Genomic DNA, 57,671 nt, shown 5'->3' on the forward strand with positions numbered 1-57,671 from the left:
CATAGCCGGAGCGACCCCCCAGTCCCTGTGCACTCGCGAGCCGCACGTCCCCGCGGACCGGCTGGTCGCCGAGATGGTGCCGCCGCCCCGCTTCGACTCGGTCCGCTTCGCCACGTACATCCCGGACCCGAACCAGCCCAGCCAGACCGAGGCCGTACAGGTCCTCGAAGGATTCGCAGGCGGTCTCGGCGGCGCCCACGCCACCGGCGGCGGCAAGCGGGGGTTCCTCGGATTCGGCAGGGCCAAGGCCCCGAAGACGCCGGCCGGACCGCGCGGTGTCTACCTCGACGGCGGCTACGGCGTCGGCAAGACCCATCTGCTCGCCTCCCTGTGGCACGCCACTCCGGCCGAGCCCGCTCTCAAGGCGTTCGGCACCTTCGTGGAACTGACGAACCTGGTCGGCGCCCTCGGCTTCCAGAAGACGGTGCAGACCCTGTCCGGTCACCGTCTGCTGTGCATCGACGAGTTCGAGCTCGACGACCCCGGTGACACCGTTCTCGTGTCGACCCTGCTGGGCAAGCTGGTCGAGGCGGGTGTCGCGCTCGCCGCCACCTCCAACACGCTGCCGGGCAAGCTCGGCGAGGGCCGTTTCGCGGCGGCCGACTTCCTGCGCGAGATCCAGGGCCTGTCCGCCCACTTCCGCACCCTGCGCATCGACGGCGAGGACTACCGCCACCGCGGCCTGCCCGAGGCGCCGGCGCCGTACTCGGACGAGCAGGTGACCAAGGCGGCGTACGCCACGCCGGGCGCCTCGCTCGACGACTTCCCGCATCTGCTGGAGCACCTGGCCAAGGTGCACCCGAGCCGGTACGGCGCGCTGACCGACGGCCTGACGGCCGTGTGCCTCACCGATGTCCGGCCGGTGCCGGACCAGTCGACGGCGCTGCGGCTCGTGGTCCTCGCGGACCGGCTCTACGACCGTGAAGTCCCCGTGCTGGCCTCGGGGTTGCCCTTCGACCGGCTGTTCAGCGAGGAGATGCTGAAGGGCGGGTACCGCAAGAAGTACTTCCGCGCGATATCCCGGCTCACCGCGCTGGCCCGGGACGCCAAGGGACTGGTCGAAGCCGGATAACGGATCCGACTCCCGCCCGTCAAGGGGCGGTTCGCGCCACGCCAGCGGCACTTTTCACGCTTCTGTCCATGAGAAGCGCCGAGTCGGCCCTGCACAGCACTTTGCAGGGTTAACGCGCCTCTTGACCATTCGTTGACCGATCCTTGGTGCTCGCGAGGGCGTGACCTGCGGTCTTCACGCCCACGGAAACCTTCGCATCCGCGCACACAGTGCGTGACACGAAGGCCAAGGCTCAGCCTGGAATCAAGGCTCCCCCCATCCCGCGGAGCCTGCCGCACCCCCACCGAATGTCGTGCACGCCCGACGCGCCCCGGCGGCGCGCCAGGAGGATGCCACGCATCATGCAGCCCGTCATGCCCGACTTCCCTCATGTGAAGCGGGACTTCGCCGCCTCTCTCGTCGTCTTCCTGGTCGCGCTCCCGTTGTGCGTGGGCGTGGCCGTCGCCTCCGGTGTGCCGGCCGAACTCGGGCTGGTCACCGGCATCGTGGGCGGTCTGGTCACCGGGCCGGCGGAGTGCTCCAGATCCTGATGGGCGCCCTGCGGCTCGGGCGCTGGTTCCGGGCCATATCGGTCTCCGTCGTCGAGGGCATGCTGGCCGGAATCGGTCTGGTCCTGATGGCCGGACAGCTGTACTCGATGCTCGCAGCCGAGGCCCCGGCATCCGGACCGGGCATGCTGACCGGGCTGACCGGGGCGTTCGCGGACGCCCTCGGGGACCGCAGTGCACTGGCCTCGCTCGCCCTGGGCGCGGGCACGATCGCCGTGCTCGTGCTGTGGCGGCCGGCTCCGGCGAGGGTGCGGACGGTGCCCGGTCCGCTCGTCGCGGTCGGTCTCGCCGCCGTCGCCGTACCGGCCCTCGAGCTGCCCGTGGCCACCGTCGAGGTGCGGGGACTGCTCGACTCGCTCCAGCCGCCCCCGCTCGGCGCCTTCGGCGAACTCGCGGGCCCGGACGTCCTCGGTACGGTCGTCGCGTTCACACTGATCGCGTCCGCCGAGTCCCTGTTCAGCGCGGCGGCCGTGGACCGGTTGCACGACGGGCCGCGTACGGCCTACGACAAGGAACTGCTCGCGCAAGGCGTCGGCAACACGGTGTGCGGGCTGCTGGGCGCGCTGCCGATGACCGCGGTGATCGTGCGCAGCGCGGCCGACGTCCAGGCGGGCGCGCGGACCAAGGCGTCGCGCGTGCTGCACGGAGTGTGGCTGCTGCTGTCCGCGGTGTTCCTGCCGGACGTGCTCGGCCACATCCCGATACCGGCCTCGCGGGCGTCCTGGTGCACCCTGGTCGTCACGGCCGTGTCGATCGTCGCGGTGAGCATGTTCGAGGGGGTGCTCATCGGGCTCGGGCCGGCCGTGGTCAAGACGGCCTGGGAGGCCTCGCACCTCCGGCTGGAGGTCGTCGACAAGGGCGCGGGTCCCATCGAGGCGTACCTGTCGGGCAACGCGACCTTCCTGCGGCTTCCGAAGATCCTGGACAGTCTGGAGGCGCTGCCGCAGGACCGGCCGGTCCTGCTCGACCTGTCCGGCCTGCACCATCTGGACCACGCCTGCCGCACGGCGCTGGAGACCTGGGCCGCGCGGTACAGCGCGGAGGGAACCGAGCCGGTGCGGCTCACGCAGGCGTAACCGGAGAGGGCCGCTCCGGTCCGGGGCGACGGCATAGCCCCGGACCAGACGCCGGGCATATCGTTGCTGGAGTGGACGTATCGGACCTCTGATGAAAGGGGTCGTCATGCTCCAGGAGCTGCTCGGTGCGATCGCGGCAGCCGGCGCCGTCGGCGTGGTCTACCTGACCGCGGCTGCGCGCGTCGTCAGGCAGTACGAGCGCGGGGTGGTGTTCCGGCTCGGGCGGGTCGTCGCCCCGGTGCGGTCGCCGGGCTTCAACATGATCATCCCGGTGATCGACCGGCTGCGCAAAGTCAACATGCAGATCGTGACGATGCCGGTGCCCGCCCAGGAAGGCATCACCCACGACAACGTGACCGTGCGGGTCGACGCCGTCGTGTACTTCAAGGTCGTGGACGCGTCGGCCGCGATCGTCAACGTCGAGGACTACCGGTTCGCGGTCTCACAGATGGCACAGACCTCGCTGCGCTCGATCATCGGCAAGAGCGACCTCGACGATCTGCTGTCCAACCGCGAAAAGCTCAACCAGGGGCTGGAGTTGATGATCGACAGTCCGGCCGTGGGCTGGGGCGTGCAGATCGACCGGGTGGAGATCAAGGACGTGTCCCTGCCGGACGCGATGAAGCGGTCCATGGCCCGCCAGGCCGAGGCCGACCGGGAGCGCCGGGCCAGGATCATCAACGCCGACGCCGAGTTTCAGGCGTCGCGGAAGCTGGCGGAGGCGGCCCAGCAGATGGCGGACACGCCCTCCGCGCTCCAGCTGCGGCTGCTGCAGACGGTGATGGCCGTGGCGGCGGAGAAGAACTCCACGCTCGTCCTGCCGATCCCGGTGGAGCTACTGCGGTTCCTGGAGAGGGGACAACAGCCGACGGCGATCGGTGACGCGGGCCCGCACCACGACTGAGCGCTCCGCGAGAAGTGGTGGCGCGATCGGCCGTCGATCCTCCACGGGTCCGTCGTGACTGGTCGCACCCGTGTGGCGGGGCCGCACACGGACACTGCCTCGCACCCCTTCGAGGCGCTGCCGACGCCCCGCGTGGCACGTTCACACACTGGCTGACGCGGGGAATCGACCGCACAGCACCCGACGCCGAGCCCTCACCGACCGCACCCCCACCGGCACGCCGACCGGCCGCCAGGGCCGCTCGACCCGGTCGCGCCGCGGTCTGCGGCCGGGCGGGTGACACCTTCTCCACCGACGGTCGAGTTGGGCGATTTGTCGGATTTTCAGTCATATCTTCATATGGTGTTCACTCTTGTACGCCGTGTCACCGCCGTCTGCGCCCTGAGCGCCGCCCTCGCCTCCTGCGGCACCACCGAGGCACCGCACGCCGCCCGCCCGGCCCCCACCAAGCCCTCCCCCACCGCGACACAGCCGCCCAGATTGACCCCTGGACCGGGCGGTCTCACCCCGGTCTTCATGAACGGACCGCGCACCCGGGGCAAGACCGTCGCCCTCACCTTCGACGCCGACATGACCGCCGACGAGGGGCCGCGCGCCGCCTCCGGCGAGCACTTCGACAACCCTGGCCTGATCACCGCCCTGCGTGAGCTGAAGGTCCCGGCCACCGTGTTCATGACCGGCCGGTGGGCCGACGAGTACCCGGCCGAGGCCCGCTCGATCGGCACCGACCCGCTGTTCGAGGTCGCCAACCACTCCTACAGCCACTACGCCTTCAAAAGTGACTGCTACGGACTGCCGACCGTCGGCGCCGACCGGATGCGGACGGACGTGGAGCGGGCGTACACCGCGCTCCGCAAGGCGGGCGTGCCGCACCCGATGCCGTACTTCCGCTTCCCCGGCGGCTGTTACGACCAGCAGGCGCTGCGCGCGCTGAGCGGGCTCGGTGTCACCGCGGTGCAGTGGGACGTGGTGAGCGGCGACGCGTTCGCGACGGACGCCGACGCCGTGGTCAAGCAGGTGCTGGACGGCGTGAAGCCCGGGTCCGTCGTGGTCATGCACTGCACCCGCAGCGCCGCCCCGACGACCGAACGGGTCGTGCGCACGGTCGTACCGGAACTGCGCAAGCAGGGCTACCGCTTGGTGAAGGTGTCCCAGCTGATCGGTGAGACGAGCACGCGTCACTGAACCGCCTACGCTGGATGCATGAGCGACGAGGAATACTGCACGATCATCGACGCCGCGCCCCCGCGGGCCGACGGTCCGCCGTACGCGGAGTGCGTGTCGTGCCGGAAGCCCACCGAGTACCCGGAGTCGTACAAGGGCATCACGCTGTGCCCCGTGTGCGAGTGGCAGGAGGCACAGCGCACCGCCTGCTCAGGGTGAGCGCCGGCCCGCGAGCGCCGCGGCCAGCGCGAACGCGGCGGCCGTGAGCAGGGCCGCGGCGGCCAACGGCAGCAGCGGCACCGGCACCCGGCCCGACCGCGAGCCGGTGACCAGGCCGCTCACCGCTGCCTGCGCCGGGGAGCCCGACACCACCACCGACAGCAGCGCGGCCAGCAGCATCGTGGGCACCGCCCGGCCCGGCGAGCGCAGCAGCGGCCGGTTGGTGAGCGCGCCGACGGCCGTTCCGAGCAGGGCGCACGCGAGGGCGGCCAGGAGACCGGCCACGCCCGCCTGGAGCGGCGGGACATGGGCGCGGTGGCCGGTCGCCGCCGGGTCGCTGATCAGCGTGACGACCAGGGTGGCCGCCGCACCGAGCACCGCCGCCGCGCCGAGCGCCGTCAGCAGAGCGGCCAAGTGCGCCCGGGCCGGTCCGGTCGCCGCGAAGACGACGGCGCGGGCGGCGGGCGGTTCACCGGTGACGCAGATCCGCACCAGCCAGGCGGCGACCGGCAGCAGCGCCGCGGCCGAGTAGCCGAGCGAGTCGAGCACCGGCTGCCCGCCCTGCACCCCGACGGCCAGGAACGCGGCATACAGGATGAGCGGCGACAGCCAGCGCTGGGAACGCAGGAGCAGGGCGGTGTGGTAGCGCAGGAGTGCGGTCATGACCGGCCTCCGAGGTCGGGGGTGAGGTCGTCCGGGTGCACGCGCACCACGTGCCAGGGTGGGCGCGCCGTCAGCAGGGCCCGCAGTACGACGTCGGAGCGGGACGCGGGGACGGTGAGCCGGTAGCCGCCCGGTGTGATCTCCTCGGCCGAGGTGACCGCCCGCGTGACGTCGGCGGGCAGTTGTCCGCCCGGCGGCCCCTGCACGCTGACGACGGTGTGCGGGCCGACGGCCGAACTCGCCTTCTCGGTACGGCGGTCGAGGGCTGCGTCGGCGACCGTGTACGTCGCGTCGGGTGCCCCCGCGAGGCGGCGCGGGTCGTGGTCGACGAACACGACGGCGCCTCCGGCGGAGGTCCGCTCGGCGACCGCCCGCTCCAGTTCGGCCCGTGCGCCGGTGTCCAGGCCGGTCCAGGCCTCGTCCAGCACGAGCAGCTCCGGCTCGGCGAGCAGCGCCTGGGCCACCGCGACCTTCTGGCTGCTGCCCTTCGACAGCTGCGCCAACGGCGTACCGGCGTACGCCGACGCGCCGAACCGCTCCAGCCACTCCCCCGCGGCACGGGCCGCCGTCCGGCGCGACAGTCCGTGCACGGTGCCGAGGTGGGTGAGATAGCCGGACGCGGTGAAGGGGAGCGCGGCCGGGAACCGTTCGGGTACGTACGCGGTGCGCGGACGACCGGTGACACGGCCCTCCGTCGGGGCGTCGATCCCGGCGAGGAGCCGCAGCAGGGTCGACTTGCCGGTGCCGTTGGCGCCCTCCACCCGTGTGAGGGTGCCCGGGGTGACGGTCAGGTCGACGCCCCGTAGCACCCAGGGTCCGCGCAGTCCGTAGCGGCGGCCCACCCTGGTCAGCCGTAGATCACGTTGCATGGGGGCCATTTTCGCGCGCCCTTTAAGGTTGGCTGATGTGAGCGACGTTCCCATGCCCCCGAGCGACAGCCCCTTCCACGACGAGCGCACCTCGCGCGACGAGGCGCCCCAGTTCGTCCTGCCCATGGTCGTACGGATCGAGCGCAGCGCCCCGCCCGCCCGAACGGACGCGCTGGAGACCGCTGCCCGGGCCGTGCTCGTGCTGCTCAGCGACGAGCGGGCGCTGGGCGACGGGGAGTGGGCGCAGGCGGTGCGGGACTGGCAGGACGCCCGGATCCGCAAGGTGGTGCGCCGGGCGCGGGGCGCCGAGTGGCGACGTGCCGAGGCGCTGCCCGGGATCACGGTCACCGGGAAGTCCGCGGAGGTACGGGTCTTCCCGCCCGTTCCGCTGGACGGCTGGCCCAAGGACCTCGCCCGGCTCCAGGTGTCCGGCACCGACCTCGACGACCCGGAGCCGCCCGCCGGCCTCGACCACACCGAGCCGGTGCTCTGGCTCAACCCCGGCCTCGACATGTCGGCCGGAAAGGCCATGGCCCAGGCGGGGCACGGCGCCCAACTCGCCTGGTGGGAACTGTCCGACGAGGAGCGCACGGCCTGGCGCGAGGCGGGCTTCCCCCTCGCCGTCCGCACGGCCGATCCCGCCGACTGGACCCAACTGACGGACAGCGGCCTGCCGTTGGTGCGTGACGCGGGCTTCACCGAGATCGCGCCGGGGTCCTGCACCGTCGTGGCGGACCATCCGGCGCTGCGGTAGGGGCCGACCCGGCTCCGGTCAGGGGCCACCAGGCGGCCGCCGGCGCCAACCTCAAATGTTGCTCTGAACGTGCGGGGCGCGGGATTCGGCGCCGCACGCCTGGGCCATACCCCCGTCACGCCATGACGGCGGCAGGAGGCACGGAGGGGGACGCGTGATGCGGCAACTCGGGACGGGGATCGGCTGGCGACCGGAGATCGCGGACGCCGTGGAACGCATGCCGGGTGTCGACTGGGTCGAGGTCGTCGCGGAGAACGTGTGTCCGGGGCATCTGCCCGAGTCGCTGCTGCGGCTGCGCGAGCGCGGCGTGACCGTCGTGCCGCACGGCGTCTCGCTGGGCCTCGGCGGGGCGGACCGGCCCGGCGAAGGACGGCTGACCGCGCTCGCCGAGCGGGCGACGGCGCTCGGATCGCCGCTGGTCACCGAGCACATCGCGTTCGTCCGGGCCGGCGGGCCGCTGACCGCGTCCCCGCGTCTCGAGGCGGGCCACCTGCTGCCGGTTCCCCGCACCAAGGACGCGCTCGACGTGCTGTGCGAAAACGTGCGCATCGCCCAGGACGCGCTGCCCGTGCCCCTCGCCCTGGAGAACATCGCCGCGCTGATCGCCTGGCCCGGTGAGGAGCTGACCGAGGGGCAGTTCCTGTACGAACTGGCCGAGCGGACCGGCGTACGGCTGCTCATCGACGTGGCGAACCTGCACACGAACCACGTCAATCGCGGCGAGGACCCGGCCGAAGCGCTCGCCGAACTGCCCCTGGAGGCCCTGGTGTACGTCCATGTCGCGGGCGGCTTCGAGCGCGACGGGGTGTGGCACGACAGCCACGCCCACCCCGTCCCGCGCCCGGTCCTCGACATCCTGACCGACCTCGCCACGCGCGTGTCCCCACCCGGGGTGCTGCTGGAACGGGACGAGAACTTCCCCGAACCGGCCGATCTGGAGGGGGAGTTGGGTGCGATCCGGAAGGCCGTGACCAAGGGCGCGGCACGACGACCGATCGACGGCTCGGCACGGAAGACTGCCGTGTCTGCGGCCGACGGCCCGACGCCGAAGGCGGTGACCTCTGTGGCCGACGGCCCAGCGCACACGCCTGCGGCCGACAGCCCGGCGCTCATACCTGCGGCCGACGGCCCGACGCCGAAGGCGGTGACCTCTGTGGCCGACGGCCCAGCGCACACGCCTGCGGCCGACAGCCCGGCGCTCATACCTGCGGCCGACGGCCCGGCGCCGGAGCTCGTCGAACCCGCGGCCGACGGCCTCGCCCCCGAGGCCGGCTTCGAATCGGCCCGCGAGCGCGTCGGTCTCGCCGAGGCGGCCGTGCTGTCCGCGCTCGTCGCCGGGACGCCCGTGCCCGAGGGGTTCGACCGAGTGCGGATGGGGGTGCAGGCGCGGGCGCTCGCCGCCAAGCGGGCGGACGTGGTGGCGAAGGTCGCGCCCGAGCTGCCGGACATCCTCGGCGAGGGGTACCGGCGGGCGTTCCTCGGTTACGCCCAGGGGCACCCGCTGACCGGCGGCTACCGGCGGGACGCGCTGGACTTCGCCGGGCACCTGCTGTTCACGGCGCCGGTCGAGGACCCCGCCGTACGTCGGGAGGTGCGGGCGTGGTGGCTGGAGCGCTCCGGGCCGGCGCCGCGTTCGCGCAGGACGGTCGTGCGGGCGGCCCGGGCGGCCCGGCGGGTGCTGCTGCGCAGAGGGTGAGGACGGCCAGTGGCGACTCCGGAGCAAGCCGGTGCGGACTGCGCAGTAATATGCCGACCCCGCACCCACTCGAACCACACTGGCGTGCGGTGCCATCAGCAGGAGGCACCATGCGACCGCGTCCGCCGATCAAGGGCCGAGGCATAGTCAGCGGCACGGGGCTCATCATCACGGGCCTGGTCGCGACCCTCGTGGCGCTGATCTTCCCGATCTGGTCCTACGCGGACCGGGCCGGGACCACCACCGATGCCGACGTCCTGAGCGACCGGACTGTGGCGACTCGGTACGGACCGCTGTCCGGGCAGGACCGCGACTTCGTCACCCGGGTCAGGCTGGCCGGACTGTGGGAGCTGCCCGCCGGGGAGCTGGCCGAGCGCAAGGGCACCACCGCGGCCGTACGGACGGCCGGACAGCATCTGGTCGACGGGCACACCTCGCTGGACGCACATGTGCGCACCGTCGCCGGCCAGCTCGGGCTGGCGCTGCCCAACGAGCCCAACGAGCAGCAGAAGCAGTGGCTGGCCACCCTGAACGCGGCCCAGGGGCAGGACTTCGACCGGCAGTTCGCCAACATCCTGCGGCTCGCCCACGGCAAGGTGTTCTCCGTCGTCGCACAGGTCCGCGCGAGCACCCAGAACTCACTGGTCCGCGGCCTCGCCGACGACGCCAACGCCACCGTGCTGAACCACATCGAGGCCCTGGAGGCGACGGGCGACGTCGACTTCGCCCAGCTGGCACGGGACTTGGCCCCGAGCGCCCCGCCCGCGTCCGGCTCCCCGGTGCCGAGCGTCGACCCGGCATCCGCGATCCCGGTCGTCCCGTCCGCCGCACCGAGCTACCCGCTCCCGCCCGCCGCCTCCAGCCCACGGCCGGCGAACGCCCCCTGAACTGCGGGCGAATCACGACATCACGGACCGACAACACTGTGTCCGGATGGTGAACAAGGCATGGTGTTTCCAAGACCACTGGCATAGAAACACGTCATGTTCTGGGTCCTTCTCCTGCTGTTGGCCTGGGCCGTCGCCGGCACGGCGTGCACGGGGCTGTGCCTGGCCGCCGTACGCGCGGCGACCGTCGAGAGGCACGGCACGGACGCGGACCGCGAGCACGATCTGACGCTGTACGAGGCGGCGTTCCTGTCGGGCGGCCCCGCGCGGGTCGCCGACCTCACCCTGGTCTCCATGGCGCGCCAGCGGCGGCTGCTGCTCGCGCACACCGGCTGGGCGACCGTCGTCGACCCGACGGGCCGGGACGAGATGGAACAGTCGGTGATAGGAGCGATAGGCCCCGAGGGCCAGTCCCGCATCGAGCCGGTGCGGTCCGCGGCGGCGGCCGCCGATTCCGTGCGGCGTCTCGCCGACGGGCTGGTGAGGGCGGGGCTCGCGGTGCCCGACGGAGCACGTACGAACGTCGCGGCCTGCGTCGGCCAGGTGCGCGCCGCCGCCGTGGGTGTACTCGCGCTGGGCCTGGCCGCGCTGCTCCTGCCCGCCCACAGCGAGATGCCGCGCGACCTGATCGCCCTGTGGTTCGCGCTCCCGCTCGCCCTGACCCTGAGCTGCCTCGCGATCGCCCGGGTCGAGGCGCACCCCTACTCGCGCTGGGCCTCCCCGGCCGGGCAGCGGCTGCTCGGCGCCCTGACCCGGCGCGTCGCGGGCGCCGGCGACGACCGCAGGTACCTCACCTCCGTCGCCGTACGCGGCATCCGCGCCGTCGGCGAGCCCGAACTGCGGGCGGCGTTCGCCGATCGGGGGCAGCACTGGCCCGAGTGAGGGCGGGTCGAGGGGCGCATCGGGGGCATTGGCGCCGACACCGGCCGGATGGTGCTTGCCTTCACCAACTGGCGAACGAAATATCCCCTTTGTTGCTGCAGTGTCCGTGCTGCCGTGCACCGAAGGGAAATGCGATGAGAGCTGCCGCCCTCTACTCGGCCGCCGGGTCCTTGCTCCTGACCACCCTGGCCGCGGCCCCGGCCGGCGGCGCGCCGGCGTCCCCCGGGGCCGCCGAGGTGCGGGGTGCCGCGGTCGCCGCCGCCCGGGCACGGGCGGCCGGTGTCCACTTCGGGAAGTGCCCGGCCACCGAGGAAGCGCCGGGCACGCTGCTCTGCGGCACGGTCCGTGTCCCGCTGGACTACGCCCACCCCGACGGCAAGCAGATCTCACTGACCGTCAGCCGGGTGCGGGCCAGCCAGAAGGACCCGCGCAACAGCAAGCGCAAGATCCCCCGGCAGGGCGCCCTCGTCTACAACCCGGGTGGTCCCGGCGCCTCCGGCATGTACTTCCCGCTGATCGGCGAAATGCCGCAGTGGAAGCGGATCGCCGCCGCGTACGACCTCGTCGGGTACGCCCCGCGCGGGGTGGGCCGCTCGGCGCCGCTGTCCTGCCAGGACCCCAGACGCTTCTTCGAGGGACCCTCGCAGGCGCCGACGCACCCCTCGGCGTCGTACAAGAAGGACCGCGTCGCGCGGGCGAAGGCGTACGCGCGCGGCTGCGCCGAGCGGTCGGGGAGCGGGCTCAGGTACTACAACACCCTCAACAACGCCCGTGACCTGGACGTGCTGCGAGCCGCGCTGGGCGAGGAGAAGCTGACGTTCATGGGGGCCTCGTACGGCACCTACCTCGGGTCCGTGTACGCGACGCTCTTCCCCTCGCACGTACGGCGGATGGTGCTGGACTCGGCGGTGAACCCGGACCCGGGACAGATCTGGTACCGCAACAACCTGCAGCAGTCGGCCGCCTTCGAGGGCCGCTGGGCCGACTTCCGCGAGTGGATCGCCCGGCACGACCACGTGTACGGACTCGGTGACACCACCGGGAAGGTGCTGCGCAGCTACGAGAAGGCCGAAGACCGGCTCGCCACGAAGCCCGCGGGCGGCACGGTCGGGCCGGGGCAACTGCAGGGCGCGTTCCTGACGGCCGGGTACTACGACGACTACTGGCCGAGCCGCGCGGAGGCACTGTCGGCGTATCTGAAGGGCGACCCGAAGCCGCTGGTCGCGGTGGCCGGGCCGGAGCGGGAGACGGCCACCGAGGCGGAGAACGGCAATGCCGTGTACACGACCGTCGAGTGCAACGACGCTCCCTGGCCGACGGACTGGGCGGTGTGGGACCGCGACAACACCCGGCTCGCGCGGGTGGCACCGTTCGAGACCTGGGACAACGTCTGGATGAACCTGCCGTGCGCCTACTGGCAGGCGCCTCGGCAGCAGCCCGTCGACGTGCGCACCGGGCCCGGTGAGCTGCCGGCGGTGCTGATCATGGCGGCGGAGCGGGACGCGGCCACGCCGTACGACGGGGCGCTGGAGATGAACCGGCGGCTGGCTGGTTCGGTGCTGGTCACCGAGCGGGACGCCGGCACGCACGGCATCGGCGGCGGACCCAACAAGTGCGTCAACGCCCATCTGGACGCGTACCTCCTGGAGGGCCGGCTCCCGGTGCGGCACGCGTCCTGCGCACCGCACCCGGAACCGAAGCCGAAGACCCCGTCCGACGCGTCCCGCAACCAGCCCCTCAGGGACGCCCTGAAGGGCAAGGCGTAACGAGCCTGGTGGCCGGGGCTGCGCGAGCCCCGGTCACCAGCTCGGTGATGTCCTGGCGACGGCCCGTGCCACGTCCCCCCGGGGCCGAAGCACCCGGCTGCCGCTCCGCGGCGGGCCGGACCCCCGGCCGACGGCAGCGCGGCGTCTGCCCTCAGGCGAGGCCCGCAATCAGCTCGGCGATGTCCTTGCGGCGGCCCGTGAAGAACGGGACCTCCTCACGGACGTGCATGCGGGCCTCCGAGCCGCGCAGGTGGCGCATGAGGTCGACGATGCGATGCAGCTCGTCCGCCTCGAAGGCCAGGACCCACTCGTAGTCGCCGAGCGAGAACGAGGCGACCGTGTTGGCGCGCACGTCCGGATAACCGCGGGCCATCTTGCCGTGGTCGGCGAGCATGCGGCGGCGGTCCTCGTCGGGCAGCAGATACCAGTCGTAGGAGCGCACGAAGGGGTAGACGCTGATGTAGTTGCGCGGCGTCTCGTCGGCGAGGAACGCCGGGATGTGCGAGCGGTTGAACTCGGCGGGCCGGTGCAGCGCCATGTTCGACCAGACCGGCTCCAGCGCGCGGCCCAGCTTCGTGCGGCGGAAGAGGTTGTAGGCCTCCTGCAGCTGGTCCGCGGTCTCCGCGTGCCACCAGATCATCAGGTCGGCGTCGGCGCGCAGGCCCGAGAGGTCGTAGGTGCCGCGGATCGTCACGTCCTTGGCGGCGAGCTGGTCGAACAGCTCCTGGACCTCGTCGGCGTAGCCCGCGCGGTCCTCGGGCAGCACGTCCTTCAGCTTGAAGACGGACCACAGGGTGTAGCGGATGACCTCGTTGAGGTCCTTGGCCAGCTTGCCCTTGTTCGGGATCCGGCCGGCCTCGGTGGTGGGGGCGTCGTCACTCATGTCCCTTATTCTCCTGATCCTCCGTGCAGACTCTGCACCGGGTTGGCGGTGAGCTCCTCGACACCGCTGAGATCGCCGCCGAGCTGGTCGACGGCGGCGTACGCGCTGGCGATGCACGCCGGGATACCGACGCCGTCGTACTGCGCGCCGCACACGGCGAGGCCCGGGAGCTTGGCCACGTGTTCGCGGATTCGTACCACGCGCGCGTGGTGACCGACCGGGTACTGGGGCAGGCCGTCGGTCCAGCGGGTGACGCGGGCCTCCAGCGGGTTCGCGTCGAGGCCGGTGGCCGCGCGCAGGTCGTGCCGGGAGACCTCGACCAGCTCCGCGTCCTCGCGGCTGAGGATCTCCGTCTCGCCGTACCGCCCCACGGAGGTGCGCAGCACGATCACGTCCGGGTCCTCGTCGGCGATCCAGCCCCACTTCTGCGAGGCGAACGTCGACGCCTTGATGGTGCGGCCGTCGACCGGCGGGACGAGGAAGCCGCTGCCGTCGGGGAGGGCGGCGTCGGCGCGGCGGTAGGCGAGGGTGACGAGGGCCATGGAGGCGTACTCGACGGTGCGCAGGTCGGCGGCGGCCTCGGGGGACTCGGCGGCCAGCAGCCGGGCCGCGGCCGGGGCGGGTACGGCGACGACCACGGCGTCCGCGCGCAGCACTCGGTCACCGGCGACGACCCGCCAGCCCGCGCCCGCCTCCCGGCGCAGCTCCGTCACCGGGGTCCCGGTCAGGATCTCGCCGCCGCGCGCCCGCACCGACTCCGCGACCGCGAGCGGCAGTCGGCCCACGCCGCCCTCGATGCCCATGAACACCGGTCCGGTCCGGCGGTTGGCCTCGGCCTCGGCCTGGATGTCGCGGACGGCCTCGGTGAGGGAGTCGTGGGTGCGTGCGGCCTGGAAGAGCTGGGGGACGGCCGAGCGCATCGAGATCCGGTAGGCGTCACCCGCGTAGACCCCGCCCAGGAGGGGTTCGACGAGGCGGTCGACGACCTCGCGGCCGAGGCGTGCCGCCACGTACTCCCCCACCGCCACGTCGTCGCCGACCTCCGTGCGGGGCAGGTCAGCGTCGCGCTCGATGCGGGCGAGGCCGTCGTCGGACAGGACACCGGAGAGGGCGGACGCGGTGCCCGGTACGCCCATCACATGACCCTTGGGCATCGGACGCAGCGCGCCGCGGGTCCAGATCGAGGCCGTCGCGGTGGCCGGGGGCTGGAGCCGGTCCGCGAGGCCCACCTCGCGGGCCAGGCCCACGGCCTCCGGGCGGCGCGCCAGCATCGACTCGGCGCCCAGGTCGACGCGCACGCCCGCGAGCTCGCCGGGCAGCAGCTTGCCGCCGACACGCTCCGACGCCTCGAGGACGGTCACACGGGCCGCGCGCCCGAGCAGCCGGTGGGCGGCCGCAAGACCGGCGACTCCGGCTCCGATGACGACGACATGGCCCTTGACCGTGGGTGATCCGCTCATGGCTCCACCTTCTCAGACGCCACCGACAGCCGTGCCAGGGCCTTGTGGCCCCATTGCGTTGTGACCGTGACCTCATCGGAACCGTTTCGGGCCAACGTCCGGTCCGGTCCGGGCGTCGAAGGAGCGTCGATTGTCACGACCCTCGGGGGGTAGCCACGATGCACGTACGACAGTCCCCGCGTTTCCCGCGACCCGTTCACGCCCTGGCCGGGCTTCTGCTGGCCGCCTCGCTCGCGCTCGCCGGGTGCAGCGCCTCGGACGACACGGGGAGCAGCACCGCGGACAAGGCCGCCGCTCCGGCCGGTGGCGCCCGGGGCTCCGCCGTCCAGGGGGAGGCGGACACCGCGGGCGGCAAGGCGGGCGACGCCCGGGCCGAGCAGACCCCGCCCGACCTCACGGCCGGCCACATCATCCGCACGGCCTCCCTGACCGTGCAGGTCAGGGACGTGCCCAAGGCGCTCGACGAGGCCCGCACCGCCGCCGAGAACGCGGGCGGGTTCGTCGGCAACGAGAGCACGCACCGGGACGAGAAGGGTCACGAGACCACGCGGGTCGTGCTGCGGGTGCCCACCGACAAGTACGACGAGGTCCTCAGCGACCTCCGGGGCACGGGCAAGCTCATCGACCGCACCGCCAAGGCCGAGGACGTCACCGACCAGGTCGTCGACGTCGACAGCCGCATCAAGTCGCAGCGGGCCAGCGTCGCCCGGATCCGTGAGCTGATGGACCAGGCGACCAAGCTCAGTGACGTGGTCACCCTGGAAGGGGAATTGAGCCGCCGCCAGGCCGACCTGGAGGCGCTGCTCGCTCAGCAGGCGTCGCTGAAGGACCGCACCAGCCTGGCCACCATCGCCCTCTCGCTGTCCGAGACGCCGGTCAAGAAGGCCGCGAAGGACGACACCCCCGGCTTCCTGGACGCGGTGTCCGGCGGCTGGGACGTCTTCGTCACGCTGCTGCGCTGGATCGCCCTGGCCGTCGGCGCCGTCCTGCCCTTCGCGGCGCTCACGGCACTGCTCGTGCTGCTGTGGCTGCGGGTCGTACGGCCGCGTCTCGCGCACCGCACCCCGCCCGCCGCCGCGACGACGGCGCCGCAGGTCCCCGTGGGGCGCGCGCCCGGCGAGGAGGGCTGAGCGGGCCCGGAACGACCCGTGCCCGTAGCGTGTTCACATGAGCATGAGCGGTGGGCGGGGCACAGCGGAACGGCTGGTCGTGATCGGCGGCGACGCCGCGGGGATGTCCGCGGCGTCGCAGGCGCGCCGGATGCGGGGGCCCGACGAGCTGGAGATCGTGGCGTTCGAGCGCGGCCGCTTCACCTCCTTCTCGGCGTGCGGCATCCCGTACTGGGTGGGCGGCGACGTCCCCGAGCGCGAGCGGTTGATCGCCCGTTCACCGGAGGAGCACCGTGAGCGGGACATCGACCTGCGGATGCGCACCGAGGTCACGGAGATCGACGTGGCGGGACAGCGGGTACGCGCGCGTGACGTCGATTCCGGCGCCGGGTCCTGGACGCCGTACGACAAGCTCGTGATCGCGACCGGCGCCCGCCCGATCCGCCCGGACATGCCCGGCGCGGACGCGCCCGGAGTGCACGGTGTGCAGACGCTGGACGACGGCCAGGCGCTCCTTGACTCGCTTGCACGCACGCGTGGCCGTCGAGCGGTCGTCGTCGGCGCGGGCTACATCGGCGTCGAGATGGCGGAGGCGCTGGTCAACCGCGGATACGAGGTGACGGTCGTCAACCGCGGCAAGGAACCGATGGCCACGCTCGACCCGGACATGGGCCGCCTGGTGCGCCGGGCGATGTCGGGCATGGGCATCACCATGGTCGACGACGCCGAGGTCACCAAGGTGTTCACCGGCGAGGACGGCCGGGTGCGCGCGGTCGCGACGCAGGACGCGGAGTACTCCGCCGACGTGGTCGTGCTCGGCATCGGCGTGCGCCCCGAGACGTCCCTGGCCCGGACGGCGGGCCTCCCCCTCGGCGCCCACGGCGGCCTGCTCACCGACCTCGCCATGCGGGTACGCGGCCACGAGAACATCTGGGCCGGCGGCGACTGCGTCGAGGTCCTCGACCTGGTCTCAGGCCAGGAGCGGCACATCGCCCTCGGCACCCACGCCAACAAGCACGGCCAGGTCATCGGCATGAACGTGGGCGGCGGTTACGCCACCTTCCCGGGCGTCGTCGGCACGGCGGTGAGCAAGGTCTGCGCCCTCGAGATCGCCCGCACCGGCCTGCGCGAGAAGGACGCGCGGAGGGCGGGCCTCCAGTACGAGACGGTCACCATCGAGTCGACCAGCCGCGCGGGCTACTACCCCGGCGCCTCCCTCATGACGGTCAAGATGCTCGCGGAACGCCGCACGGGCCGCCTCCTGGGCGTGCAGATCGTCGGCGGCGAGGGCGCGGCGAAACGCGTCGACATCGCGGCGGTGGCCCTGACGGCACGGATGACGGTGGAGGAGATGACGGCCCTGGACCTGGGCTACGCCCCACCGTTCTCCCCGGTGTGGGACCCGGTCCTGGTGGCGGCACGTAAGGCGGCGGCGAAGGTACGCGCGGGCGCCCGGTAGGCACCCGCCCCGCAGAGCCGGTGCCCGGGCGAGCACGCGGTCCGCCGACGAGCATCTGGTGCTCGGTGCCCAGGCCCCCCGCCTAAGCCGTCCCGCTGATCCGCGGCAACGACGCACTCGGCAGCGAAGCGACCGCCCCGCTCGGCTGCTCCCCGGCCGGTTTCGCATGCGTCGCAGCCACCCGGACCGAGCGCAGCCGGTGGCTCACGGCCTCGTCCAGGGTCACCGGGCGCTGCATCTGCGCGGCGAGCCGGCCCGCCTCCTGGCCGAGGCGTGCGACGTCCTCCCAGGGCAGCCGCACCACCAGTGAGATCTCCGCCTCGCCGTCCGGCAGGGCCTGCATCGCGGGGAATGTCTGAGGAGTTCCTCGGTCGTTCATCGCCTGATCCTCACGTCGGTTGACGAGAGATACGCGCACCGGCCGGGCGGCTTTCACCGATTCGCGCGGCTCATCCAGGGCACTACTCCTACGTGGTGATCCCCGTCCATGACGTGAACCCGGTGCGCCGTACCCCGTGGGTGACGTACGCGCTCATCGCCGCCAACGTCATCGTCTTCCTCCACACGCCCGGCATGGCCGGCTCCGTGGCCGGGGGCAGCAACCTGGCGCAGCTGTGTCACCTCCAGGCGTTCATGGACCAGTACGCCGCGGTGCCCCGGGAACTGATCCACGATCAGCTGCCGCGCATGGTGCCGACGGGCGAGGTGGGGGTCGGCGCGCACGGCCCCGGCTGCGTCGTGGGCCCGCCCGGCTACGACAAGTCACCGCCCCTGTCGGTCTTCACGGCGATGTTCCTGCACGGCAGCTGGCTGCATCTGCTGGGCAACATGCTGTTCCTGCTGATCTTCGGCAACAACATGGAGGACCGGATGGGCCACATCCGGTACTTCCTGTTCTACATCGTCTGCGGCTACGCGGCCGCATACGGATTCGCACTGCTCAACGACACCTCGGGCGACCCGCTGATCGGCGCCTCCGGGGCGATCGCCGGAGTCCTGGGCGCCTATCTGGTGGTGTATCCGAGGGTCAGGGTGTGGGTCCTGGTCCCGTTCCTGATCTTCCTGCCGCTACGGCTGCCGGCCTGGCTGGTGCTGGGCTTCTGGTTCGTGCTCCAGGCCGTGTACTCGTCGGGCCACGGCATCTCCGGCGCCGGCTCCGTGGCGTACGCGGCACACATCGTGGGCTTCGTCGTCGGCATGCTCCTCGCACTGCCACTGCGCCCGGGCACACCACCGCCCCCGGAGCCACGCAGACTGATGTTCGGCAGACAGGCCCGGCCCCGGCACACCTGGTGAGGGTCAGCGGGCGGTGTGCGTGTGCACGTACTCCACGAGGCGGGTGAGGGCGTCCGGGTCGGTGGCGGGGGGGACGCCGTGACCGAGGTTGAAGACGTGGCCCTCGAGGGCGGCGGCCGCGTCCAGGACCTCGCGGGTCTTCGTCTCGACGGCCTCGGGGGTGGCGAACAGCACCGTCGGGTCGAGATTGCCCTGGAGTGCCTTGCCGGGGCCGACACGGCGGGCGGCCTCGTCCAGCGGGACGCGCCAGTCGACGCCGACGACGTCCGCGCCGGCCTCGCCCATCAGGTGCAGCAACTCCCCGGTGCCGACGCCGAAGTGGATGCGCGGGACGCCGTACCCGGCGACGGCGTCCAAGACCTTGGCCGAGGCGGGCAGCACCGAGCGCCGGTAGTCGGCGGGGGCCAGCGCGCCCACCCAGGAGTCGAAGAGCTGGACGGCGCTCGCGCCCGCCTCGATCTGCACCTTGAGGAAGGCGGCCGTGATGCCGGCGAGCCGGTCGAGCAGCTCGGCCCAGAGGCCGGGGTCGCCGTACATCATCGCCTTGGCGTTCTCGAACGTCCGCGACGGGCCGCCCTCGATGAGGTAGCTCGCCAGGGTGAACGGGGCGCCGGCGAAGCCGATGAGCGGGGTCGGGCCCAGCTCGCGGGTCAGCAGACCGATGGCCTCCGTGACGTACGAGACGTCCTCGGGGGTGAGGTCGCGCAGCCGGTCGAGATCGGCGCGGGTGCGGATCGGGCGCTCGACGAGCGGGCCGATGCCGGGCTTGATGTCGAGGTCGATGCCGATGGCCTTGAGCGGGACCACGATGTCGCTGTAGTAGATCGCCGCGTCCACGTTGTGCCGGCGCACCGGCTGCAGGGTGATCTCGGCGACCAGGTCGGGCCGCGTGCAGGACTCGAGCATCGGGATGCCCTCGCGCACCTTGCGGTACTCCGGCAGTGAGCGCCCGGCCTGCCGCATGAACCAGACGGGCGTGTGCGGCACGGGTTCACGCCTGCACGCCCTGAGGAACGCGGAGTCGTACGTCGCTGTCGGCTGCTGGCCCGTGGGGCTTCCGTTGGCACTCACGAAGGCAAGTCTCCCATGGTCCCGAAGCAGACGTGGCCGCGCCCTTTAGCCAGCCTTTAGGTGGTGTCTCTCCCTGCGCGAAGCCCCCGTTCCCCTTAATCTTCCCCGCATGGCTGCGGCTCAGGGACGACTGTCGGACGGCGCTGGCGGAATGGACGACGCGAAGGAGGCCGGGGAGGCGGAGCGGCATACCGACGGCACGGCTCCGCCGGCCTTCCGGGCTGCCGTCGAGGCGTTGCGGAACGCGCGGCTGCGGCCACAGATCGAGGTGGACCCGACGCCGGCCCCCCAGCGGCTCGCCCCGTTCGCGTACGCGCTGGAGGCGACGGTCGTCGACGGCGACCAGGACCTGGCCGACGGCCGGCTGATCCTGCTGCACGAACCAGCCGGGCACGAAGCCTGGAACGGCACGTTCCGGCTGGTCACGCTGGTCCGTGCGGAGCTGGAGCCGGAGATGGCGGCCGATCCGCTGCTGCCCGACGTGTGCTGGTCGTGGCTGACGGGCGCGCTCCAGGCGCGCGGGCTGTCGTACGGCGAACCGAGCGGCACCGTCACACGCGCCAGCTCGCACTACTTCGGCGGCCTGTCGGAGCGCCCCGGCGCCTCGCAGATCGAGATCCGCGCCTCCTGGACACCGCGCGAGGGCCTGACCGGCATCCCTGACACCGCGACCCACCTCACCGCCTGGTGCGATCTGCTCGCCCAGATCGCGGGCCTGCCGCCGGCCGCTCCGGGGGACGCGTCGGTGGTGACGCTGCCGCAGCGCCGCGGACCGCAGTCCCGTTGACGGCCCCTTGAGGGTCCCTTTGTCGATACGGCCACATTCAGTCACCCACGACCTGCCGATGATCTGATTCGCTCACTGAACGATCGACCGAACGTCCGAATTGCCCAGATTGTTACTCACTAAATCGTGATCTTTCTCTAAAGGGCCAGGGGTTTGATGCCGAAAGGGACTGTGACCTTGGAAAGCCGTCCCGCACCCCAGGAGGCCTGGTGTCCGTTCTCCTCGAGCAGCCCGCAAGCCTGGTCGCCTACCGCCCGAACAAGCCGACCGCCATGGTGGTCGTGGCCGACCCGCGCGTCCGCTCCACCGTCACCCGCCATCTGTGGGCGCTCGGCGTGCGCGACGTGATCGAGGCCTCGTCCGTCGCGGAGGCTCGTCCACGCATCGGCAACCCCCGTGACATCTGCGTCGCCGACGTCCACCTGCCGGACGGTTCCGGCCTGACCCTCCTGTCCGAGACCCGTGCCGCGGGCTGGCCCAACGGCCTGGCCCTGTCCGCGGCCGACGACATCGGCGCCGTACGCAACGCCCTGGCCGGCGGGGTCAAGGGCTACGTCGTCACCGGCACCCGGACCAACATCGGGCTCCCCACCCGACCGGGCGCCGCCCCCATCGGCTCCGCCGCCGCCCGCATGCACCGCCGCCCCCCGGGTGCCCCGAGCCACCCGGGAGGCTACCGAGAGCTGTCCGGCCGCGAGGTCGAGGTGCTTCGGCTGGTCGCGGAGGGCCAGTCGAACAAAGCGATCGGCGTCTCGATGGGCCTGTCCGCCCTGACCGTCAAGAGCCACCTCGCCCGCATCGCCCGCAAACTCGGCACGGGCGACCGGGCCGGGATGGTGGCGGTGGCCCTGCGCACCGGGATCATCCACTGAGGGAGGAGGCTCGATCGTTCACTCATGTGAATGAATGCTTTCACCGGCTTGACTGGTTTACGACCCCCCAGCGCCCGTCGACGGAACGTTACGTCGACGGGCGCTGCGCACACACAGATACTCTTGACAGGTGACCGACGCCCAAGAGACCGCAGCAGACACGCCCCTGCGCACCACCGGAGGAACCCCTCCGGACGACGGCGGAACATCTGCGGCACCGGCGCCGACTCCTTTGCTCGAACCGCGCGAGGGCATTCCGCCCGTGATCACCGACGAGGCGGCGCTGGCCGAGGTGATCGCCGCCTTCGCCGCCGGCTCCGGTCCCGTCGCCGTCGACGCGGAGCGCGCTTCCGGATACCGCTACGGCCAGCGCGCCTACCTGGTCCAGCTCCGCCGTGACGGCGCCGGCACCGCGTTGATCGACCCCGTCGCCTGTCCCGACCTGTCCGGTCTGGGCGAGGCGCTGTCCGGCGTGGAATGGGTGCTGCACGCGGCCACCCAGGACCTGCCGTGTCTGCGCGAGATAGGCATGGTGCCCAGTGGCCTCTTCGACACGGAGCTGGCGGGACGGCTCGCCGGGTTCCCGCGCGTCGGCCTCGGCGCCATGGTCGAGAGCGTCCTCGGCTTCGTCCTGGAGAAGGGTCACTCGGCCGTCGACTGGTCGACCCGCCCACTGCCCGAGCCCTGGCTGCGGTACGCCGCGCTCGATGTCGAACTGCTCGTCGATCTTCGCAACTCACTGGAGAAGGAGCTGGACCGGCAGGGCAAGCTGGAGTGGGCGCAGCAGGAGTTCCACGCCATCGCGACGGCTCCGCCGGCCGAGCCCCGCAAGGACCCCTGGCGCCGTACGTCCGGCATGCACAAGGTGCGCCGGCGCCGGCAGCTCGCCGTGGTGCGGGAGCTGTGGCAGGCCCGTGACCGGATCGCCCAGAAACGCGACGTCTCACCTGGCAAGGTGCTCTCCGACGCGGCCATCGTCGAGGCCGCGATTGCGCTACCGGCCAATGTGCATGCGCTGGCCGCGCTGAATGGCTTCGGGCATCGGATGGGACGGCGGCAGCTGGAGCAGTGGCAGGCAGCGGTGGACCGGGCCAAGGCGCTGCCCGAGGCCGGGCTGCCTCAGCCGGGGCAGGCGGTCAACGGGCCGCCGCCGCCGCGGGCCTGGGCCGACAAGGATCCTGTTGCGGCGGCACGGCTGTCGGCGGCGCGGACCGGGGTGTCGGCACTTGCCGAGCGGTTGAACATGCCGCAGGAGAATGTGATCACTCCGGACACGGTTCGGCGGGTTTGCTGGGAGCCGCCGAAGGTTGTGGACGCGGACTCCGTGGAGGCGGCGCTTGCCGGGTACGGTGCGCGGCCTTGGCAGGTTTCGCTGGTCACGCCGGTACTGGTCGACGCACTGTCCGTGAAGAGTGCCTAGTCGCCGTTGCGGACCCCGCCGACGGCGGGTGCGGGATTCGTTGCAGTTGCTCGCGCCCACGCGGCGGAGCTCAAATCGATACAGCCACGTGCCCCTTCGGAGCGCTCAGATCGCGCCAAGATCCTGGGGGCTTCGGGTGTGACGTTCGGCTCCCGGGCACGGGACTGGGCAGCTACGTTACTCATAAGTAGCATGGTCGTAAGCAAGCGCTCAGCGCCCCGCACCCTGGAGGAGAGCCATCGTGCCTCGTACCGTCAGGGACGTCGTTTTCGTCGACGGCGTCCGCACCCCGTTCGGCAAGGCGGGTCCGAAGGGCATCTACCACGAGACCCGCGCCGACGACCTCGTCGTGAAGGCGATCCGGGAGCTGCTGCGCCGCAACCCCGGCCTGGACCCGAAGAAGATCGACGAGGTCGCCGTCGCCGCGACCACCCAGATCGGTGACCAGGGTCTGACCCTGGGCCGTACCGCGGGCATCCTCGCGGGTCTGCCGACGTCCGTTCCCGGCTATTCGATCGACCGCATGTGTGCCGGTGCGCTGACCGCCGTGACCACCACGGCCGGTTCGATCGCGTTCGGCGCGTACGACGCCGTCATCGCCGGTGGCGTCGAGCACATGGGCCGCCACCCGATGGGCGAGGGCGTCGACCCGAACCCACGGTTCGTCTCCGAGAAGCTGGTCGACGAGTCCGCCCTGTTCATGGGCATGACCGCCGAGAACCTGCACGACCGCTACCCGCAGATCACCAAGCTGCGCGCCGACGAGTACGCGGTGCGCTCGCAGGAGAAGGCCGCCAAGGCGTACGCCGACGGCAAGATCCAGCAGGACCTGGTGCCGATCTCGGTGCGCCGCACCAACCCCGATGCCGGTGAGACCGGCTGGGGTCTGGTCACCGCCGACGAGCCGATGCGTCCGGGGACCACCCTGGAGAACCTGGCGGGTCTGAAGACGCCGTTCCGCGTCCACGGGCGGGTCACCGCGGGCAACGCGGCCGGTCTCAACGACGGTGCCACCGCCTCGATCATCGCCTCCGAGGACTTCGCCCGCGAGAACGGGCTGCCGGTCAGGATGCGCCTCGTCTCCTACGCCTTCGCGGGCGTCGAGCCGGAGGTCATGGGCTACGGCCCGATCCCGGCCACGGAGAAGGCCCTCGCCAAGGCGGGCCTGGGCATCGGTGACATCGGGCTGTTCGAGATCAACGAGGCCTTCGCCGTGCAGGTGCTGGCCTTCCTCGACCACTACGGCATCGCGGACGACGACGAGCGCGTCAACCAGTACGGCGGCGCGATCGCCTTCGGTCACCCGCTGGCCTCGTCGGGCGTGCGCCTGATGACGCAGCTGGCCCGCCAGTTCGAGGAGCAGCCGAACGTCCGCTACGGCCTGACCACCATGTGCGTCGGCTTCGGCATGGGCGCGACGGTCGTCTGGGAGAACCCGCACTTCGAGGGGGACAAGTGAGCACCACCGCTGAGCTGTTGAAGGGTGCGGCCGAGCTGTTCCCCGACGAGGTCGTGACGTCCGCGCACGTACGCCACCTCGATCTGCCGTCCGGTGCGGGGCGCTTCGCGCTCATCACCCTGGACAACGGCCTCGACCACACCAAGCCGACGACCTTCGGCCCGGCCTCGCTGGCGAACCTCAACGCCGCGATCGACCAGGTCGAGAAGGAGGCCGCGGCCGGGGAGATCGTCGGCGTCGGTGTCACCGGCAAGCCGTTCATCTTCGCCGTCGGCGCCGACCTCAAGGGCGTCGAGCTGTTGAAGAAGCACGAGCACGCGCTGGCCATCGGCAAGGGCGGCCACGAGGTCTTCAAGCGCCTCGCGGGTCTCGCGGTCCCGACCTTCGCCTACTACAACGGCGCCGCGATGGGCGGCGGCGTCGAGGTCGGCCTGCACTGCTCCTACCGGACCGTCTCGAAGGCGATCCCGGCGTTCTCCCTGCCCGAGGTGTTCCTGGGTCTGGTCCCGGGCTGGGGCGGCTGCACGCTGCTGCCGAACCTGATCGGCGCCGAGAAGGCCGTCTCGGTCATCATCGAGAACAGCCTCAACCAGAACAAGCAGCTCAAGGGCCGGCAGGTCTTCGACCTCGGCATCGCCGACGCCCTCTTCGAGGGAGCCGACTTCCTGGAGCAGTCGCTGATCTGGACGGCGAACGTCCTCAAGGGCGACATCGAGGTCGAGCGTCCGGTGATCGACCGCGGCGAGGCCTGGGACCAGGCCGTCGCCAAGGGCCGCTTCATCGCCGACGGCAAGGTGCACGGCGCGGCCCCGGCCGCCTACCGTGCGCTGGACATCATCGCCGCCGCCAAGAACGGCGACCTCCAGCAGGGCTACGACGCCGAGGACCAGGCGCTCGCCGACCTGATCATGGGCGGTGAACTGCGCGCCGGCATCTACGCGTTCAACCTCGTGCAGAAGCGCGGCAAGCGCCCGGCGGGTGCGCCCGACAAGTCACTCGCCCGTCCGGTCACCAAGGTCGGTGTCGTCGGCGCCGGCCTGATGGCCTCTCAGCTCGCGCTGCTCTTCCTGCGCCGCCTCGAGGTGCCGGTCGTCCTGACCGACATCGACCAGGAGCGCGTCGACAAGGGCGTGGGCTACGTCCACTCCGAGATCGACAAGCTGCTCGGCAAGGGCCGTATCGGCCAGGACAAGGCCAACCGACTGAAGGCACTGGTCACCGGTGTCCTGGACAAGGCCGAGGGCTTCTCCGACGCGGACTTCGTCATCGAGGCCGTCTTCGAGGAGATCGGCGTCAAGCAGCAGGTGTTCGCCGAGGTCGAGGCGGTCGCCCCGGCACACGCGATCCTCGCCACCAACACCTCCTCCCTGTCGGTGACGGAGATGGCGTCGAAGCTCAAGAACCCCGAGCGGGTCGTGGGCTTCCACTTCTTCAACCCCGTCGCGATCCTCCCGCTCCTGGAGATCGTGCGCGGCGAGCAGACGGACGACGCCTCGCTCGCGACCGCCTTCGCGGTGGCCAAGAAGCTGAAGAAGACCGCGGTGCTGGTGAAGGACGCCCCGGCGTTCGTCGTCAACCGCATCCTGACCCGCTTCATGGGCGAGATCCAGAACGTCATCGACGAGGGCACGCCGGTCGAGGTGGCGGAGAAGGCGGTGGAGCCCCTGGGCCTGCCGATGTCCCCGCTGGTCCTGCTCGAGCTGGTCGGCCCGGCCATCGGTCTGCACGTCTCGGAGACCCTCAACCGGGCCTTCCCGAACCGCTTCAAGGTCTCCCCGAACCTCGCGGCCGTCGTCAAGGCGGGCAAGCGCGGCTTCTACGTCTACGACAGCGGCAAGCCGGAGCTGGACCCCGAGGTCGCCGCGCTGCTGCGGCAGGGCGACGTCGTGCTGACGGAGGAACAGGTGCGGGCACGGGTGCTCGACGCCGTGGCGCAGGAGATCGGGCTCATGCTCGACGAGGGCGTCGTGGCCGAGGCCCAGGACATCGACCTCTGCCTGATCACGGGCGCCGGCTGGCCCTTCCACCTGGGCGGCATCACGCCGTACCTGGACCGCGAGGGCGTCTCGGAGCGCGTGAACGGCAAGCGGTTCCTGGCTCCGGGCGTGGCGAGCGTCCCGGCCTGACCCGGTCCCTGCCGGCGTACGGTGCCCGGCCCACCCTGTGCGGTGTGCCGGGCACCGGTGTGTCAGCGGGCGTCCTCGACGTGGACGACGTGCAGTCCGGTGCCGTCCTCGTGGCGTTTGGACCGGCCGTGGATGCCGACGGCCAGATGGGAGGGGTCGGCGGGTTCGTCGAGCGGCACGAAGGTGACGACGTCCGGATGGTGACCCGTGACCAACCAGCCCTCGCTGTTCTTGAGTTCGAGCACACGGAAGTCACCGGCCGCCGTGGTGACGTGCACGGGCCCGTACTCCCGGAGGATCTCCTTGGCCTGTTCGGCGAGGTCTCCGGCCGGTTCGTCCAGCACCACACAGGTGCCGTGCGCGAAGAGCACCCAGGACTTTCCGGAGCCGGAGAGCAGCCGCCGCCAGGTGTCGACGAGTGTCTCGGTGTCCACGCCGGACATCATGGCGCACTCAGACCTTGCGCCATGCCACCAGTGCCAGTCCCGGCTCGTCCTTCCGCCGGGTCAGCAGGAGTTGCCCGGTCGACGGGGACAGCGTGGCCGCCGCGACCCGGCCGTCCTCGTCCACCGTGAGGGACACCGTCGCGTCGGACGGGAGTCGGGGGCCGGACTCCGTCCACCACGCGCCGGCCGATTCCAGTTCCGTGGGGTACGCGGCGAAGGCCACTCGGCCGCCGGCCGAGCGCTGGGCCAGCAACGTGCAGTCGTGACCGTCGAGTTCGCAGCGGACCGCCGCCACCGGGCCGGGGCCCGCGGCGGGCAGCAGTGTGACCGGCTTGGTGCCGGGGCGCCAGGCGCAGAGGTCACCCGCGTCGTCGGTGTAGAAAAGGGTCGTGCTGTCGGTGGACGTGGCCAGGGCGTGCAGGGTGCCCGGACGGGCCGTCGCCTCGATCGCCTCCTCGAGGACCGGTGGGGTGCCCGGCTTCTCCTGGCGCCAGTGCAGGATGCCGGCGGGGGCGGCCGCGTACAGCTCGACGAGCCCGGACTCCCCCGTCACCGCCGCCGGCTCCTCCTGGACGTCCCGGCCCTTGAGGTCGCGCCAGGGGTCCCAGCCGCCCTTCTCCTTCTGGGCGAGCATGCTGATCCCGCCGCCCTTGTTGCGGACGAAGACATGGGCGCGGCCCTTCGCGTCCACCGCGACCGCGGGTGTACCGGTGCGGTCGCCCTTCTTGTTCGGGTGGCCGAGCGGGTTCCAGTCCAGGGCGGCCAGGAGCGGGCGGAAGTGGGTGGAGTGCACCAGTCCCGACTCGCCCTGCACGGTGGGCCGCCAGGACACCAGGTGGGCGTAGCCGTCGGCGCCGTGGCCGACGGCGAGGACGGGATGCAGTTCCTGGTCGCCGCCCACCGTGCGCGGGGCGCCCCAGGGGCCGCCGGGTGCGCGCTCCGCCCGGCACAGGACGGCGTCACCCGAGGGGAGATAGACACTGAGCCGGCCGTCGCGGCCGCGTATGAGCCAGTCGCCGTTCACCGGTTCACTCTAAGCCGCGTTCCCGCGGGCCCTTGGCCCGGCCCCTGCCTGATCAGCGCTTCGTGGGACCCTTGAGGCATGGACGTGGAAGCGCCTCTGCTCGTGATCGTGGACGCCGCGAACGTGGTCGGATCGGTGCCCGACGGATGGTGGCGGGACCGCAAGGGTGCCGCCGAACGGCTGCGGGACCGGCTGGCCTCGGAGGGGCTGCCGGGGCATCCGGACCCGGTGGAGATCGTGCTCGTCGTCGAGGGCGCCGCGCGCGGGGTGGAGTCCGCGCCCGGTGTGCGGGTGGTGTCGGCGCCGGGCAGCGGTGACGACCGGATCGTCGAGCTGGTCGAGGAGTACCGCGGCCGCGCCTGCCTGGTCATCACGGCCGACCGGGAACTGCGGCGCAGGGTGATGGAGTCGGACGCGGAGGTCACCGGGCCTCGGTCGGTCCTGGGCGGCACCCCCTGAGCCCCTACTCGCCCGGCACGCGCGCGTACAGCACCGCTCCGTCGACCGTCCCCACCTCCTCGTACCGCGCCGCGAGCAGCCGTCGCAGACTGGGCAGCCGGTCCGGTCCGTACGGCTTGCCCCGGGAGTCGTCGATCACCAGGGCCGGGGCGTGGCGGGCCAGTTCCGCGCGGAAGACGGGCCAGGCGCCCTCGACGGCGTACTTCTCGCCGACCTGGGGACCGTCGCGCCCGCCGCTGTAGTTGGTGAGCAGGCCCGCGGTGAGATAGCGGCTGGCCGGGCTGCGGTCGGCCAGCCAGTACGTCTCCGGGTGCATGCCCCAGACCAGGACGCGGTCGTCGGGTGACGTGCGGTGGGCGACCGCAGCGGCGAGGCGCTGGGCGTGGGCGAGTTCGGGGCGCGGGGCCGCGAGGCCCCAGGTCAGGAACAGCGTGCAGCAGCAGACGGAGGTGACGACCGCCGCCGTCAGCCGTTCCCGGGGCAGGTCTCGCAGCGCGGCTGTCGCCAACAGGACCAGCGGCGGGGTGAGTTGCAGATAGTAGTGGCCGAAGAAGTGGAAGCCGAGGCTGACGGCGACGGCGGAGGAGGCGAGCCACAGCCACAGGTCCGTGGCTCGGGTACGGGTCGTCGTGTGCAGGGCCCGTACCAGGGGCGGGAGCAGGCCCGCACAGGCCGCGGCCAGGATGGCCGTGTTGGCCAGTCCCCGGCCGAGGACGTGGAGTTCGGAGCCGGTGAGGGAGGCGTACGCGCCCGAGCCGGTGACCGTCCAGAACACGAAGCCCGCCGGGTCGGTGAGCAGCGCCGCGCACAGCACGGGGAGCACCACCCCGGCGGCCAGCCGCAGCAGCCCGCTCCGCCCGGCTCCGTGCCGGTGCAGCAGCCACAGCACCGGCACCAGCACCGCCCCGCCGGTCTGCTTGGCGAGGACGGCGCAGGCGACGGCGACCCCGGCCGCGCCCCAGCGGCGGCGGTCGGCGCACCACATGGCGGCGGCCGTGCCGGGCAGTATGAACACCTCGAAGACGGCGGCCTGCGCGTCCTCGGGGTTGAGTCCGACGGAGACCAGCAGATACAGCGTCCCGGCCGTACGGCCCGCGGTGTCGCCCCAGCGGCGGCGGGCCAGGGAGGCCAGCAGGACGGCGGTGAACAGATGCGCGAGGACCGCGAGGACCCGTACCGACGTCAGCGACCCCGAGCCGCCGAACGCGAACGCCGCCTGGTACAGCCACGGCACGAGCGGCGGCTTGCGGTCCACGACCGTTTCGTAGAGCTGTCCGCCGTGCGCCAGCATCCGGGCCTGTACGGCGAGATAACCCTCGTCCGGGTTCCACAGCGGCCGCGCGAACGACGGCGCCCGGGTGACGCAGGCCAGCGCCGCGAGCGCCGGCAGGAGCCGCGTCCAGTACGCCGTCCGTACGGCTGCTGCGGACCGGACGGGGGCCAGGGGCGCGGCGAGCATGGGCAGCACGCTATCCGGCCCCGCAGTCCCTGACGAAGCAGGACATACGGGGCTGGTGTGACGAACTGAACCGCGGTCGGCTACGCCTGGGCGTCTCCGGGCGGCCGGTCACCGCTCACGTCGGCGACCGTGGTCTCCTCGTGCCGGGCGAGGCGGCTGTGCGAGCGGCCGTAGAGGAAGTACACGAGGAAGCCGATGACCATCCAGATCGCGAACCGGAGCCAGGTCTCGGCGGGCAGGTTCAGCATCAGCCACAGCGTGGCGAGGACGGACACGATCGGCAGGACCGGCACCCACGGGGTACGGAAGGCGCGGTGCAGGTCGGGCCGGGTGTTCCGGAGGATGATCACACCGATCGCGACGACGACGAAGGCGAACAGCGTGCCGATGTTCACCAGCTGGGCGAGTTCGCTCAGGCTGGTGAAACCCGCGATGACCGCGATGACCACGCCGAGCAGGATGGTCGGCCGGTGCGGGGTGCGGAAGCGCGGGTGGACGCGGGAGAAGAAGCGGGGCAGCAGTCCGTCGCGGCTCATCGCGAAGAACACCCGGGTCTGCCCGAGCAGCAGGATCATGCAGACGGTCGTCAGGCCGACGGCGGCGCCGAAGCTGATCACGCCCGCGTACCAGGGGTGTCCGATGGCCTTGAACGCGTCGGCGAGCGGGGCGTCCACGGACAGTTGGCTGTAGTGCTGCATTCCGGTCACGACGATGGACACCGCCACGTACAGCACTGTGCACACGAGCAGGGAGCCGAGGATGCCGCGCGGCATGTCCCGCTGGGGGTTCTTGGTCTCCTCGGCGGCGGTGGCCACGACGTCGAAGCCGATGAAGGCGAAGAAGACGACGGAGGCGGCCGTGAAGATGCCCATCACGCCGAAGTTGGACGGCGCCCAGCCGACCATCAGCTGGATCAGCGGGGCCTTGAGGCTGCCGCCCGCCGCCACGGGCTGCGCCTTGGGGATGAAGGGCTTGTAGTTGTCGGCCGTGATGAAGAAGGCGCCGGCGATGATCACGATGAGGACGACCGCCACCTTGATGGCGACGACGACTTCGGTGACCCGCGCGGACAGCTTCATGCCGATCACGAGGATGCAGGTGAGGACCAGGATCAGCGCGGCGGCGAGGATGTCGAAGCCGAAGCCGTGGGCGCCGTCCCGTCCGGAGAGGTACTCCGGCAGGTGCCAGCCCGCGTTGTCGAGGAGCGAGCGGATGTAACCCGACCAGCCGACGGCCACCACCGCCGTGCCGAGCGCGAACTCCAGGACCAGGTCCCAGCCGATGATCCAGGCGGGCAGTTCCCCGAGTGAGGCGTACGAGAAGGTGTACGCGGAGCCCGCCACCGGGAGCGTGGAGGCGAACTCGGCGTAGCACAACGCGGCGAGCGCGCAGACCACGCCGGCCACGACGAAGGCCAGGGAGACGGCAGGGCCCGCGTTCTCCTTGGCGACCTTGCCGGTCAGGACGAAGATGCCGGTGCCGATGATGACGCCGACACCGAAGACGGTCAGATCCAGCGCGGACAAGGACTTCTTGAGCGCGTGTTCTGGCTCCTCGGTGTCGAGGATGGACTGCTCGACCTTCTTCGTCCGGAAGAGAGTACTTCTCACGGGGTACCTCCCACGCTTGGCGTCCTCGACATGATCGAGAGGGGGCGTGGTACGTATGCCCCGGCATGGGCGCATTCACGCAAATGGGCCGGTTTCACCACCCTGACTGTGGTGAAACCGGCCCATCGGACACGTCAGTCGCGCGCGGGCTCCACGGATTCGATTTCGGTCGCCCGGCCGAACCGGCCACCCGTCAGCTTGGAGACGAGTCCGGTGACCTGGCGGGCGATGTCGGGGGCGGTCAGACCGATCTCGGCCAGGACCTCGGCGCGGGAGGCGTGGTCGAGGAAGCGCGGCGGGATGCCGAAGTCGCGCAGCGGGACGTCGACGCCCGCGTCCCGCAGAGCCTGCGCGATCGCAGAGCCGACGCCGCCGACACGGGAGTTGTCCTCGACGGTGACGACCACGCGGTGCCGCTCCGCGAGCGGGGCCATGGCCTCGTCGACGGGCTTGACCCAGCGCGGGTCGACGACGGTGGTGGAGATGCCCTGCTTGTCGAGCAGGTCGGCGACCTCCAGGCACATCGGCGCGAGGGCGCCCACGGAGACCAGCAGCACGTCGGGCGTGTCCGTCCCCGGCTCACGCAGGACGTCCATGCCGCCGACGCGGCCCACGGCCGGTACGGCGGGGCCGACGGCGCCCTTCGAGAAGCGCACGACGGTCGGCGCGTCCTCGACCTCGACGGCCTCGCGCAGCTGGGCGCGGACCTGGTCGGCGTCGCGCGGAGCGGCCAGCCGGAGGCCGGGCACGACCTGAAGGATCGACATGTCCCACATGCCGTTGTGGGAGGCGCCGTCGGTGCCGGTGATGCCGGCCCGGTCCAGCACGAAGGTGACACCGCACTTGTGCAGCGCGACGTCCATCAGCACCTGGTCGAAGGCGCGGTTGAGGAAGGTGGCGTACACGGCGAAGACGGGGTGCACCCCGCCGGCGGCGAGCCCGGCCGCGGAGACGGCGCCGTGCTGCTCGGCGATGCCGACGTCGTACACCCGCTCCGGGAAGGCCTTGGCGAACTTCTCGAGCCCGACGGGCTGGAGCATCGCGGCCGTGATGGCGACGACGTCCTCCCGCTCCCGCCCGAGCCTGACCATCTCCTCGCCGAACACGGACGTCCAGTCGGCGCCGGAGGAGGCGATCGGCAGGCCTGTGTCGGGGTGGATCTTGCCGACGGCGTGGAAGCGGTCGGCCTCGTCCTGGAGGGCGGGCTGGTAGCCGCGGCCCTTCTCGGTGAGGCAGTGCACGATGACGGGCCCGCCGAACCGTTTGGCCCGCGCGAGCGCCGACTCCAGCGCCTCGATGTCGTGCCCGTCGATCGGACCGACGTACTTCAGCCCGAGGTCCTCGAACATGCCCTGCGGCGCGATGAAGTCCTTGAACCCCTTCTTCGCCCCGTGCAGCGTCTCGTACAGCGGCTTGCCGACGACGGGCGTCTTCTCCAGGACCTCCCTGGTCCGGGCGAGGAAGCGCTCGTACCCGTCGGTGGTCCTGAGGGTCGCGAGGTGGTTGGCGAGACCGCCGATGGTCGGGGCGTACGACCGCTCGTTGTCGTTGACGACAATGACGAGGGGCCGGTTGGCGTCGGCGATGTTGTTCAGCGCCTCCCAGGCCATGCCGCCCGTGAGCGCCCCGTCACCGATGACGGCGACCACATGGCTGTCGCGCTGCTTCAGCTGGTTGGCCTTGGCGAGACCGTCGGCCCAGCCGAGCACGGTCGAGGCGTGCGAGTTCTCGATGACGTCGTGCTCGGACTCGGCCTGCGAGGGGTAGCCGGACAGGCCGCCCTTCATCTTCAGCCGGGAGAAGTCCTGACGCCCGGTGAGCAGCTTGTGCACGTAGGACTGGTGACCGGTGTCCCACAGCACCTTGTCCTTCGGTGACTCGAAGACACGGTGCAGGGCGATGGTGAGCTCCACCACACCCAGGTTGGGGCCGAGGTGGCCGCCGGTCTTGGAGACGGCGTCCACGAGGAAGGTGCGGATCTCCTGTGCCAGCTGTTCCAGCTCCTCCAGGCTGAGCCGGTCCAGATCGCGCGGTCCCCTGATGCGGGTCAGCAGCGGCACCCGTGCCTCCTTGCAGTTGAGCTGATCGAGCTGTTGCCGGGCCCGACGAGTCTAATGTTCGTCCACATCGGACACGACAGTGCCCGGCGCCTCAAGGGCACCGGGCACTTCTGCCGGCCTGAAGGGGCACGGGGCGGTGTCAATACGCCGCTTCACCGCGTGGGCGCGACCAGCCGCGTACGACCGGCACTCGCCATCGCACCCGCAGCCCTGTGGCGATCAGGGGAACTACGCCCGACCCGCGGTCTTCTGCGTCTTACGTGTGATGGCGTCGATGACGACGGTCGCCAGCAGAACACCACCGGTGATCATGTACTGGACCGGCGAGGCGATGCCCTCGAGGGCGAGGCCGTACTGGATCGACACGATGACCAGCACACCGAGCAGCGCGTTCCACGTGCGCCCACGGCCACCGAACAGCGACGTACCACCGATCACCGCCGCGGCGATCGCGTTCATCAGCAGGTCACCGGCACCGGCGCCCTGGTTGGCGGAGGCGATCTTCGAGGCGATGAACAGACCGCCGATCGCGGCGAAGGTGCCGGAGATCGCGAAGACCGAGATCCGGACCATCTCCACGTTGATACCGGCACGCCGGGAGGCCTCGACGCTGCCACCGAGGGCGAAGATCATCCGGCCGTACCGGGTGCGCCGGAGGACGAAGTCGGTGATCAGCAGCACGCCGATGAAGATCACGACCGCCAGCGGCAGGCCCTTGTACTGGTTGTAGACGGCCGCCACCACGAACGAGAGGATCGCCAGCAGCACCGTGCGCAGAATGATCTCGCTCAGGGGCCGGGACGGCACACCCGCGGCCTCGCGCCGCTTGTTGCCGAAGTAGGAGCTGAGGAAGTACAGCACCGTCACCGCGAGGGCGAGCCCGTAGGCGGCGGCCACGTCGGTGAAGTAGTAGCTCGTCAGCTTGGCGACGAGGCCCTCGCTGTCCAGGTTGATGGTGCCGCTGTCGCCCAGGATCTGGAGCATGAAGCCGTTCCAGAAGAGCAGACCGGCCAGCGTGACGGCGAACGCGGGCACGCCGATCTTCGCGAAGACGAAGCCGTGGATCGCACCGGCGGCCGTGCCCGTCAGGATGGCCAGGACGAAGGCCAGCCAGGACGACATGCCGTGGGTGACCGTCAACACCGCGAAGGCGGCACCGGCGACACCACTCACCGAGCCGACCGACAGGTCGATCTCGCCGAGCAGCAGCACGAAGACGATACCGACGGCGATCATGCCCGTGCCGACCATGGCGACGGAGATGTCGGAGAGGTTGCCCGCGGTCAGGAAGTTGGAGTTCAGGCTCTGGAAGATGATCCAGATGATCGCCAGACCGATGACGACCGGGAGCGCGCCCAGGTCACCGGCCTTGATCTTGCGCTTGAACTCGGTGATGTAGCCCTTGAATCCCTGTTCGCGCACCAGCAGTCGGGGGTCGACGGCGGTGACGGCCTGGGGGGCCGCGTCCGGGTTCTCCACGACGTGGTCCTCGGGAGACGCGGAAGTCTTGTCGATGCTCACTTCTTGATCTCCCCAGTGGTGCGCGCCGCACGACGGGTCACGGCGTTGTCCGTGGCGCCGGTGATGGCGGAGATGATCTCTTCCTGCGAGGTCGTCTTGACCTCGAAGACGCCGTTGTTGCGCCCCAGACGCAGCACCGCCACCTGGTCGGCGACGGCCTTCACGTCGGACATGTTGTGGCTGATGAGGATCACGGCGAGACCGCGCTCACGCAGTCGCTCGACCAGGTCGAGAACCTGTGCGGTCTGCTCGACGCCGAGGGCGGCGGTGGGCTCGTCCAGGATGACGAGCTTCGGCTCACCGAGCATCGAACGGGCAATGGCCACGGTCTGGCGCTGGCCACCGGAGAGCGAGGCGATCGGAATACGGACGCTGGGGATACGGATGGACAGCGTGGTCAGCAGCTCGCGCGAGCGGCGTTCCATCTCGACCTCGTCCAGGATGCCGTACCGGCGGATCTCCCGGCCCAGGTACAGGTTGCCGACGACGTCGATGTTGTCGGCGAGCGCGAGGTCCTGGTACACCGTCGCGATGCCCAGGCTCTGGGCGTCGTGCGGCCTGCTGATCTGAACGGGCTTGCCTTCCCATTCGATGACACCCTCATCGATGGGGTGCACGCCGGCGATCGTCTTGACCAGCGTGGACTTTCCGGCGCCGTTGTCGCCCACCAGGGCGACCACCTCACCGGCGTGGACCTCAAGCTCTACGTCGGTGAGCGCCTGAACGGCACCGAACCGCTTGGAGACCCCGCGCAACGCCAGCACGGGCGTAGCGGACACGTGAACCATCTCCTTCGCCGCCTGACCCGGCGGGAGGTTGTGCAGAAGTTTGTGGGGAATGTTCCGTCCGGCGCCCCGCAACGAGCTTGCGGGGCTGATGAATGCGGGGCGCCGGAGGAGCCTTCGTTCGCCAGTCCTGAAGGGGAGTCAGGGGGTGTTTATTCCCCCCGATTCCCCCCCGGGACAAGGACGTTCGGCCGGTTACTTCAGGCCGATCTTGTCGCAGGCCGCCTTGTACTGGGCGGTGCAGATGTCCGCGACCGTGTAGACGCCGTCCTTGATGACGGTGTCGTTGATCTTGTCCTTGGTCAGCGACTGGACCGGGACCAGGACCGACGGGACCTGCTTGGTGGTCGGGCTGTCGACCTTGTCCTTGGCGATCGAGTCGAGCGCCTTGCCCTGGGCGAGAGCGACGGCCATCTCGGCGGCGGCGTCGGCCTCGGGGGCGTACGGCTTGTAGACGCTCATGTACTGCTCACCGGCGACGATGCGCTGCACACCCGCGAGCTCCGCGTCCTGGCCGGTGACCGGGACCTTGATACCGGCGGCCTTGAGGGCGGTGATGATACCGCCGGCCATGCCGTCGTTGGCGGAGTAGACGCCGATGATGTTCTTCTTGCCGAGGGCGGAGATGGCGCCCTCCATGTTGGCGTTGGCGTTCTCCGGCTTCCAGTCCTTGGTGTCGTACTCCTTGCCGACGTTCACCTTGCCGTCGAGCACCTCGTGGGCGCCCTTCTTGAACTGCGCGGCGTTCGGGTCGGTGACGGAGCCGTTCATCATGACGATCTTGCCGGACTTGGCCTTGGAGCCGAGCGCGGTGAGGAGCGCCTCGCCCTGGGTCTTGCCGACGGTCTCGTTGTCGAACGAGGTGTAGGCGCTGATCGGCCCCTGCGCCAGGCGGTCGTAGGCCACGACCGGGATGCCGGAGTCCTTGGCCTTCTGGACCGAGCTCTTGATGGCCGCGGAGTCCACCGCGTCCACGATCAGCACGTCGACCTTGTTGGTGATCATCGTGTCGACCTGCTGGTTCTGCAGGCTGGCATCCTGCTTGGCGTTGGCGTAGACGATCTTGCCCTTGTCGTTCGTGAGTTCCTTGACCTTCTTCTCGATCAAGGGGCGGTCGAACTTCTCGTAACGCGCGGTCTGGTTCTCGGGGAGAAGCAGACCCACCTTGATGGCGTCGCCCTTCTTGGCGCTGGAGGACGACGACGAGGAGGAGTCGCCACCCGACTCCTTGGCGCTGCCACATGCGGCCAGCGAAACAGCCATGGCACCAGCAGCAACGGCGAAGGCCGCACGACGCATACGCGTGTTCACTTCAGAAACCTCCCTGACGAGGCCGCGTCGTTGCGGCCGAGGTGGCTGGAAGTCAACTCGGCCACACGTGCGACGTCAAGAAGTAAATCCTTAACGAGATGGCAACGGTGCCATCCGTTTTCTAAGTGAAGGCAGGTTCCGCCGCGGACAACGTTCCGTCCAAAAGGGTCGAATCGCCCATCTCGCTGAGTGCGAGAGCGAGCGCACCGAGCACCTCCGCACGACCCCCGAGCGCCCCGGGGAGAATGGACAACTGCCGTCCCGCACTGGGGATCGCGTAACGGCCGACGGACTCCCTGATGGGCCCGAGCACGAGTTCTCCGGCCTCGGCGAGATCGCCGCCGAGGACGATCCGGCTGGGGTTCAGCAGGTTGCAGAGATTGGCCACTCCGGAGCCGATGTGGCGGCCGACGTCGGCGACGACCCGTCGACAGCCCGGGTCACCGGCGCGAGCCAACCGTACGACGCCTTCCATGGTCAGATCGGTGCCATGGCTGGACTGGAGCAGCGGAAGCACGTACCGAGCCGCCGTGAAGGTCTCCAGGCATCCGCGGTTGCCGCAGCGGCAGACCGGCCCCGACTCATCCAGAGTGATGTGTCCGATTTCACCCGCCGTGCCGCCGGGTCCCCGATAAATCTTGCCGTTGATCACCAGGCCGGCGCCGACACCGCTGGCGACCTTGATGTACGCCAGGTCGCGCACACCCCGGCCACTGCCCCAGACCAGCTCGCCGAGGGCGCCCAGGTTGGCGTCGTTGTCCACGTGCACGGGCACGCCGAGCCGCTCGCGCAGCTCCTCGGCGGGCTTGGTGCCGCTCCAGCCCGGCAGGATGGCGGTGGAACCCAGGGTGCCGGACTCGACATCGATGGGTCCGGGTACGCCGAGGCCCACGCCGGCGACCTTCGCGCGAGATACGCCGGTGTCCTCGATCAGTCGGTTGACCAGCCGTTCCGCTCGGTCGAAGCCCTGGCTGGCGGAGGCGTCCACGTCCAGTGGCTCGGCCTCCTCGGCCAGCACCTGGTGGGCGAGATTCCCGATCGCCACGCGCAAATGGGCGTGCCCGAAATCGACGCCGATGACAATGCCGGCGTCGCCGCTCAGGGAGACGCTGCGGGCTCTGCGTCCACCTGCTGAAGTGGGCGTGACCTCGACGGTTCCGCCATCCTTCAGTTCCCGCACGATGTTGGAGACCGTGGCCGCGGACAGGCCGGTCGTCCGTGCGATCTCCGCCTGCGTGAGCGACCCGGCCAGCCGCACGGCCCGTACGACTCGTTCCAGGTTGGCTCGGTGCAGCGACGACTGCGACCCCGGAGTCTCCATCGACCCATCCACTCCTGCCTTCGGCCGGGCGGCCGATGCCACCCGTGGCCCAGGTCACATCTGCGGAACCGGGCCAATTACAAGTTATGAACTCCAAGCTCTGCCGAACGGGTTGCCGCAGTCAAGACCTAGACGGAAATCGCTGTCACTTCTCCCGACCCGCTCTGGACACCCTCCGGACATGCGCGCGCCACCCCGGAGCAGGTCGTCGTTGCCCCACGAGGGGCACGCCGGACGTCCGCAGGGTCGCTGCAAAGCGCCTCGCGGGGCACCGGACCACTTACCTGATCCTTCAGCCGGGAAACCTTGGGGGCCGACACAGGGGCCGAATGAGACTGGCGTGCGAATTGCTGCCGTGAAGGGTCGGGCAAAGGGTGAGCCTGGAAGGCGGAGACGCAAGAGCGGGTCACCGACACACGGTTGCGAACGCGAGGCGAGGAGCACCGTGACGGGCGCGGAGTGACGAATGCCACACGCATGCAGATCGAAGCGGGAAGCGTGCGGGGTCACACTCCGCACACCACACCCGTGAACCCGGGAGCCGGGGTCGGTGTGAGCCGAGAGTGAACGGTGGTGCGGGCCGGCTCATGGTTCGTGACGGAGTCCCCGGCGCGGCGTGGCGTCAGATGACGCAAAGATGGCACCGCTTGGCACCACCCGGTGTCATCCGGCGCCATTCCACGGCACCGAAGGCGCGTGAGCGTGCGTGACTCCCCAATGACTCAGGTTGATCCCTTCACGTTTCCGCAATTCAGGGCAGTGAACCTTGAGTTCACGCCACCAAAGGTGCCATCTGGGCTTGCAGATGGCGCCATGGTGGTGCCACTATGACGTCATGGACCTCACCCCGTATGTCGACACCCTCCGCCGCGAACTCGCGGTGGCCGCCGAAGCCGGCGGAGAGGATGCTCGCGAGCTGGCCGAGCGGCTCACCGCCCCTCTGGAGTCGGCGACCCGTCTGACCATGCTCAATGTGCTCTCCGCCGCGATGGACGAGATCACCCGCGAGCTCGCCCCGGGCTCGGTCGACGTACGGCTGCGCGGGCTCGACCCCGATTTCGTGGTGACGCTGCCGCCCACCGACAGCGGCTCCACGGCAGCCGCCCCCGTGCCCGCCGAACCGCTCCCGGCGCAGGCACCCGCCGACGGCGACGAGGGCGGCACCGCCCGCGTCAACCTGCGTCTGCCGGCCCACCTCAAGGCCCGCGCGGAGGAGGCCGCGAGCCGCGAGGGCCTGTCGGTCAACGCGTGGCTGGTGCGGGCCGTGTCGGCCGCGGTCGACGGCGGTACGCGGCCGCGTACGCCGGAGAGGACCCGCACCGCCGGACAGAGCTTCACGGGCTGGGTGCGCTAGCCGCGCCCGCCCCCGAGAAAAGAGCACTCCACCAACACCGCGTCCCACCAGCGGGGACGCCTCAAGGACTCATGAGGACGGTACAGCCATGCCTTCTTTCGACACTCCCGAACCGATTTCGGTTACCGCACACGTGGGCGCCGGTTCCATCCGGTTCACCGCGAGCGACCGCCTCGACACCGTCGTCGAGGTGAGGCCCGGCAGCCCGAAGCGGGACAAGGACGTGCGGGCCGCCGAGCAGACCGAGGTCACGTACGCGAGCGGCGTCCTGACCGTCACGACGAAGGAGCGCCGCTTCGTCGGGCCCACCGGCTCCGTCGATGTGACGGTCGACCTGCCCACGGGCTCGCGCGTCGCAGTGACCGGCTCCTGGACCCAAGTGCTCGGCGAGGGCCGGCTCGGCGAGGTGCGGGTGAAGACCTCGGGCGGTGACGTCCGCCTCGGCACAGCCGGGCCGCTCCAACTGACCGCCTCCCACGGCTCGATCACCGTCGACCGGATCGAGGGCCTGGCCGAGATCGCCACCAGCTTCGGCAGCCTGCGCGTCGGCACCGTCGACGGCCCCGCCGTCCTGAAGAACTCGCACGGCACCACGGTGGTCGGCGCCGCGATCGGCGACCTCCGGGTGAGCGGCGCCCATGGCGACATCGACATCCAGCGCGCCGAGAGCTCGGTCACCGCCACCACCGCTCAGGGCACCCTGCGCGTGGCCGAAGTGACCCGTGGCACCGTCCAGTTGGAGACCTCCTACGGCGCCATCGAGGTCGGCGTCCGCGAGGGTACGGCCGCCTGGCTCGACGTCAGCTCGCGCAACGGGCAGGTGCGCAATGCGCTCGCCGCGTCCGAGGCCCCGGAGAAGGCCGAGGACACGGTCGAGGTCCGCGCCCGGACCCGGTTCGGCAACATCGACATCCGCCGCGCCCGGGTCTGAGCACCGGCCGGACATTCGCCCATTCAGCCCGGCGACTTCAGCCTTCGAAAGCCTTCGAAAGGGAGGGCTCCATGCCTTCTTCTGTCATGCCCACACCCAGAAAGGGTGGCGGCCCGCAGGCGCCCGCCGCCGTCTCCACCATCGGTCTGCGCAAGTCGTACGGCGACAAGACCGTGCTCGACGGCATCGATCTGCGCATCCCGGCCGGGTCCGTGTTCGCGTTGCTGGGGCCCAACGGCGCCGGCAAGACCACCACCGTGCAGATTCTGTCCACGCTCATCGCCGCCGACGGCGGCCAGGCCCAGGTGGCCGGGCACGACGTCGCCACCTCACCCGACGGCGTACGCGCCGCGATCGGTGTCACCGGGCAGTTCTCCGCGCTCGACGACCTGCTCACCGCCGAGGAGAACCTGCTCCTCATGGCCGACCTGTTGCGCCTCGGCAAGCGTGAAGGGCGCTTCCGTGCACAGAAGTTGCTGGAGCGGTTCGACATCGCAAACGTCGCGCACAACCGAGCCGCGACCTTCTCCGGCGGTATGCGGCGCCGGCTCGACCTCGCCATGACACTGGTCGGCGATCCCCAGGTGATCTTCCTGGACGAGCCGACGACCGGGCTCGACCCACGCAGCCGCCGCACCATGTGGGACACGGTGCGCTCGCTGGTCGCGGGCGGCACCACCGTCTTCCTCACCACCCAATACCTCGACGAGGCCGACCAGTTGGCTGACCGGATCGCCGTGCTCGACGGCGGACGGATCGTCGCCGAGGGCACCGCCGACGAGCTCAAGGCGCGGATCCCGGGCAGCCACGTACGGCTGCGGTTCACCGAGTCCGCCGAGTACGAGCGCGCGGCCGCCGCCTTCCCCGGCGCGGCCCGGGACGAGGAGAACCTCGCCCTGCGTGTGGCGGGCGACGCGGGCCTCGACGCGCTGCGCGCCCTGCTCGACCGGCTCGACGCCGCCGGCATCCGGGCCGCCGACTTCTCCGCGCACACCCCCGACCTCGACGACGTGTTCCTCACCCTGACCGGCGACGGCAGCACCGGTACGTCCCTCCACGTCAAGGAGACCCTGCGATGAGCACCCTCACCTACGCCGTGCACGACTCGATGACGATGACGCGGCGCAACCTGAAGCACGCGATCCGCTATCCAGCCGTGGGGTTCGGCAGCGCCCTGACGCCGATCCTGATGCTGCTGCTGTTCGTGTACGCCTTCGGTGACGCGATCGGTGCCGGCGTGGGCGGCGGCCAGGACGCGTACGTGAACTACCTGACGCCCGGCATCATCGTCATGGGGGTGGCGGCAGGAGGGATGTCGACCTCGATCGCGGTCTGCTCCGACATGACCGAGGGCATCATCAACCGCTTCCGCACCATGAACATCACGCGTTCGTCGTTCATGACGGGGCATGTCATCGGCAGCGTCATCCAGACGATGGTGTGCATGGTCCCGGTCGTGGGTGTCGCGCTCGCGGTGGGCTTCCGGTCGGATGCGAGCGCACTGGAGTGGCTGGCCGCCGCCGGTCTCCTCACGGCCATCGCGTTCGCGGTGACCTGGCTGGCGGTGGCGCTCGGCCTGGCCTCCAAGACCGTCGAGTCCGCGAGCAACAAGCCGCTGCTGATCCAGTTCCTGCCGTTCCTCGGCTCCGCGTTCGTGCCGGCCGACTCGATGTCGCCGGGTCTGCGCTGGTTCGCCGAGAACCAGCCGTTCACGCCGATGACCGAGACGCTGCGCGGTCTGCTCTCCGGCTCGGAGATCGGCAACAGCGGCTGGATCTCGCTCGCCTGGTGCGCCGGCATCACCCTGGTCGGCTACGTCTGGTCGCGCTCGCTGTTCAACAGCACCACCAAACGCTGAGAGCCCGTCTTCCGAGCCCGGTCGATCTCGTACACACACCACGGCGGAGGGCCTCACGCACACAGGGGCCCTCCGCCCGCAGCGGTCCCGCAAGGGCTTCGCGGAGGCCTCCGGACGACCCCGCCCACACCGGCGTCCGGCAGGACGTGCCTCGCGCGGACCGAACACCCCTCCGTGGAACCGGAGTCCGGGAGTGGCAGAGGTCTGTGCCGGTGACGTGTCCCTACTTGAGCGCACCCGCCGTGAGGCCGGCGACCACCTGGCGCTGGAAGACGATGTACGCCGCCAGGACCGGCAGCATCGCCATGACCAGGCCCGCGAACAGGCCAGACCAGTCTCCCTTGTAGCCCTGACTGACCGCCAGTTGGACCAGGCCCTGAGTGAGGACGCGCTTGTCGGGGTCCGTGTTCAGGACCGTCGGCAGCATGTACTGGTTCCACTGGCCCAGGAAGTTGAAGATGCCGACGCTGATCAGGCCGGGCTTGGCCATGGGCAGCATGATCTGGAAGAACGTGCGCGTGTGGGAGGCGCCGTCGACGAAGGCCGCCTCCGCGACGGACGAGGGCAGCGTCCGGAAGAACGCCGTCAGGAAGAACACCGTGAACGGCAGCGAGTACGCGATGTAGACCAGGATCAGGCCGTGGATCGTGTTCAGCAGCCCCATGTTGTTCACGACGTAGAACAGCGGGACCAGCGCGAGCATGATCGGGAAGCTCATGCCGCCGATGAACAGGTAGTAGATGAAACGGTTGCCCGGGAAGTCGAACCGGGCCAGGACGTACGCCGCCATGGAGCCCAGGACCAGCGTGCCGATCAGCGAACCCCCCACCACCAGAATGGTGTTGAGGAAGTAGTCGCTCATGTTGGCCTGGGTCCAGGCTCGCGACCAGTTGTCGAAGTGCAACTTGTCCGGCAGCGCCCAGGGCGAGCTGAAGATCGAGCGGTCGTCCTTGAAGGACGTCATCACCGCCCACAGCAGCGGCATGACCACCATGAACGCCCAGAGGATCAGGAAGCCGTGCGAGAAGGCGTTGAGGACGTTGCCCTGCTTCTTCTGCCGGCCGTGCCCCGCGGCGGGTATGTCGACCTTGGCCACGGGCACGCCCGACTCGGCCGGCACGGGAGCGGGGGTCTCGGTCGTCTTCATCTGCTCAGAACTCCAGCCGCTCGCGACGGCCCAGCCGCATCACGACCGCCGCGAAGGCGAGTGTGACGACGAGCAGGGCGACGCCGATGGTGGTGGCGTAGGCGGCCTGACCGTCCCGGAACGCCTTCTGGTACACGTACAGGACCATCACCGTGGTCGAGTAGTCGGGGCCGCCCGGTCCGACGGTCATGATCTGCACGACCGCGAACGACTCGGCGCCCAGGGCGAGGATGCCCATGTAGACCCAACCGGACTGCACGGTGTCCCACAGCAGCGGCAGGGTGATGCGGAAGAAGGTGGTGAAGCGGCTCGCGCCGTCCAGCAGGGCCGCCTCGTACAGGTCGGCCGGGATGGACGCCATGCCCGCGGAGAACAGGACGACGAAGAAGCCGACCGTCGACCAGACGAGCACCGCCATCACGGCCCACAGGGCCAGCCCCGGGTCACCGAGCCACAGCGGCTGGACGCTGTCGAGGCCGATCCCGCGCAGGATCGAGTTGATGGCGCCGCTGTCGGGGTTGTACGCGAACTGGAACAGCAGCGCGACGATCGCGATCGACAGCACCTGGGGGAAGAAGTAGACGATCTTGTAGAAGCCGGAGCCCCGGACGCCCGAGATCACCGGGCCGCCCTTTCTGCGCCGGCCGCCCACATTGATCATGAAGGCGAAGAACAGGGCCAGACTGATCGTCACCACCGGCAGCAGCAACGCGAACAGGAGGCTGTGCTGCAACGACTTCCAGAAGATCTCGTCGTCGAACATCCTCTTGTAGTTGTCGAAGCCCACCATCTTGAATTCGGGGCTCAGACCGGTCCAGTCCGTGAACGAGTAGTAGATGGACTGGATGAACGGCCATATGACGAAAAGCGCGTACAGCCCCAGGGGCACCGCCAGGAACCCCACGATGAACCGGTACTTACCGTGTTGCATTACTGCCGACCCCGATCTCTGCGCGGGTGCCGTCGCCAGGGCCTGTCCGGCGGAATTCGCCGGACAGGCCCTGGCGACGGATCGTCACTGGTGCTTGTAGTGCTTGATCGACGTGTCCTTGGCGGCCTCGTCGGCGAAGCCCTGGATCTTCTTGATGGCCTCGGCCGGGGTGAGCCGGCCCGCCATCATCTCGCCGAGACCGGCCACACCGATCTTCTCCTTCTGGAGCTGCACGTACCAGTCCTGGAGCCGCGGGTTCACCACGTTCTGGCCGGCCTTCTCCAGCGCCGCGACACCGGACTTGAGGCCCGGGGTGAGGGAGATGCCGTCGGTGCCGCCGTTGTACGCGGTCAGCGACTTCACCTTGGCCGTGAAGTTCTTCGACGACGCCTCGCTGAGCATGATGCGCAGCTGCTCCATGCCGCCCGCGGCGTTCTTCGCCTTGGCCGGGACGATGAAGGGCTCACCGCCGGACGCCCAGATGGTGCCGAACGGCAGCTTGTCGGAGCTGTCGATGCCGGTCGGCGCCGAGACGGCCAGATTGAAGTCGGCCGGGATGACGTTGGCCGACTCGTTCTCCACCCAGGAGCCGTTCGGGATGAACAGCGCCTTGCCCTGGGCCCATGCGGTCTGCGACTGGATGTGGTCGAGACCCGGGGTGCCCTTGAGGACGTATCCCTTCTTGTAGAGCTCGTAGTAGGCCTCGAAGCAGGCCTTGACGGCCGGGTGCTTCCAGGCGTTGGGCTCCAGGTTGTCGATGGCGTCGAGGACCTCGCGGCCGCCGACCTTGCCGATCATCGGGTAGAGCGAGAAGGGGATGTAGTACGGGTACTTGCCCGCGTACGTCCAGCCCGCCATGCCCTTCTTCTTGGCCTTCTCGCAGACCGCGAGCATCTCGTCCCAGGTCTCCGGGTACTGGGCGTCCAGCGAGTCGAGGGCCTTCTGCGAGTACCAGACGCCGTACACCGTGTAGGCGTAGTACATGATCCAGACCGGGTTGCCGTCGAACTGGCCCATCTCCACGATGCCGGGGCGCAGCGTGTCGCGGACCTTCTTGTTCGGGTCGTCGTACGACGGCGCGTCGAGCAGCGGGGTGAGGTCCGCGAGCTGGTTCTTGCCGACCAGGACGCCCATGTCCATCTGCTCGGCGCCGGAGTTGTCGATGAGGTCCGGCGGGTTGCCCTGGTTGAAGCGGGGCTGGAGGGTCGACTGGATCTTCTGCGTGGCGGAGAACTTCACCTTGACCTTCGGGAAGGCCTTCTCGTAGACCTTCACCGCGTCCTGGGCGTACTCCTTGCCGAAGCCGCCGTCGAACAGCACGAATTCCATGCCGGCGGTGTCGTTGACGGCGAGCGGGTTCTTCGCGGTCTTCTTGCCGGACTCGGCCTTGTCCTGACTGTCACCACCGCTGCTCGCACACGCGGACAGGAAGCTCATCGTGGGTACGGAGATCAGACCCAGGGCGGCGGACCGCTTGATCAGATCACGCCGTCCCACGCCTTCGGAACCGTTCGCTGCGGAAGTGGATCCCATGCTCAAGTCCTCACCTTCTCCAGGACTCAGGCGGTGAACCGGATCCTCCCCGGCACCGCGGTCGGGTAGTGCAGGGTCGTGCAGGAAACGCCGACAGGTATAGTCCACTTCCCGCCAGCTGAGCAAGATCGAATGCAAGGTTGGCCATGGGTCTTTTCCGAGTTGAGACCTCACGGAAATCTGAGACGCCTGTGTGCGCCTTGCCGGAAAAATCCGCGACATACGGCCCCCAATGCCACAGTCAACGCCCTTGACATCACCGGGCACTTGACTCCCTACTGGTTCCTGCGCACCGATTTTGACAACGTTGTCCAACGTGTGCAGGGAGGGAACCCGCTTTGTTGCAGCGAAGAACTGGGCACAGATGGGGTCCGGCGGTCGTGGTCACGGCCGCCTTCGTCATGGCGGTCGGCTCGCAGGGAGCAGCGGTCGCCCTGCCCGCCCAGGCGGCCGCCACGGACCAGGAGTTCGCCTCGTCGTTCGAGACGGGCGATCCGGCACCGGACTGGCTGAGCACCGTCGACACGAAACCGGACGGGAGCAAGCGTTCCTCCGGCGTCGACGGCGGCTACAGCACCGGCATTCCGGGCAATGTCACCGACCATGTCACCGACGTACGGGCGAGCAGCGAGAACACGGGCGGGGGCGAGGTCAAGGAGAACCTCGTCGACGGCGAGCCGAGCACCAAGTGGCTCACCTTCGAGCCCACCGGCTGGGTCGAGTTCGACCTCGACAAGCCGGTCAAGCTCGTGACCTATGCCCTCACGTCGGCCAACGACTACGACGAACGCGACCCGAAGGACTGGACGCTTCAGGGCTCGACGGACGGCAAGGACTGGAAGACCGTCGACTCCCGTTCCGGGGAGTCCTTTTCACAGCGCTTCCAGACCAAATCGTATGATCTCGCCGAGCCGGCCGAGTACCAGCACTTCCGGCTCGACGTGACGAAGAACAACGGCGCGTCGGGCATCCTTCAACTGGCCGACGTGCAGTTCTCCACCGGCGGCACGGGCGACCCGGTGCCGCAGGACATGCTCTCGCTCGTCGACCGCGGCCCGAGCGGCTCGCCGACGGCCAAGGCGGGTGCGGGCTACACCGGCAAGCGGGCCCTGCGCTACGCGGGCCGGCACACCGCCGACGGGCAGGCGTACTCGTACAACAAGGTCTTCGACGTGAACGTGAAGGTCGGCCGCGACACCCAGCTGTCGTACCGGATCTTCCCGTCGATGGCCGACGGCGATCGCGACTACGACGCCACCAACGTCTCGGTGGACCTGGCCTTCACCGACGGCACCTATCTGAGCGGTCTGGGCGCCACCGACCAGCACGGGTTCACGCTGTCCCCGCAGGGGCAGGGCGCGGCCAAGGTGCTGTACGTCAATCAGTGGAACAACGTGGCCTCGCGAATAGGCTCGGTCGCCGCGGGCAAGACCGTGGACCGGATACTGGTCGCGTACGACTCCCCCAAGGGCCCGGCGAAGTTCCGGGGCTGGCTCGACGACGTGGCGATCAAGCCGGTCGCCCCCGAGAAGCCGAAGGCGCATCTGTCGGACTACGCGCTGACCACCCGCGGCACCAACTCCAGCGGCAGTTTCTCGCGCGGCAACAACTTCCCGGCGACCGCGCTGCCGCACGGCTTCAACTTCTGGACGCCGGTGACCGACGCGGGCTCGCTGAACTGGCTGTACGAATACGCGCGGGCCAACAACGCCGACAATCTGCCGACGATCCAGGCGTTCAGCGCGAGCCATGAGCCGAGCCCCTGGATGGGTGACCGGCAGACCTTCCAGGTGATGCCGTCCGCCGCGTCCGGCACCCCGGACACCGACCGCACGGCACGGGCGCTGGCCTTCAGGCACGAGAACGAGACGGCACGGCCGTACTACTACGGCGTCCGTTTCGAGAACGGCCTGAAGGCGGAGATGACGCCGACGGACCACGCGGCAGCACTGCGCTTCACCTACCCCGGTGACGACGCGAGCGTGCTCTTCGACAACGTCACCCAGCAGGCCGGCCTCACCCTCGACAAGGAGCACGGCATCGTCACCGGCTACTCCGACGTCAAGTCGGGCCTGTCGACGGGCGCGACGCGGCTGTTCGTCTACGGCGTCTTCGACAAGCCGGTGAAGGAGGGCGACTCCAGCGGCGTGAAGGGCTATCTGCGGTTCGACGCGGGCTCCGACCACACCGTCACCCTGCGGCTGGCCACCTCGCTGATCAGCGTCGACCAGGCGAAGGACAACCTGGGCCAGGAGATCCCGGACGGCACGTCCTTCGATGCGGTGAAGGCCAAGGCGCAGCACGCCTGGGACGAGATCCTCGGCAAGGTCGAGGTCCAGGGCGCGACGCCGGACCAGCTGACGACCCTGTACTCCTCGATGTACCGGCTGTACCTGTACCCCAACTCGGGCTTCGAGAAGGTGGGTTCGAAGTACCAGTACGCCTCGCCGTTCTCGCCGATGCCGGGTCCGGACACTCCGGCCCACACCGGCGCGAAGATCGTCGACGGCAAGGTGTACGTCAACAACGGCTTCTGGGACACCTATCGGACGACGTGGCCGGCCTACTCCTTCCTGACACCCGGTCAGGCAGGCGAGATGGTCGACGGGTTCGTGCAGCAGTACAAGGACGGCGGCTGGACCTCCCGTTGGTCCTCCCCCGGCTACGCGGACCTGATGACCGGCACCTCCTCCGACGTGGCGTTCGCGGACGCATACGTCAAGGGCGTGAAGTTCGACGCGAAGGCGGCGTACGACGCGGCCGTGAAGAACGCCACGGTCGTCCCACCGTCCTCCGGTGTGGGCCGCAAGGGCATGGCCACCTCGCCCTTCCTCGGCTACACCACCACGTCCACCGGCGAGGGCTTCTCCTGGGCGATGGAGGGCTACGTCAACGACTACGGCATCGCCAAGATGGGCGAGGCCCTCTACAAGAAGACGGGCGAGAAGCACTACAAGGAGGAGTCCCAGTACTTCCTCAACCGCGCCCAGGACTACGTGAACCTCTTCGACTCCCAGGCCGGGTTCTTCCAGGGCCGTGACGCACAGGGCAACTGGCGCGTGGACTCCGCCAAGTACGACCCGCGCGTATGGGGTTACGACTACACGGAGACCAACGGCTGGGGCTACGCCTTCACCGCCCCGCAGGACAGCCGCGGCCTCGCCAACCTGTACGGCGGCCGCGCCGGCCTCGGCGACAAGCTCGACGAGTACTTCGCCACGCCGGAGACGGCCTCGCCGGAATTCGTCGGCTCCTACGGCGGTGTCATCCACGAGATGACGGAGGCGCGAGACGTCCGGATGGGCATGTACGGCCACTCCAACCAGGTCGCCCACCACGTCATCTACATGTACGACGCGGCCGGCGAGCCCTGGAAGGCCCAGCAGGACGTCCGCGAGGCGCTCTCCCGCCTCTACACCGGAAGCGAGATCGGGCAGGGCTACCACGGTGACGAGGACAACGGCGAGCAGTCGGCCTGGTACCTCTTCTCCTCGCTCGGCTTCTACCCGCTGGTCATGGGCAGCGGCGAGTACGCCATCGGCTCCCCGCTGTTCAAGAAGGCCACGGTCCACCTGGAGAACGGCCACGACCTGGTGATCAACGCCCCGAAGAACAGCGCGAAGAACGTCTATGTGCAGGGCCTGACCGTCAACGGCAGCCCCTGGACGAAGACTTCGCTCCCCAACTCCTTGCTGGAGAAGGGTGGCGTGCTGAACTTCGACATGGGCGCCAAGCCGTCCAAGTGGGGCACCGGCAAGAACGCGGCCCCGGTCTCCATCACCCAGGACGACACGGTCCCCACGCCCCGCGCGGACGTGCTGAAGGGTGACGGCGCCCTGTTCGACAACACGTCGGCGACGTCGGCGGCGGTGACGTCCGTGGACCTGCCGGTGGGCGGTGCCACGCAGGCCGTCCAGTACACCCTGACGTCCGGCACGGACCACACGAAGGCACCGACCGGCTGGACCCTGCAGGGCTCCAGCGACGGCACCACATGGAAGACCCTGGACCACCGCTCCGGCGAGTCCTTCGCCTGGGACCGGCAGACCAGGGCGTTCACGGTCGACTCCCCCGGCTCGTACGCGAAGTACCGGCTGGTCCTGGACGGCGAGTCGACGCTGGCGGAGGTGGAGCTGCTGGCGTGACGAAGGCCTGACCACCGAGAGGGCCCGCCGGTCGAGACCGGCGGGCCCTCCTGCTTCACCGGGGCGTTCAGCTCACCGCGAGGGCGAACACGTGCAGGTTCGTGTTGTTCGGCAGCGTCACGCTCTTGACGGTCTTGCCGGACGGCGCCTCGAACGGCTTGGTGGCGAAGACGTACGTCGCCACCGGGTCCTTGTCCGCGCCGCCGACGTTGCGGTACGCGGCTTTGGCCACGACCGCGTTGCCGTACTGGACGGTGCCGCTTCCACCGCCGACGGTCCAGTCGGTGAAGGAGAGGTCGACGGTGTCGGTGCTGCCGTCGGTGTAGGTGACGGTCGCCTGCGTCTGCTGGTTGCCGTTGACCGCGCTGCCGACGAACGACAGCTTGGCTGCGGGTGTGGGCAGTTCGATCCTCTGGCCGGTCGCGGAGGCGTTGTCGGGCCGGCCGGCGGGCGAGTCGGGCCAGGTGAACGTGAGCCCCTCCACCGTCCCCTGCGCACCCGGGGTGAGGCCGGCCGCCGCGAGCGCCTGACGGGAATAGCTCCAGCCGCCACCGTCGTAGTCGGCCTCGTCGTGGTCACCGGTGTCGTCCGAGACGCCGGTGTTGTTGTAGGCGGCGACGAGCGAGCCGGGCGCGGCCACCGTCAGGGACACCGGCTGCTCGTACGAGGTGTCGCCCGAGGTCACCGTGACCTTGATGTCGTAGAAGCCCTGCCGGGTCTCACCGGTGGTGGCGAGCGCTATCTCCTGGGAGCCGTCGGTCACGGTGCCCTCGGCGGGCGATGCCGTGATCCCGTCGGGGGTCTCGACACGGAAGCGCACCTCCGGCCCGCTGCCGCCGCTCAGCGACAGCGCGCGGATGCCGACCTTCGTGCTGTCACCGGGGGCGACGGTGGCGGCGGTCGGCCCGACGCCGATCTGGTACGGCTGCTCGCCCTCCCGGAAGGAGGGCGGCGGCGTGGCTGCCCCCCAGGTCTTGTTCGGAGTGCCTGAGAGCGTGTAGTCGAGGCGGCCGCCGTCCCGCACGAACGACGCCGGGAGCCAGGCCCGGTCGCTGGAGCGCCCGTCGACCTTCAGCGACTGGACGTACGGCGTGTCGGCGGCCGCTCCCGTCGCCCGGATCGAGATGTCGTTGCCCTGCGGCCGGTCGATCTCGACGCGCTCGAACAGCGGTGAGCCGAGGACGAGTTCGGCACGCGAGGGTACCTGCGGATACATGCCGAGCGCCGAGAAGACGTACCAGGCCGACATCGCGCCGAGGTCGTCGTTGCCGGGGATGCCACCGGGCTGCGTCGACCAGAGCTGCCGCATCGCCGCGCGCACGGTCTCCTGGGCCTTGTAGGGGGCACCCGCGTAGTCGTACAGGTACGGCACGTTGATCGAGGGTTCGTTGTCCATCTCGGACTTGGTGCCGCCGTTGCCGGTGAAGGCCCAGCTGCCGTCGGCGTTGTGGAAGAAGTCGTCGAGCCGGGCCAGCGCCTTGCCGGTGCCGCCCATCGCCGCGAACAGGCCGGCCGGGTTGTGCTGGACCATCCAGGTGTACTGGGCGGCCGTACCCTCCACGAACCCGTTGCCGGTGTCCGGGGTGAAGCCGGTGACCCAGCTGCCGTCGGCCTTGCGGTTGGCGATGTAGCCGCCGCTCGGGTCGGCGGCGATGTTGAAGTTGTTCTGCCACCACTGGGCGCGGCTCGCGAAGGTCGCGGCCGTGTCCTTCTGCCCTGCGGCCTGGGCGAGTTGGGAGAGCGAGAAGTCGGCGGTGGACATCTCCAGGGTCTCGGCGGCGCCGCCCCAGGCGTTGGAGACGCTGGGCATGTAGTGCAGCTGGAGGTACTTGTCGAGCGAGGGCCGCTGGCCCACCGACAGCACGGGCTTGCCCGCCGACGACAGGTCCTGCGGCGTCGGCACGGTCGCCGCCTTCACGAGCGAGTCCAGCGCGCCGCGCAGATCGAAGTCGGTGCCGCCGAAGGCGCGGATGCCGGCCAGGGCGGTCGGCGAGGGGTCGCCGTTCATGACGTGCGTGCCGCTCGCGCCGTGCAGCCAGCGGTCCCAGGTCCCGCCGTTCTGCCCGGCGAGTTCGTACAGCGACTGCGCGATGTCGGAGCCGGTGCGCGGGTCGAGCAGGGTGAGCAGCTGCACCTGGTCGCGGTAGACGTCCCACCCGGAGAAGGTGCCGTACTGGGCCTGGTGTCCGCGTCCCACCCGGTGCACCTTGCCGTCGCTGCCCCGGTACCGGCCGTCGGCGTCACTGATGACGTTCGGGTGCAGCAAGGCGTGGTAGAGGGCGGTGTAGAAGGTGGTCCGCTCGTCGTCGGTGCCACCGCCGACGCGGATCGCGTCCAGCCGGTCGCGCCAGGCTGCCGCGGCGGCGCCCTGCACCGCGTCGAAGGACCGGTACGACGGGTTCTCCGCCGCGAGATTGGCCTCGGCGCCGGCCTGGCTGACGTACGAGATGCCGACCTTGACGTTCACCGGGCCGGTGCCGGGCGCGAACTCGACGTATCCGCCCGCCCCCTTGCCCGTGACGGGCCACCCGCCGTTCGAGAACCCGCCGGTGCCACCGGAGGCGCTGGTCGCCCCGGGGTTCACTTTGTCGTCCTGCCAGGTGCCGGTGGCCTTGAAGGCGCGATCGAAGCGGGCGGTGAAGTACAGGGTGTAGTAGGAGCGTTGGCCCTCGGCATCGAGATAGCCGCAGAAGTTCCCGGAGGTGACGGAGCCGGAGACGGTCCGGTTCTTCGGGTCGATGCTGATGGTCGAATCGGCCGAGCCCACCTCGGAGTTGGCGGTGCGGACCAGAAGCGAGGCGGGCTTGTCGGCGGGGAACGTGAAACGGCCGGAGCCGGTGTGCGCGGTGGCGGTCAGGTCGGCGGTGACCCCGGACGACAGGCCCACCTTGTAGTGGCCGGGCTCGGCGGTCTCGTCGGCGTGGCTGAAGTCGGCGGCGTAGACCGCGTCCTTGGTGTCGGTCGCCGGGGACGAGGTGACCTCACCGGAGTACGGGAAGAACGGGATGTCGCCGCTGCCGCCCGCACACCCCGTGCCCGACATGTGCGTGAGGCTGAAGCCGCGGATGCGGGTGGCGTCGTACTGGTATCCGCCCGGCGCGACGGTACTGGTGGCGCTGCCTCTGGTGTTCTCCGGGCTCCAGGAGAGCATGCCGAAGGGCACGACGGCGCCCGGGAAGACATCGCCGCCGTTTCTGGTGCCGATCAGCGGGTCGACGTATGTCGTGGGGTCTTTGACCAGGCCGGGTGGTGCGGCGGTCGCCGCGAGGGCGGGTGTGGCGCCGCCGACCGCGAGCGCGGCGGCGAGCAGCAGGGACACGGGACGGAAACGCATGACGCGGCCCCTCCTCCTTGGGACGGGTCGCGCACCACAGGTCGCACAAGCCGCAGGGACAGTAACCTGCGCCCCCGGTACCGCGGAAGACCGCCGCACCGGTCGCACCGACACTCCCGGGTTCATCCGTGTGGGCTGTCCCAAGTCGCTTGACATCGTTGTCCGTTGGCGCGGTACAGTCATGTACGGAGTCACCAGACAACGTTGTCGCGCGCCACAGCGCCGTCACAAGCCACGTTCCACCCGGGCAGGGTGCTCCCCCGTCGCCTGCCCGGCTCGCGGACCCGGTGTCGTGCCCAACCCCACCGGGTCCGCCCAGAGCGCTCAAGCACCAGCTCCCGTCGAGCCCGAAGCCCCGGGCGGTGCGGGCACTTACGTTCCGCTTGCGGCGCATCCGCCGCCCCTCTCACCTGCACGAAGGCCCCACTGCACACCCTGGTCCAGGCACCGTGGCGCACCCGCACCGCCATGCTGGCCGTCTTCCAGGTCCTGCAGGCGTTCGGCTACTACGGCTTCGGCACCCTCGCCCCGCTGGTGCTCGCCGGCAAGGGCTACGACATCGTGCAGAGCCTGACCTTCAGCGCCCTGTCCTTCGTCGGCTACCCGATCGGCTCGCTGCTGTCCGTCCCGATCCTGGAGCGCGTCGAGCGCAAGACCCTGATCACGCTGTCGGGGCTCGCCATGCGCGGGTTCGGCCTCGGGTTCGGCTACGCCCACTCCACCGCGCTGATCGTGGCCCTCGGCTTCTGCTACACCCTCGCCAGCAACCTCTTCTCCAACGCCTACCACGTCTACCAGGGCGAACTCTTCCCCACCCGGCTGCGGGCCACCGGCGCGGGCACCGCGTACTCCCTCGGCCGGCTGGGCTCCGCCGCCATGCCGTACGTCCTGCTGCCCCTGCTGGTCGGCCACGGCGCCGACGCCGTCTTCGCCTTCATCGCCTGCGCCATGGCCGGGGCCGTCCTCGACATCGGCCTGCTCGGCCCGCGGACGACCGGCCGCTCCCTCGACGAACTCGCCGACTCCACCAGCGGGGACGCCCCGGTGACCGCCGCGACCGCAGTCTCCCCGGCCCGGGCCTCGACCGCCTGCCACCACCCGAACCCCGGCGCCTGACCGCGCCGGCCCCGCCGGAACACACCGAGGGCCGCATCCCCGTCGCCGGGGACGCGGCCCTCGACCGCTGTGCCGTACCGCTTACTTGTTGATCAGGCTGCGCAGCACGTACTGCAGGATGCCGCCGTTGCGGTAGTAGTCGGCCTCACCGGGGGTGTCGATGCGGAGGACCGCGTCGAACTCGACGCCCGTGTCGGTGGTGACCTTGACCGTGCGCGGGGTGGTGCCCTCGTTCAGCCCGGTGACGCCCGTGAAGGTGAAGGTCTCCTCGCCGGTCAGACCCAGGGACTGAGCCGAGGCGCCCTCCGGGAACTGGAGCGGCAGGACGCCCATGCCGATGAGGTTCGAGCGGTGGATGCGCTCGTACGACTCGGCGATGACGGCCTTGACGCCGAGGAGGGCCGTGCCCTTGGCCGCCCAGTCGCGGGACGAACCGGAGCCGTACTCCTTGCCGGCCAGGACGACCAGCGGGGTGCCCTGCGCGAGGTAGTTGCGCGAGGCGTCGTAGATGAAGGAGACCGGGCCGCCCTCCTGCGTGAAGTCACGCGTGTAGCCGCCCTCGGTGCCCGGCGCGATCTGGTTGCGCAGGCGGATGTTGGCGAACGTACCGCGGATCATGACCTCGTGGTTGCCGCGGCGGGAGCCGTACGAGTTGAAGTCGCGGCGCGAGACGCCGTGCTCGGTGAGGTACTGGCCCGCCGGGGTGTCGGCCTTGATCGCGCCGGCCGGGGAGATGTGGTCGGTGGTGACCGAGTCGCCCAGCTTGGCCAGGACGCGGGCACCGGCGATGTCGGTGACCGGGGCCGGCTCCATCTGCATGCCCTCGAAGTACGGGGGCTTGCGGACGTACGTCGACTCGGTGTCCCACTCGAAGGTGTTGCCGGTCGGGATGGGCAGGGACTGCCACTGGGCGTCGCCCGCGAAGACGTCCTGGTAGGACTTGTTGAACATGTCCTCGCCGATGGCATTCGCCACGACGTCGTTGACCTCGGCCTCGGTCGGCCAGATGTCGGACAGGTAGACGGGCTTGCCGTCCTGGTCGGTGCCCAGGGCGTCCTTGGTGATATCCACCCTCATGGAGCCCGCGAGGGCGTACGCGACGACCAGCGGCGGGGACGCCAGGTAGTTCATCTTGACGTCGGGGTTGATCCGGCCCTCGAAGTTCCGGTTGCCGGAGAGGACCGACGTCACCGCGAGGTCGTGGTCGTTGACGGCCCGGGAGACCTCCTCCGGCAGCGGGCCGGAGTTGCCGATGCAGGTGGTGCAACCGTAACCGACCAGGTTGAAGCCGACCTTGTCGAGGTACGGGGTCAGACCGGCCTTGTCGAAGTAGTCGGTGACGACCTTCGAGCCCGGGGCGAGGGTGGTCTTGACCCACGGCTTGCGGGTCAGGCCCTTCTCCACGGCCTTCTTCGCGACGAGCGCGGCGGCGACCATGACGTACGGGTTCGAGGTGTTGGTGCAGGAGGTGATGGCCGCGACCGTCACCGCACCGTGGTCGAGCGTGTAGCTCGTGCCGTCGGGGGCGGTCACCTGGACCGGGTTGGACGGCACGCCGTTCGGGTGGACGGCCGGGGCGTCGGAGGCCGGGAAGGACTCCTCGCCCGCCTCGTCGGCGGTGTCGACGTAGTTGCGGACGTCCTGCTTGAACTGCTCGGCGGCGTTCGCGAGGACGATGCGGTCCTGCGGGCGCTTCGGGCCGGCGATGGACGGGACGACGGTCGACAGGTCCAGCTCGAGCTTCTCGGAGAAGTCGGGCTCGGCCTTCGGGTCCAGCCAGAGACCCTGCTCCTTGGCGTACGCCTCGACGAGCGCGACCTGCTGGTCCGAACGGCCCGTCAGGCGCAGGTAGTTCAGGGTCTCGCCGTCGATCGGGAAGATGGCGGCGGTGGAGCCGAACTCCGGGGACATGTTGCCGATGGTGGCGCGGTTGGCGAGGCTCGTGGCCGCCACACCCTCGCCGTAGAACTCGACGAACTTGCCGACGACGCCGTGCTTGCGGAGCATCTCGGTGATGGTCAGCACGAGGTCGGTCGCGGTCGTGCCGGGCTTGAGCTCACCGGTGAGCTTGAAGCCGACGACGCGCGGGATGAGCATGGAGACCGGCTGGCCGAGCATGGCGGCCTCGGCCTCGATGCCGCCGACGCCCCAGCCGAGCACACCGAGGCCGTTGACCATGGTGGTGTGCGAGTCGGTGCCGACGAGGGTGTCGGGGTAGGCCTGGCCGCCCCGCACCATGACGGTCCGGGCGAGGTGCTCGATGTTCACCTGGTGGACGATGCCGGTGCCCGGCGGGACGACCTTGAACTCGTCGAACGCGGTCTGACCCCAGCGCAGGAACTGGTAGCGCTCCTTGTTGCGGCCGTACTCCAGCTCGACGTTCACCTTGAAGGCGTCGTTGGTGCCGAACTTGTCGGCGATGACGGAGTGGTCGATGACCAGCTCGGCCGGGGCCAGCGGGTTGATCTTCGCCGGGTCGCCGCCCAGCTCCTTCACGGCCTCACGCATGGTCGCGAGGTCCACGACACAGGGCACGCCGGTGAAGTCCTGCATGATCACGCGGGCCGGCGTGAACTGGATCTCCTGCGACGGCTGGGCCTGCGAGTCCCAGTTGCCGAGGGCGCGGATGTGGTCGGCGGTGATGTTCGCGCCGTCCTCGGTGCGGAGCAGGTTCTCCAGCAGCACCTTCAGGCTGTACGGAAGGCGGGCCGAGCCTTCCACCTTGTCCAGCCGGAAGATCTCGTACGACTCGTCGCCCACCTGCAGCGTGCTGCGGGCGTCGAAGCTGTTCGCCGACACGACAGTCTCCTTCATTGATGTGCGCGTACCACCGCATCCTGCCGCCACGCAAGCTTGGCCGATCCGCTAAGGTAAGCCTAAGTAA

44 protein-coding genes and 1 pseudogene (1 of these 45 only partly in view) are annotated in these 57,671 nt (G+C 70.3%); 25 read left to right on the forward strand and 20 right to left on the reverse strand.

The annotated features are described in order from the left end of the window. The 5 genes and pseudogenes from zapE to IEZ19_RS18140 form a co-directional block, all read left to right on the forward strand. Window positions 1-1,072 carry the 3' portion of a cell division protein ZapE gene (gene zapE / locus IEZ19_RS18120; protein WP_189312241.1) on the forward strand. Its footprint begins 35 nt before the window's first position, so only the last 1,072 of its 1,107 coding nucleotides appear in the window; its start codon lies off the left edge, out of view; the stop codon is at window positions 1,070-1,072. A gap of 341 nt (window positions 1,073-1,413) precedes the next feature. Further along, window positions 1,414-2,696: pseudogene (locus tag IEZ19_RS18125) on the forward strand (SulP family inorganic anion transporter). A 106-nt stretch (window positions 2,697-2,802) separates the two neighbouring features. Further along, the gene (locus IEZ19_RS18130; protein ID WP_189312242.1) at window positions 2,803-3,600 is read left to right on the forward strand and encodes a slipin family protein; all 798 of its coding nucleotides are present in this window, start codon (window positions 2,803-2,805) and stop codon (window positions 3,598-3,600) included. Between the two features lie 339 nt (window positions 3,601-3,939). Beyond that, window positions 3,940-4,785 carry a polysaccharide deacetylase family protein gene (locus tag IEZ19_RS18135; RefSeq protein WP_373297003.1) on the forward strand — a complete coding sequence of 282 codons (846 nt, stop codon included), beginning with the start codon at window positions 3,940-3,942 and terminating at the stop codon, window positions 4,783-4,785. 18 nt (window positions 4,786-4,803) lie between these two features. After that, entirely contained in the window at window positions 4,804-4,983 is a 180-nt protein-coding gene (locus IEZ19_RS18140) for a hypothetical protein (protein ID WP_189312243.1), read from the forward strand. On the opposite strand, the gene IEZ19_RS50760 is transcribed toward IEZ19_RS18140, so the two are convergent. Both IEZ19_RS50760 and IEZ19_RS50765 read right to left on the reverse strand, forming a co-directional pair. Next, window positions 4,975-5,646: an ABC transporter gene (locus IEZ19_RS50760; protein WP_229840447.1), complete on the reverse strand. Its 672-nt coding sequence runs from the start codon at window positions 5,644-5,646 to the stop codon at window positions 4,975-4,977. The two genes, IEZ19_RS18140 and IEZ19_RS50760, sit on opposite strands and share 9 nt — an antisense overlap. Continuing rightward, window positions 5,643-6,515: an ABC transporter ATP-binding protein gene (locus tag IEZ19_RS50765; protein WP_229840449.1), complete on the reverse strand. Its 873-nt coding sequence runs from the start codon at window positions 6,513-6,515 to the stop codon at window positions 5,643-5,645. Before IEZ19_RS50765 ends, IEZ19_RS50760 begins: the two co-directional genes overlap by 4 nt. A 52-nt stretch (window positions 6,516-6,567) precedes the next feature. On the opposite strand from IEZ19_RS50765, the gene IEZ19_RS18150 reads away from it, so the two are divergent. From IEZ19_RS18150 to IEZ19_RS18170, 5 genes are all read left to right on the forward strand, one after another. Then, complete coding sequence (locus tag IEZ19_RS18150) at window positions 6,568-7,269, forward strand: peptidyl-tRNA hydrolase (RefSeq protein ID WP_229840467.1); 702 nt, start codon at window positions 6,568-6,570, stop codon at window positions 7,267-7,269. 157 nt (window positions 7,270-7,426) lie between these two features. Then, on the forward strand, window positions 7,427-8,965 hold the full coding sequence (locus IEZ19_RS18155; RefSeq protein ID WP_189312350.1) for an MbnB/TglH/ChrH family RiPP precursor modification enzyme: 1,539 nt from the start codon (window positions 7,427-7,429) through the stop codon (window positions 8,963-8,965). A gap of 110 nt (window positions 8,966-9,075) precedes the next feature. Next, window positions 9,076-9,852 (forward strand): DUF4142 domain-containing protein, encoded by a 777-nt coding sequence (locus tag IEZ19_RS18160; RefSeq protein ID WP_189312245.1) that lies wholly within the window; start codon window positions 9,076-9,078, stop codon window positions 9,850-9,852. A 96-nt stretch (window positions 9,853-9,948) separates the two neighbouring features. After that, window positions 9,949-10,734, forward strand: a complete 786-nt coding sequence (locus IEZ19_RS18165) for a TIGR04222 domain-containing membrane protein (RefSeq protein ID WP_189312246.1) — start codon at window positions 9,949-9,951, stop codon at window positions 10,732-10,734. Window positions 10,735-10,868: 134 nt separating this feature from the next. Then, on the forward strand, window positions 10,869-12,500 hold the full coding sequence (locus tag IEZ19_RS18170) for an alpha/beta hydrolase (protein ID WP_189312247.1): 1,632 nt from the start codon (window positions 10,869-10,871) through the stop codon (window positions 12,498-12,500). 151 nt (window positions 12,501-12,651) lie between these two features. Here IEZ19_RS18170 and hemQ read toward each other — a convergent pair whose 3' ends face one another. Beyond that, complete coding sequence (gene hemQ / locus IEZ19_RS18175) at window positions 12,652-13,383, reverse strand: hydrogen peroxide-dependent heme synthase (RefSeq protein WP_189312248.1); 732 nt, start codon at window positions 13,381-13,383, stop codon at window positions 12,652-12,654. 5 nt (window positions 13,384-13,388) lie between these two features. Then, window positions 13,389-14,843, reverse strand: a complete 1,455-nt coding sequence (gene hemG / locus IEZ19_RS18180; protein WP_189312249.1) for a protoporphyrinogen oxidase — start codon at window positions 14,841-14,843, stop codon at window positions 13,389-13,391. 158 nt (window positions 14,844-15,001) lie between these two features. On the opposite strand from hemG, the gene IEZ19_RS18185 reads away from it, so the two are divergent. Both IEZ19_RS18185 and IEZ19_RS18190 read left to right on the forward strand, forming a co-directional pair. Then, window positions 15,002-15,973, forward strand: a complete 972-nt coding sequence (locus tag IEZ19_RS18185) for a DUF4349 domain-containing protein (protein WP_189312250.1) — start codon at window positions 15,002-15,004, stop codon at window positions 15,971-15,973. 37 nt (window positions 15,974-16,010) lie between these two features. After that, on the forward strand, window positions 16,011-17,411 hold the full coding sequence (locus IEZ19_RS18190; protein ID WP_189312251.1) for an FAD-dependent oxidoreductase: 1,401 nt from the start codon (window positions 16,011-16,013) through the stop codon (window positions 17,409-17,411). An 82-nt stretch (window positions 17,412-17,493) separates the two neighbouring features. On the opposite strand, the gene IEZ19_RS18195 is transcribed toward IEZ19_RS18190, so the two are convergent. After that, window positions 17,494-17,790 carry a hypothetical protein gene (locus IEZ19_RS18195; RefSeq protein ID WP_189312252.1) on the reverse strand — a complete coding sequence of 99 codons (297 nt, stop codon included), beginning with the start codon at window positions 17,788-17,790 and terminating at the stop codon, window positions 17,494-17,496. Window positions 17,791-17,882: 92 nt separating this feature from the next. Here IEZ19_RS18195 and IEZ19_RS18200 point away from each other — a divergent pair, with 92 nt between their 5' ends. Further along, window positions 17,883-18,707, forward strand: a complete 825-nt coding sequence (locus tag IEZ19_RS18200) for a rhomboid family intramembrane serine protease (protein WP_189312253.1) — start codon at window positions 17,883-17,885, stop codon at window positions 18,705-18,707. Window positions 18,708-18,710: 3 nt separating this feature from the next. Here the strand turns inward: IEZ19_RS18200 and hemE are convergent, their stop codons facing one another. Then, window positions 18,711-19,778, reverse strand: a complete 1,068-nt coding sequence (gene hemE, locus IEZ19_RS18205; RefSeq protein WP_189312254.1) for a uroporphyrinogen decarboxylase — start codon at window positions 19,776-19,778, stop codon at window positions 18,711-18,713. A gap of 151 nt (window positions 19,779-19,929) precedes the next feature. On the opposite strand from hemE, the gene IEZ19_RS18210 reads away from it, so the two are divergent. From IEZ19_RS18210 to IEZ19_RS18230, 5 genes are all read left to right on the forward strand, one after another. Next, window positions 19,930-20,565, forward strand: coding sequence for a DUF3000 domain-containing protein (locus tag IEZ19_RS18210; protein WP_189312351.1), 636 nt, complete (start codon window positions 19,930-19,932; stop codon window positions 20,563-20,565). Window positions 20,566-20,774: 209 nt separating this feature from the next. Then, window positions 20,775-21,437 carry a response regulator transcription factor gene (locus IEZ19_RS18215; protein ID WP_129305965.1) on the forward strand — a complete coding sequence of 221 codons (663 nt, stop codon included), beginning with the start codon at window positions 20,775-20,777 and terminating at the stop codon, window positions 21,435-21,437. Window positions 21,438-21,567: 130 nt separating this feature from the next. Further along, complete coding sequence (locus IEZ19_RS18220; protein WP_189312255.1) at window positions 21,568-22,857, forward strand: ribonuclease D; 1,290 nt, start codon at window positions 21,568-21,570, stop codon at window positions 22,855-22,857. Window positions 22,858-23,098: 241 nt separating this feature from the next. Beyond that, window positions 23,099-24,316: a thiolase family protein gene (locus IEZ19_RS18225; protein WP_189312256.1), complete on the forward strand. Its 1,218-nt coding sequence runs from the start codon at window positions 23,099-23,101 to the stop codon at window positions 24,314-24,316. After that, entirely contained in the window at window positions 24,313-26,442 is a 2,130-nt protein-coding gene (locus tag IEZ19_RS18230; protein WP_189312257.1) for a 3-hydroxyacyl-CoA dehydrogenase NAD-binding domain-containing protein, read from the forward strand. Before IEZ19_RS18225 ends, IEZ19_RS18230 begins: the two co-directional genes overlap by 4 nt. A 62-nt stretch (window positions 26,443-26,504) precedes the next feature. Here IEZ19_RS18230 and IEZ19_RS18235 read toward each other — a convergent pair whose 3' ends face one another. Both IEZ19_RS18235 and IEZ19_RS18240 read right to left on the reverse strand, forming a co-directional pair. Beyond that, a complete protein-coding gene (locus tag IEZ19_RS18235) occupies window positions 26,505-26,885 on the reverse strand; it encodes a hypothetical protein (RefSeq protein ID WP_189312352.1) in 381 nt (126 codons plus the stop codon). 10 nt (window positions 26,886-26,895) lie between these two features. After that, complete coding sequence (locus IEZ19_RS18240; RefSeq protein ID WP_189312258.1) at window positions 26,896-27,912, reverse strand: PLL family lectin; 1,017 nt, start codon at window positions 27,910-27,912, stop codon at window positions 26,896-26,898. 78 nt (window positions 27,913-27,990) lie between these two features. Between IEZ19_RS18240 and IEZ19_RS18245 the strand changes: the two genes are divergently transcribed. Further along, the gene (locus IEZ19_RS18245) at window positions 27,991-28,371 is read left to right on the forward strand and encodes a PIN domain-containing protein (protein ID WP_189312259.1); all 381 of its coding nucleotides are present in this window, start codon (window positions 27,991-27,993) and stop codon (window positions 28,369-28,371) included. A gap of 4 nt (window positions 28,372-28,375) precedes the next feature. Here IEZ19_RS18245 and IEZ19_RS18250 read toward each other — a convergent pair whose 3' ends face one another. The 7 genes from IEZ19_RS18250 to IEZ19_RS18280 form a co-directional block, all read right to left on the reverse strand. Beyond that, window positions 28,376-29,830: an ArnT family glycosyltransferase gene (locus tag IEZ19_RS18250; protein ID WP_189312260.1), complete on the reverse strand. Its 1,455-nt coding sequence runs from the start codon at window positions 29,828-29,830 to the stop codon at window positions 28,376-28,378. An 80-nt stretch (window positions 29,831-29,910) separates the two neighbouring features. Beyond that, a complete protein-coding gene (locus IEZ19_RS18255) occupies window positions 29,911-31,440 on the reverse strand; it encodes an amino acid permease (protein ID WP_189312261.1) in 1,530 nt (509 codons plus the stop codon). Window positions 31,441-31,574: 134 nt separating this feature from the next. After that, a complete protein-coding gene (dxs, locus tag IEZ19_RS18260) occupies window positions 31,575-33,500 on the reverse strand; it encodes a 1-deoxy-D-xylulose-5-phosphate synthase (RefSeq protein WP_189312262.1) in 1,926 nt (641 codons plus the stop codon). Window positions 33,501-33,728: 228 nt separating this feature from the next. Next, window positions 33,729-35,021, reverse strand: a complete 1,293-nt coding sequence (locus IEZ19_RS18265) for a sugar ABC transporter permease (RefSeq protein ID WP_189312263.1) — start codon at window positions 35,019-35,021, stop codon at window positions 33,729-33,731. Beyond that, entirely contained in the window at window positions 35,018-35,809 is a 792-nt protein-coding gene (locus IEZ19_RS18270) for an ATP-binding cassette domain-containing protein (protein WP_189312264.1), read from the reverse strand. Before IEZ19_RS18270 ends, IEZ19_RS18265 begins: the two co-directional genes overlap by 4 nt. A 192-nt stretch (window positions 35,810-36,001) precedes the next feature. Then, window positions 36,002-37,105, reverse strand: a complete 1,104-nt coding sequence (locus IEZ19_RS18275; protein WP_189312353.1) for a substrate-binding domain-containing protein — start codon at window positions 37,103-37,105, stop codon at window positions 36,002-36,004. A gap of 133 nt (window positions 37,106-37,238) precedes the next feature. Beyond that, window positions 37,239-38,438, reverse strand: coding sequence for an ROK family transcriptional regulator (locus tag IEZ19_RS18280; RefSeq protein WP_189312265.1), 1,200 nt, complete (start codon window positions 38,436-38,438; stop codon window positions 37,239-37,241). A gap of 835 nt (window positions 38,439-39,273) precedes the next feature. On the opposite strand from IEZ19_RS18280, the gene IEZ19_RS18285 reads away from it, so the two are divergent. From IEZ19_RS18285 to IEZ19_RS18300, 4 genes are all read left to right on the forward strand, one after another. Continuing rightward, window positions 39,274-39,792, forward strand: a complete 519-nt coding sequence (locus IEZ19_RS18285; protein ID WP_189312266.1) for a toxin-antitoxin system HicB family antitoxin — start codon at window positions 39,274-39,276, stop codon at window positions 39,790-39,792. Between the two features lie 88 nt (window positions 39,793-39,880). Beyond that, window positions 39,881-40,723 carry a DUF4097 family beta strand repeat-containing protein gene (locus tag IEZ19_RS18290; protein WP_189312267.1) on the forward strand — a complete coding sequence of 281 codons (843 nt, stop codon included), beginning with the start codon at window positions 39,881-39,883 and terminating at the stop codon, window positions 40,721-40,723. An 86-nt stretch (window positions 40,724-40,809) separates the two neighbouring features. Further along, window positions 40,810-41,802 (forward strand): ATP-binding cassette domain-containing protein, encoded by a 993-nt coding sequence (locus IEZ19_RS18295; protein ID WP_189312354.1) that lies wholly within the window; start codon window positions 40,810-40,812, stop codon window positions 41,800-41,802. Further along, a complete protein-coding gene (locus IEZ19_RS18300) occupies window positions 41,799-42,581 on the forward strand; it encodes an ABC transporter permease (protein WP_189312268.1) in 783 nt (260 codons plus the stop codon). The genes IEZ19_RS18295 and IEZ19_RS18300 overlap by 4 nt, the downstream gene beginning before the upstream one ends. Before the next feature lie 223 nt (window positions 42,582-42,804). On the opposite strand, the gene IEZ19_RS18305 is transcribed toward IEZ19_RS18300, so the two are convergent. From IEZ19_RS18305 to ngcE, 3 genes are all read right to left on the reverse strand, one after another. Beyond that, on the reverse strand, window positions 42,805-43,728 hold the full coding sequence (locus IEZ19_RS18305) for a carbohydrate ABC transporter permease (RefSeq protein ID WP_189312269.1): 924 nt from the start codon (window positions 43,726-43,728) through the stop codon (window positions 42,805-42,807). 4 nt (window positions 43,729-43,732) lie between these two features. After that, window positions 43,733-44,659 carry a carbohydrate ABC transporter permease gene (locus IEZ19_RS18310; RefSeq protein WP_189312270.1) on the reverse strand — a complete coding sequence of 309 codons (927 nt, stop codon included), beginning with the start codon at window positions 44,657-44,659 and terminating at the stop codon, window positions 43,733-43,735. Window positions 44,660-44,743: 84 nt separating this feature from the next. Continuing rightward, window positions 44,744-46,192 carry an N-acetylglucosamine/diacetylchitobiose ABC transporter substrate-binding protein gene (ngcE, locus tag IEZ19_RS18315; protein ID WP_189312271.1) on the reverse strand — a complete coding sequence of 483 codons (1,449 nt, stop codon included), beginning with the start codon at window positions 46,190-46,192 and terminating at the stop codon, window positions 44,744-44,746. A gap of 401 nt (window positions 46,193-46,593) precedes the next feature. Between ngcE and IEZ19_RS18320 the strand changes: the two genes are divergently transcribed. Beyond that, window positions 46,594-50,337 (forward strand): GH92 family glycosyl hydrolase, encoded by a 3,744-nt coding sequence (locus tag IEZ19_RS18320; protein WP_189312355.1) that lies wholly within the window; start codon window positions 46,594-46,596, stop codon window positions 50,335-50,337. Between the two features lie 67 nt (window positions 50,338-50,404). Here the strand turns inward: IEZ19_RS18320 and IEZ19_RS18325 are convergent, their stop codons facing one another. Further along, window positions 50,405-53,671 carry a GH92 family glycosyl hydrolase gene (locus tag IEZ19_RS18325; protein WP_189312272.1) on the reverse strand — a complete coding sequence of 1,089 codons (3,267 nt, stop codon included), beginning with the start codon at window positions 53,669-53,671 and terminating at the stop codon, window positions 50,405-50,407. 252 nt (window positions 53,672-53,923) lie between these two features. On the opposite strand from IEZ19_RS18325, the gene IEZ19_RS18330 reads away from it, so the two are divergent. Next, window positions 53,924-54,787 carry an MFS transporter gene (locus IEZ19_RS18330; protein WP_268248642.1) on the forward strand — a complete coding sequence of 288 codons (864 nt, stop codon included), beginning with the start codon at window positions 53,924-53,926 and terminating at the stop codon, window positions 54,785-54,787. Between the two features lie 81 nt (window positions 54,788-54,868). On the opposite strand, the gene acnA is transcribed toward IEZ19_RS18330, so the two are convergent. Then, window positions 54,869-57,586 (reverse strand): aconitate hydratase AcnA, encoded by a 2,718-nt coding sequence (gene acnA / locus IEZ19_RS18335; protein WP_189312274.1) that lies wholly within the window; start codon window positions 57,584-57,586, stop codon window positions 54,869-54,871. Window positions 57,587-57,671 lie beyond the last annotated feature (85 nt).

The organism is Streptomyces brasiliensis, from assembly GCF_014647875.1.
GTDB classification, from domain to species: domain Bacteria; phylum Actinomycetota; class Actinomycetes; order Streptomycetales; family Streptomycetaceae; genus Streptomyces; species Streptomyces brasiliensis.

Bases quoted from the DNA above. Each gene is read 5' to 3' on its own strand.
- IEZ19_RS18130 (WP_189312242.1), top strand. From the start codon at position 2,803: ATGCTCCAGGAGCTGCTCGGTGCGATCGCGGCAGCCGGCGCCGTCGGC.
- IEZ19_RS18135 (WP_373297003.1), top strand. From the start codon at position 3,940: ATGGTGTTCACTCTTGTACGCCGTGTCACCGCCGTCTGCGCCCTGAGC.
- IEZ19_RS18140 (WP_189312243.1), top strand. From the start codon at position 4,804: ATGAGCGACGAGGAATACTGCACGATCATCGACGCCGCGCCCCCGCGG.
- IEZ19_RS50760 (WP_229840447.1), bottom strand. From the start codon at position 5,646: ATGACCGCACTCCTGCGCTACCACACCGCCCTGCTCCTGCGTTCCCAG.
- IEZ19_RS50765 (WP_229840449.1), bottom strand. From the start codon at position 6,515: ATGCAACGTGATCTACGGCTGACCAGGGTGGGCCGCCGCTACGGACTG.
- IEZ19_RS18150 (WP_229840467.1), top strand. From the start codon at position 6,568: ATGCCCCCGAGCGACAGCCCCTTCCACGACGAGCGCACCTCGCGCGAC.
- IEZ19_RS18155 (WP_189312350.1), top strand. From the start codon at position 7,427: ATGCGGCAACTCGGGACGGGGATCGGCTGGCGACCGGAGATCGCGGAC.
- IEZ19_RS18160 (WP_189312245.1), top strand. From the start codon at position 9,076: ATGCGACCGCGTCCGCCGATCAAGGGCCGAGGCATAGTCAGCGGCACG.
- IEZ19_RS18165 (WP_189312246.1), top strand. From the start codon at position 9,949: ATGTTCTGGGTCCTTCTCCTGCTGTTGGCCTGGGCCGTCGCCGGCACG.
- IEZ19_RS18170 (WP_189312247.1), top strand. From the start codon at position 10,869: ATGAGAGCTGCCGCCCTCTACTCGGCCGCCGGGTCCTTGCTCCTGACC.
- hemQ (WP_189312248.1), bottom strand. From the start codon at position 13,383: ATGAGTGACGACGCCCCCACCACCGAGGCCGGCCGGATCCCGAACAAG.
- hemG (WP_189312249.1), bottom strand. From the start codon at position 14,843: ATGAGCGGATCACCCACGGTCAAGGGCCATGTCGTCGTCATCGGAGCC.
- IEZ19_RS18185 (WP_189312250.1), top strand. From the start codon at position 15,002: ATGCACGTACGACAGTCCCCGCGTTTCCCGCGACCCGTTCACGCCCTG.
- IEZ19_RS18190 (WP_189312251.1), top strand. From the start codon at position 16,011: ATGAGCATGAGCGGTGGGCGGGGCACAGCGGAACGGCTGGTCGTGATC.
- IEZ19_RS18195 (WP_189312252.1), bottom strand. From the start codon at position 17,790: ATGAACGACCGAGGAACTCCTCAGACATTCCCCGCGATGCAGGCCCTG.
- IEZ19_RS18210 (WP_189312351.1), top strand. From the start codon at position 19,930: ATGGACGACGCGAAGGAGGCCGGGGAGGCGGAGCGGCATACCGACGGC.
- IEZ19_RS18235 (WP_189312352.1), bottom strand. From the start codon at position 26,885: ATGTCCGGCGTGGACACCGAGACACTCGTCGACACCTGGCGGCGGCTG.
- IEZ19_RS18245 (WP_189312259.1), top strand. From the start codon at position 27,991: ATGGACGTGGAAGCGCCTCTGCTCGTGATCGTGGACGCCGCGAACGTG.
- IEZ19_RS18250 (WP_189312260.1), bottom strand. From the start codon at position 29,830: ATGCTCGCCGCGCCCCTGGCCCCCGTCCGGTCCGCAGCAGCCGTACGG.
- IEZ19_RS18270 (WP_189312264.1), bottom strand. From the start codon at position 35,809: ATGGTTCACGTGTCCGCTACGCCCGTGCTGGCGTTGCGCGGGGTCTCC.
- IEZ19_RS18275 (WP_189312353.1), bottom strand. From the start codon at position 37,105: ATGCGTCGTGCGGCCTTCGCCGTTGCTGCTGGTGCCATGGCTGTTTCG.
- IEZ19_RS18280 (WP_189312265.1), bottom strand. From the start codon at position 38,438: ATGGAGACTCCGGGGTCGCAGTCGTCGCTGCACCGAGCCAACCTGGAA.
- IEZ19_RS18285 (WP_189312266.1), top strand. From the start codon at position 39,274: ATGGACCTCACCCCGTATGTCGACACCCTCCGCCGCGAACTCGCGGTG.
- IEZ19_RS18290 (WP_189312267.1), top strand. From the start codon at position 39,881: ATGCCTTCTTTCGACACTCCCGAACCGATTTCGGTTACCGCACACGTG.
- IEZ19_RS18295 (WP_189312354.1), top strand. From the start codon at position 40,810: ATGCCCACACCCAGAAAGGGTGGCGGCCCGCAGGCGCCCGCCGCCGTC.
- IEZ19_RS18300 (WP_189312268.1), top strand. From the start codon at position 41,799: ATGAGCACCCTCACCTACGCCGTGCACGACTCGATGACGATGACGCGG.
- IEZ19_RS18305 (WP_189312269.1), bottom strand. From the start codon at position 43,728: ATGAAGACGACCGAGACCCCCGCTCCCGTGCCGGCCGAGTCGGGCGTG.
- IEZ19_RS18310 (WP_189312270.1), bottom strand. From the start codon at position 44,659: ATGCAACACGGTAAGTACCGGTTCATCGTGGGGTTCCTGGCGGTGCCC.
- ngcE (WP_189312271.1), bottom strand. From the start codon at position 46,192: ATGGGATCCACTTCCGCAGCGAACGGTTCCGAAGGCGTGGGACGGCGT.
- IEZ19_RS18320 (WP_189312355.1), top strand. From the start codon at position 46,594: ATGGCGGTCGGCTCGCAGGGAGCAGCGGTCGCCCTGCCCGCCCAGGCG.
- IEZ19_RS18325 (WP_189312272.1), bottom strand. From the start codon at position 53,671: ATGCGTTTCCGTCCCGTGTCCCTGCTGCTCGCCGCCGCGCTCGCGGTC.